The 57,671-nt window shown below is 65.8% G+C and carries 48 protein-coding genes; 35 read left to right on the forward strand and 13 right to left on the reverse strand.

Annotation, left to right across the window (positions count from 1 at the left end; all coding sequences use genetic code 11):
* Positions 1-1,253, reverse strand: a 1,253-nt coding sequence (gene norR, locus RT697_RS05085) for a nitric oxide reductase transcriptional regulator NorR (RefSeq protein WP_313697283.1), incomplete at its 3' end; no start/stop codon positions are given.
* Positions 1,254-1,405: 152 nt separating this feature from the next.
* Here norR and ytfE point away from each other — a divergent pair.
* Both ytfE and RT697_RS05095 read left to right on the forward strand, forming a co-directional pair.
* Positions 1,406-2,077 (forward strand): iron-sulfur cluster repair protein YtfE, encoded by a 672-nt coding sequence (gene ytfE / locus RT697_RS05090; RefSeq protein ID WP_313697284.1) that lies wholly within the window; start codon positions 1,406-1,408, stop codon positions 2,075-2,077.
* A gap of 60 nt (positions 2,078-2,137) precedes the next feature.
* Positions 2,138-2,548, forward strand: a complete 411-nt coding sequence (locus tag RT697_RS05095) for a hemerythrin domain-containing protein (protein ID WP_313697285.1) — start codon at positions 2,138-2,140, stop codon at positions 2,546-2,548.
* A 28-nt stretch (positions 2,549-2,576) separates the two neighbouring features.
* Here RT697_RS05095 and RT697_RS05100 read toward each other — a convergent pair whose 3' ends face one another.
* Positions 2,577-2,885 (reverse strand): DUF1272 domain-containing protein, encoded by a 309-nt coding sequence (locus RT697_RS05100; protein ID WP_313697350.1) that lies wholly within the window; start codon positions 2,883-2,885, stop codon positions 2,577-2,579.
* Positions 2,886-3,057: 172 nt separating this feature from the next.
* Here RT697_RS05100 and RT697_RS05105 point away from each other — a divergent pair, with 172 nt between their 5' ends.
* On the forward strand, positions 3,058-3,975 hold the full coding sequence (locus RT697_RS05105; RefSeq protein WP_313697286.1) for a DUF808 domain-containing protein: 918 nt from the start codon (positions 3,058-3,060) through the stop codon (positions 3,973-3,975).
* Between the two features lie 67 nt (positions 3,976-4,042).
* On the opposite strand, the gene RT697_RS05110 is transcribed toward RT697_RS05105, so the two are convergent.
* The 3 genes from RT697_RS05110 to RT697_RS05120 are packed head-to-tail and all read right to left on the reverse strand — an operon-like array spanning position 4,043 to position 9,791.
* Positions 4,043-5,503 (reverse strand): efflux transporter outer membrane subunit, encoded by a 1,461-nt coding sequence (locus tag RT697_RS05110; RefSeq protein WP_313697287.1) that lies wholly within the window; start codon positions 5,501-5,503, stop codon positions 4,043-4,045.
* Positions 5,504-5,505: 2 nt separating this feature from the next.
* The gene (locus tag RT697_RS05115; RefSeq protein WP_313697288.1) at positions 5,506-8,703 is read right to left on the reverse strand and encodes an efflux RND transporter permease subunit; all 3,198 of its coding nucleotides are present in this window, start codon (positions 8,701-8,703) and stop codon (positions 5,506-5,508) included.
* A complete protein-coding gene (locus RT697_RS05120) occupies positions 8,700-9,791 on the reverse strand; it encodes an efflux RND transporter periplasmic adaptor subunit (protein WP_313697289.1) in 1,092 nt (363 codons plus the stop codon). The genes RT697_RS05115 and RT697_RS05120 overlap by 4 nt, the downstream gene beginning before the upstream one ends.
* 232 nt (positions 9,792-10,023) lie before the next feature.
* On the opposite strand from RT697_RS05120, the gene RT697_RS05125 reads away from it, so the two are divergent.
* Positions 10,024-10,647, forward strand: coding sequence for a TetR/AcrR family transcriptional regulator (locus RT697_RS05125; RefSeq protein ID WP_105237709.1), 624 nt, complete (start codon positions 10,024-10,026; stop codon positions 10,645-10,647).
* 12 nt (positions 10,648-10,659) lie between these two features.
* Here RT697_RS05125 and RT697_RS05130 read toward each other — a convergent pair whose 3' ends face one another.
* Complete coding sequence (locus tag RT697_RS05130; RefSeq protein ID WP_313697290.1) at positions 10,660-11,040, reverse strand: VOC family protein; 381 nt, start codon at positions 11,038-11,040, stop codon at positions 10,660-10,662.
* A 151-nt stretch (positions 11,041-11,191) separates the two neighbouring features.
* Between RT697_RS05130 and RT697_RS05135 the strand changes: the two genes are divergently transcribed.
* The 11 genes from RT697_RS05135 to RT697_RS05185 all read left to right on the forward strand — a co-directional run bounded on the left by RT697_RS05135 (position 11,192) and on the right by RT697_RS05185 (position 27,325).
* Positions 11,192-13,165, forward strand: coding sequence for a choline BCCT transporter BetT (locus tag RT697_RS05135; protein WP_313697291.1), 1,974 nt, complete (start codon positions 11,192-11,194; stop codon positions 13,163-13,165).
* A gap of 199 nt (positions 13,166-13,364) precedes the next feature.
* Positions 13,365-14,498 (forward strand): efflux RND transporter periplasmic adaptor subunit, encoded by a 1,134-nt coding sequence (locus RT697_RS05140; protein ID WP_313697292.1) that lies wholly within the window; start codon positions 13,365-13,367, stop codon positions 14,496-14,498.
* 14 nt (positions 14,499-14,512) lie between these two features.
* Positions 14,513-17,614, forward strand: a complete 3,102-nt coding sequence (locus RT697_RS05145; RefSeq protein ID WP_313697293.1) for a MexW/MexI family multidrug efflux RND transporter permease subunit — start codon at positions 14,513-14,515, stop codon at positions 17,612-17,614.
* A 10-nt stretch (positions 17,615-17,624) separates the two neighbouring features.
* Entirely contained in the window at positions 17,625-19,082 is a 1,458-nt protein-coding gene (locus RT697_RS05150) for a TolC family protein (protein WP_313697294.1), read from the forward strand.
* Positions 19,083-19,140: 58 nt separating this feature from the next.
* A complete protein-coding gene (locus RT697_RS05155; RefSeq protein ID WP_313697295.1) occupies positions 19,141-19,800 on the forward strand; it encodes a metalloregulator ArsR/SmtB family transcription factor in 660 nt (219 codons plus the stop codon).
* Positions 19,797-20,696 carry a LysR family transcriptional regulator gene (locus RT697_RS05160; protein WP_313697296.1) on the forward strand — a complete coding sequence of 300 codons (900 nt, stop codon included), beginning with the start codon at positions 19,797-19,799 and terminating at the stop codon, positions 20,694-20,696. The genes RT697_RS05155 and RT697_RS05160 overlap by 4 nt, the downstream gene beginning before the upstream one ends.
* A 218-nt stretch (positions 20,697-20,914) precedes the next feature.
* Positions 20,915-22,411, forward strand: coding sequence for an ABC transporter substrate-binding protein (locus tag RT697_RS05165; protein ID WP_313697297.1), 1,497 nt, complete (start codon positions 20,915-20,917; stop codon positions 22,409-22,411).
* Between the two features lie 457 nt (positions 22,412-22,868).
* On the forward strand, positions 22,869-24,668 hold the full coding sequence (locus tag RT697_RS05170; protein ID WP_313697298.1) for a gamma-glutamyltransferase family protein: 1,800 nt from the start codon (positions 22,869-22,871) through the stop codon (positions 24,666-24,668).
* 81 nt (positions 24,669-24,749) lie between these two features.
* A complete protein-coding gene (locus RT697_RS05175) occupies positions 24,750-25,724 on the forward strand; it encodes a diacylglycerol/lipid kinase family protein (RefSeq protein ID WP_313697299.1) in 975 nt (324 codons plus the stop codon).
* The gene (locus tag RT697_RS05180; protein WP_313697300.1) at positions 25,721-26,512 is read left to right on the forward strand and encodes a metallophosphoesterase; all 792 of its coding nucleotides are present in this window, start codon (positions 25,721-25,723) and stop codon (positions 26,510-26,512) included. Before RT697_RS05175 ends, RT697_RS05180 begins: the two co-directional genes overlap by 4 nt.
* 45 nt (positions 26,513-26,557) lie before the next feature.
* A complete protein-coding gene (locus RT697_RS05185; RefSeq protein ID WP_313697301.1) occupies positions 26,558-27,325 on the forward strand; it encodes a phosphatase PAP2 family protein in 768 nt (255 codons plus the stop codon).
* Here the strand turns inward: RT697_RS05185 and RT697_RS05190 are convergent.
* The 3 genes from RT697_RS05190 to RT697_RS05200 are packed head-to-tail and all read right to left on the reverse strand — an operon-like array spanning position 27,296 to position 28,781.
* Positions 27,296-27,730 (reverse strand): NAD(P)-binding domain-containing protein, encoded by a 435-nt coding sequence (locus RT697_RS05190; RefSeq protein WP_313697302.1) that lies wholly within the window; start codon positions 27,728-27,730, stop codon positions 27,296-27,298. The two genes, RT697_RS05185 and RT697_RS05190, sit on opposite strands and share 30 nt — an antisense overlap.
* Complete coding sequence (locus tag RT697_RS05195; protein WP_313697303.1) at positions 27,727-28,170, reverse strand: PaaI family thioesterase; 444 nt, start codon at positions 28,168-28,170, stop codon at positions 27,727-27,729. Before RT697_RS05195 ends, RT697_RS05190 begins: the two co-directional genes overlap by 4 nt.
* Positions 28,167-28,781, reverse strand: coding sequence for a TetR/AcrR family transcriptional regulator (locus tag RT697_RS05200; RefSeq protein ID WP_313697304.1), 615 nt, complete (start codon positions 28,779-28,781; stop codon positions 28,167-28,169). Before RT697_RS05200 ends, RT697_RS05195 begins: the two co-directional genes overlap by 4 nt.
* Before the next feature lie 454 nt (positions 28,782-29,235).
* Here RT697_RS05200 and RT697_RS05205 point away from each other — a divergent pair, with 454 nt between their 5' ends.
* From RT697_RS05205 to RT697_RS05285, 17 genes are all read left to right on the forward strand, one after another.
* Positions 29,236-30,384 carry a porin gene (locus RT697_RS05205; protein ID WP_313697305.1) on the forward strand — a complete coding sequence of 383 codons (1,149 nt, stop codon included), beginning with the start codon at positions 29,236-29,238 and terminating at the stop codon, positions 30,382-30,384.
* A 294-nt stretch (positions 30,385-30,678) separates the two neighbouring features.
* Entirely contained in the window at positions 30,679-31,038 is a 360-nt protein-coding gene (locus RT697_RS05210) for an NADH-quinone oxidoreductase subunit A (protein ID WP_006217959.1), read from the forward strand.
* A gap of 39 nt (positions 31,039-31,077) precedes the next feature.
* Positions 31,078-31,554, forward strand: a complete 477-nt coding sequence (locus tag RT697_RS05215; RefSeq protein WP_006217960.1) for a NuoB/complex I 20 kDa subunit family protein — start codon at positions 31,078-31,080, stop codon at positions 31,552-31,554.
* 79 nt (positions 31,555-31,633) lie between these two features.
* A complete protein-coding gene (locus RT697_RS05220) occupies positions 31,634-32,260 on the forward strand; it encodes an NADH-quinone oxidoreductase subunit C (RefSeq protein ID WP_191576796.1) in 627 nt (208 codons plus the stop codon).
* Between the two features lie 3 nt (positions 32,261-32,263).
* Complete coding sequence (locus tag RT697_RS05225) at positions 32,264-33,520, forward strand: NADH-quinone oxidoreductase subunit D (RefSeq protein ID WP_312430506.1); 1,257 nt, start codon at positions 32,264-32,266, stop codon at positions 33,518-33,520.
* A gap of 47 nt (positions 33,521-33,567) precedes the next feature.
* The gene (gene nuoE, locus RT697_RS05230; RefSeq protein ID WP_105237725.1) at positions 33,568-34,062 is read left to right on the forward strand and encodes an NADH-quinone oxidoreductase subunit NuoE; all 495 of its coding nucleotides are present in this window, start codon (positions 33,568-33,570) and stop codon (positions 34,060-34,062) included.
* Complete coding sequence (nuoF, locus tag RT697_RS05235; protein ID WP_056568284.1) at positions 34,059-35,426, forward strand: NADH-quinone oxidoreductase subunit NuoF; 1,368 nt, start codon at positions 34,059-34,061, stop codon at positions 35,424-35,426. Before nuoE ends, nuoF begins: the two co-directional genes overlap by 4 nt.
* 15 nt (positions 35,427-35,441) lie before the next feature.
* Positions 35,442-37,769 carry an NADH-quinone oxidoreductase subunit NuoG gene (gene nuoG / locus RT697_RS05240; protein WP_313697306.1) on the forward strand — a complete coding sequence of 776 codons (2,328 nt, stop codon included), beginning with the start codon at positions 35,442-35,444 and terminating at the stop codon, positions 37,767-37,769.
* Complete coding sequence (gene nuoH, locus RT697_RS05245) at positions 37,769-38,842, forward strand: NADH-quinone oxidoreductase subunit NuoH (RefSeq protein WP_056568279.1); 1,074 nt, start codon at positions 37,769-37,771, stop codon at positions 38,840-38,842. The genes nuoG and nuoH overlap by 1 nt, the downstream gene beginning before the upstream one ends.
* A 20-nt stretch (positions 38,843-38,862) precedes the next feature.
* Positions 38,863-39,351, forward strand: coding sequence for an NADH-quinone oxidoreductase subunit NuoI (gene nuoI, locus RT697_RS05250; protein WP_008161196.1), 489 nt, complete (start codon positions 38,863-38,865; stop codon positions 39,349-39,351).
* A 17-nt stretch (positions 39,352-39,368) separates the two neighbouring features.
* The gene (locus RT697_RS05255) at positions 39,369-40,019 is read left to right on the forward strand and encodes an NADH-quinone oxidoreductase subunit J (protein ID WP_312430499.1); all 651 of its coding nucleotides are present in this window, start codon (positions 39,369-39,371) and stop codon (positions 40,017-40,019) included.
* Complete coding sequence (gene nuoK, locus RT697_RS05260) at positions 40,016-40,324, forward strand: NADH-quinone oxidoreductase subunit NuoK (RefSeq protein WP_006217969.1); 309 nt, start codon at positions 40,016-40,018, stop codon at positions 40,322-40,324. Before RT697_RS05255 ends, nuoK begins: the two co-directional genes overlap by 4 nt.
* 17 nt (positions 40,325-40,341) lie before the next feature.
* The gene (gene nuoL / locus RT697_RS05265) at positions 40,342-42,381 is read left to right on the forward strand and encodes an NADH-quinone oxidoreductase subunit L (RefSeq protein WP_313697307.1); all 2,040 of its coding nucleotides are present in this window, start codon (positions 40,342-40,344) and stop codon (positions 42,379-42,381) included.
* A complete protein-coding gene (locus RT697_RS05270; protein WP_175123009.1) occupies positions 42,378-43,880 on the forward strand; it encodes an NADH-quinone oxidoreductase subunit M in 1,503 nt (500 codons plus the stop codon). The genes nuoL and RT697_RS05270 overlap by 4 nt, the downstream gene beginning before the upstream one ends.
* A gap of 9 nt (positions 43,881-43,889) precedes the next feature.
* Positions 43,890-45,374: an NADH-quinone oxidoreductase subunit NuoN gene (nuoN, locus tag RT697_RS05275; RefSeq protein WP_313697308.1), complete on the forward strand. Its 1,485-nt coding sequence runs from the start codon at positions 43,890-43,892 to the stop codon at positions 45,372-45,374.
* 15 nt (positions 45,375-45,389) lie between these two features.
* Complete coding sequence (locus RT697_RS05280; RefSeq protein ID WP_313697309.1) at positions 45,390-45,719, forward strand: DUF2818 family protein; 330 nt, start codon at positions 45,390-45,392, stop codon at positions 45,717-45,719.
* Positions 45,720-46,010: 291 nt separating this feature from the next.
* Positions 46,011-48,272 (forward strand): TonB-dependent siderophore receptor, encoded by a 2,262-nt coding sequence (locus RT697_RS05285; protein WP_313697311.1) that lies wholly within the window; start codon positions 46,011-46,013, stop codon positions 48,270-48,272.
* A 246-nt stretch (positions 48,273-48,518) separates the two neighbouring features.
* Here RT697_RS05285 and serB read toward each other — a convergent pair whose 3' ends face one another.
* Together serB and mfd are read right to left on the reverse strand one after the other, a co-directional pair.
* Positions 48,519-49,376 (reverse strand): phosphoserine phosphatase SerB, encoded by an 858-nt coding sequence (gene serB / locus RT697_RS05290; RefSeq protein ID WP_313697312.1) that lies wholly within the window; start codon positions 49,374-49,376, stop codon positions 48,519-48,521.
* A gap of 25 nt (positions 49,377-49,401) precedes the next feature.
* Entirely contained in the window at positions 49,402-52,884 is a 3,483-nt protein-coding gene (mfd, locus tag RT697_RS05295; RefSeq protein ID WP_313697313.1) for a transcription-repair coupling factor, read from the reverse strand.
* 29 nt (positions 52,885-52,913) lie between these two features.
* Here mfd and ispD point away from each other — a divergent pair, with 29 nt between their 5' ends.
* The 3 genes from ispD (at position 52,914) to RT697_RS05310 (ending at position 56,352) form a co-directional block, all read left to right on the forward strand.
* Entirely contained in the window at positions 52,914-53,597 is a 684-nt protein-coding gene (gene ispD, locus RT697_RS05300; RefSeq protein ID WP_313697314.1) for a 2-C-methyl-D-erythritol 4-phosphate cytidylyltransferase, read from the forward strand.
* Complete coding sequence (gene ispF, locus RT697_RS05305) at positions 53,594-54,085, forward strand: 2-C-methyl-D-erythritol 2,4-cyclodiphosphate synthase (RefSeq protein WP_313697315.1); 492 nt, start codon at positions 53,594-53,596, stop codon at positions 54,083-54,085. Before ispD ends, ispF begins: the two co-directional genes overlap by 4 nt.
* 167 nt (positions 54,086-54,252) lie before the next feature.
* Positions 54,253-56,352 carry a DUF4344 domain-containing metallopeptidase gene (locus RT697_RS05310; protein WP_313697316.1) on the forward strand — a complete coding sequence of 700 codons (2,100 nt, stop codon included), beginning with the start codon at positions 54,253-54,255 and terminating at the stop codon, positions 56,350-56,352.
* 124 nt (positions 56,353-56,476) lie between these two features.
* Here RT697_RS05310 and RT697_RS05315 read toward each other — a convergent pair whose 3' ends face one another.
* A complete protein-coding gene (locus RT697_RS05315; RefSeq protein WP_013392160.1) occupies positions 56,477-56,995 on the reverse strand; it encodes a carboxymuconolactone decarboxylase family protein in 519 nt (172 codons plus the stop codon).
* Between the two features lie 75 nt (positions 56,996-57,070).
* Positions 57,071-57,619 carry a peroxiredoxin gene (locus RT697_RS05320; RefSeq protein ID WP_006217982.1) on the reverse strand — a complete coding sequence of 183 codons (549 nt, stop codon included), beginning with the start codon at positions 57,617-57,619 and terminating at the stop codon, positions 57,071-57,073.
* Positions 57,620-57,671 lie beyond the last annotated feature (52 nt).

The following is a 57,671-nucleotide window of genomic DNA, read 5'->3' on the forward strand; positions in this document are numbered from 1 at the left end:
TGGCTGACGGCCTTGATGGCGGCGCGGCTGATGACGTGTTCCAGTTCGCGCACGTTGCCCGGCCAGCGGTAGCGCCGCATCATTTCCTCGGCCTCGGGCGACAGCCGCAGGCTGCGCAGGCCGAGCCGCGCGCGGTTCAGTTCCAGGTAGCGTCCGGCCAGCAGCAGGATGTCGTTGCCGCGGTCGCGCAGGGGCGGGATGGGAATGGGGTAGACCGACAGCCGGTGATAGAGGTCGGCGCGGAAGTCGCCTGCGCGCACCAGATCGCGCAGGCTGCGGTTGGTGGCCGCCACGATGCGCACGTCCACGGTGCGCGGGCGGTCGTCGCCCAGCCGCTGGATCTCGCCGTTCTGCAGGGTGCGTAGCAGCTTGGCCTGCACCAGCAACGGCAGTTCGCCGACTTCGTCCAGGAACAGGGTGCCGCCGTTGGCCGCTTCGAAGCGCCCGGGGCGGTCAGCGACGGCGCCGGAGAACGCGCCTTTTGCGTGGCCGAACAACTCGCTTTCGGCCAGCGATTCGGGCAGCGCGGCGCAGTTCACGTGCACCAGCGGCCGGTCGCGGCGGCGCGACAACCCGTGCACGCGATGTGCGAACAGCTCCTTGCCCACACCGGTCTCGCCCAGCAGCAGGATGGGCAGTTCTGAATCGGCCACCACCTCGATCTCGTGCAGCAGCCGGCCGATGGATTCGCTTTGGCCCAGGATGTCGCTGCTGGCCGGGGCGGCGCTGTCCGCCGGCGCCTGCCCGCGCGCGACGCGCAGGGCGCGGATCTCGGCCTCCAGGCGGGTGGTGCGCAGCGCGGCTTCGAGCAGCACGATGTAGTCGCGCAGGTCGGCCTGCGCCTCCATGTCGAACGTGCCGACCTCCAGCGCGTCCAGCGTCAGCACGCCCCAGGTCTTGCCCTCGATATGCAGGCTGGTGCCCATGCAGTCGTGCACCGGCAGCGGTTCGCCCGCCATGCCATTGATCAGTCCATCGTAGGGATCGGGCAGGGTGCTGTCGTGATGAAAGCAGGTGACGCCGCGCCGTCCCAGAATGGCTGCCAGCCGCGGGTGCTGCTGCACGGCAAAGCGGCGGCCCAGCGCGTCCTGGGTCAGGCCGTCCACCGCGACGGGGCGCAGATGGTCCTCTTCAAGCTGCAAGAGCGCAACCGCGCCGCAGCGGAAATGGGTGCGAAGGCTGGAGACCAGGCGCTGAAGCCGGATGGCGGGCGGCAGGTCGGCGACCAGGTCCGCAAGCAGGAGATTTTGCATGGGGTGAATTCTACCGTTGCAAGGTGAATAGAACCCTCCCATTGAAGGGTGATATCTACCCTTTAAATCGCAGGTGATTGATAAATCGCAAGTTTTTCCTGGCACGGTTTTCGCAAGTAGAGAGGCACCGCAATGATCTTTGGAGAGACGCGATGAGCATGGTTGAGCAATCCCTGGGCCAGTTGGCCCGCAGCATTCCCGGCGCCACGCAGGTTTTTCACGAGTTCGATCTGGACTTCTGCTGTGGCGGCAAGAAGAGCCTGGCCGAGGCGGCCGCCCAGCGTTCGCTGGATCCCGCGCAGATCGAGGCCCGCCTGGTGGCCCTGGCGCAAAATCCTGCGCACGAAACCGACTGGGGGCTGGCATCGCCGGCCGAACTGGTCGACCACATCCTGGCGCGCTACCACGAGGTGCACCGCCAGCAGTTTCCGGAACTCATCCGGCTGGCGCTGAAGGTCGAACAGGTGCACGCCGACAGCCCGGACTGCCCGACCGGCCTGGCCGACCACCTGCGCACGATGCAGCAGGAACTGGAAAGCCACATGCAGAAAGAGGAACAGGTGCTGTTCCCCATGCTGGCCCGTGGTCACGGCGCCATGGCGACCATGCCGATCATGGTGATGCGCATGGAACACGACGACCACGGCGTCGCGCTCGAACGCCTGATGGCCCTGACCAACAACGTGACGCTGCCGCGCGCCGCCTGCAATACCTGGCGCGCGCTCTACCTGGGCATCCGCCAGTTCAAGGAAGACCTGATGGCGCACATCCACCTGGAGAACAACATCCTCTTCGAGAACGCAGGCGCGCGCGCCCCGGCCTGACGGGCGCGGCAAGGAAGGGCGGGGCCCGCCGGCCCCGCGGCATCAGCAGGGAAGGTCCGTATGAACATCGACAAATTCAAGCAGCAGCACGTGGATATCCTGGAAGGCATCGCGTCGCTGCGCAAGCTGGCCCTGGCGGGCGTGGCGCGCAACGCGGCCGAAATCGCGCAGGGCATCGTGGCCATGAGCGCCACCATCAAGCTGCATCTGGCGGTCGAGGACCGGGCGCTGTATCCGGCCGTGGCGCGCAGCGCCGACGCCGAACTGGCGCGCAAGGGGCGGGAGTTCCAGGAAGAGATGGACGCCATCGCCGCCGCCTATGAGGGTTTTGCCAAGCGCTGGAACAACGCGCGCAGCCTGGAACTAAACGAACGCGGCTTCCGGGACGACGCCAACACCGTGCTGCGCCGCGTCCACGAGCGCATGCAGCGCGAAAACCGCGATCTTTATCCGCGCATCGAGGCGATGTAGCAGCGGGTCCCGAGCGGCCTTAACGCCCTTAGCGATCTTCCGGCGCGACACCCTCGAGCGCGCGCCGCAAGGCGGCATGCTTTTCCCGGTCCACCGGCCGGTGCTTGCGCTCGGCGCTGGCAGGATACGTGCCCAGGAAGTTGCCGCCCTTGCGGTCCGTGGCCGGCCGCACCGGCCGGGGCGCGAAGCCGCCGCCGCAGTTGGGGCAGACATTGCCCAGCACCTCTTCCACGCAATCGGCGCAAAAGGTGCACTCAAAGCTGCATATCCTGGCCAGCGGGGACGCGGGCGGCAGAGCGGTGTCGCAGTGTTCGCAGGTGGGATGCAAGGCGAGCATGGAAGGCTCCAACATCAGTAAGAAACCGGTGCGCCAGCGTACCCGTTCCGCCGTCCGCCGCGCCATCCCCGATCCGGACACAAAAGGAATGAAATCCGCCATCCCGGTTGCATGAAACCGTCTTCTGCCGCCTGTACACTCGGAACACCTTACAGGGCGACAGGGGTTCTTGATGGCCGGAAGCAGTTTCTTCGCGTTGTTCGACGATATCGCCACCATCCTGGATGACGTTTCCGTCATGACGAAAGTGGCGGCCAAGAAAACGGCAGGCGTGCTGGGCGACGACCTGGCGCTCAATGCCCAGCAGGTCAGCGGCGTGCCGGTCAACCGCGAGCTGCCCGTGGTCTGGGCCGTGGCCAAGGGTTCCTTCATCAACAAGCTGATCCTGGTGCCCGCCGCGCTGCTCATCAGTGCGTTCGCGCCCTGGGCCATCACGCCGCTCCTGATGCTGGGCGGCGCGTTCCTCTGCTACGAAGGCGTCGAGAAACTGGCGCACAAGTACCTGTCGCACGGCGAATCTCCCGAAGGCCACCACGCCGCGCGCGCCGAGGCGCTGCAGAACCAGTCGGTCGACATGGTGGCGTTCGAAAAGACCAAGATCAAAGGCGCGGTGCGCACCGATTTCATCCTGTCGGCGGAAATCATCGTCATCAGCCTGGGCGCGGTCGCCGGCGCCGACTTCACGCGCCAGGTCGCGGTGCTGTCCATCATTGCCATCGGAATGACGGTGGGCGTCTACGGCCTGGTCGCCGGCATCGTCAAGCTGGATGATCTGGGCTTGTACCTGAGCCAGAAAGCGTCGCGCGGCGTGGCCTGGCTCGGCGAGCGCATCGTGGCCGCCGCGCCTTACCTGATGAAGACGTTGTCGGTGGTGGGCACGGCCGCGATGTTCATGGTCGGCGGCGCCATCCTGACCCACGGCATCCCGCCGGTGCATGCGGCCGTCGAACACGCCGCCGCCGCGGTCGGCGGGGGCGGCGTTGTTCACGCCCTGGTGTCCACGCTGCTCAATGCCTTGTTCGGCATCGTTGCCGGCGCGGTGGTGCTGGGCGCGGTCAGCCTCGTCAAGCGCCTGTTCAAGAAGGGCTAACCGACAGCGGGATCCGGCGCGCCGGGAAGGCCTGCCACGCCGGGAAGGGCGTGGCGTACCGCTGCGGCTATTGCTGCGGCGGCGCGCTCGCCGGCGATCCCATCGCCTGGAACAACGCCGCCGTTTCCGTCATGCGAGCGTTGGCGTATTCCAGTTCACGCAGCCGCGCCGCCACATAATGCTGTTCAGACGCGTACTGGGTGTAAGGCGCCAGCGCACCCAGCCGAACGCGCTTGGCCGTGTTCTGGTAGGACTGCTCCGCCGCGCGGCGTGAACCTTCCGCCGACGCCAGCGCCTGCCCTCCGGCATCCAGCCGTGACAGCGTGTCGGCCACGTCGCGGAACGCGGTCAGCACGGTCTGCTTGTACTGCAACACGGCCGCCTCGTAACGCTCCTTGGCGGCGCTGCGCTCGGCAAGCAACTGCCCGCCGTGGAAGATCGGCTGCGTCAACGACGCGCCGATGGCCCAGATGGAGCCGGCGCCCGACAAGGCATCCGCCCAAGCAAACCCGCCCTTGCCCATGGAAGCCGTCAGCGACAGGCTCGGAAAGAGCTGCGCGGTCGCCAGACCCACGTCGGCGGCGGCTGCCAGGAGGGCCGCCTCGGCGACAAGAACGTCCGGACGGGAGGCCAGGAGTTCCGACGGCACCACCACCGGCACCGCCTCGGGCACGGCGATCGTGCTGAAGGCCAGATCCGGCGGCGCCTGATCCGGACTGCGGCCCAGCAGCACGGCGAGCGCGTGGCGCGTCGCATGCCAGCGCGCACGCAGGCCGGGCAGGGATGCCTCCAGCGTGGCGGCGTCCTGGTCCGCGTCCAGCGCGTCGTTCTGCGATGCCGCGCCCAGTTCGTACCGGCGCTGCGTGTCGCGCGCGACCTGCCGCAGCAGCACCACCTGCTTTTCCGTCAGCGCCACCTGCTCGGCCAGCGAGGCCGAGGTGATCGCACCCGTGACGATGTTGGCCGCCAGCGAACGCCGCGCGGCTTCCAGCTGGTAGGCCTGCTGTTCGACCTGTGCCGCGAGCGAGGTGTTGGCAAAGCGCGCCGCGCCAAAAAGGTCCAGGTTGTAGCTGGCCTGCACCTGACCCGTGAAGACATTGAATAGCGCGGTGGGCTGCGGCAGGTTGGGCATCGTCAGCGCGCGGTTGCGCGTGGCGCTGACGCCTGCATCCACCGTGGGCAGCAGCGACGAATTGACCTGTCCGCGCAATTGCTCGCGCGCGCCGGCCAGGTTGCGTTCGGCGGCGGCCAGGTCCGGGCTGTTGGCCAGGCCTTCTTCCACCAGCGCATTCAGCGCCTCGGACTGGTAGCGCGTCCACCATTGCGGCACCGGGTGCGCGCCGCGTTCGAAACGTTGCGCCACGCCCTGCGCGGCGGCGCCGGTGGCAGGCGCCGCCTCGACCCCGTACTGCGCGGGTTCGGCCATCGCGGGCGGCCTGCTGTCCGGCGCGAAGGCGCAGGCGCCCAGCGCCAGCACCAGTGGCAGGGCGGCGAATCGCAGGCGGGCGGAAGGAATGGAATGTCGCATCGTCAGGCTCCTCGTTCCACGGTGTCGCCCGCGTTGGCGCCGGGCGGCACGCCTTCGGGCTCGTCGCGCTCGTCGTGCTTTACGCGGAACCACGCGGCATACAGCGCCGGCAAGAAGAACAGCGTCAGCACCGTGGCGCTGGTGATGCCGCCCATCAGGGCCGTCGCCATGGGACCGAAGAAATTGCTGCGCAACAGCGGGATCAGCGCCAGCACGGCGGCGGCCGCGGTCAGCGTGATCGGCCGGAAACGCCGGACCGTGGCGCCGACGATGGCGTCCACGCGCTTGTGGCCCGCGCTGATGTCTTGTTCGATCTGGTCCACCAGGATGACCGAGTTGCGCATGATGATGCCGAACATCGCGATCACCCCCAGCATCGCGACAAAGCCGAAGGGCTTGCCGAACAGCAGCAGGGCGGCCACCACGCCGATCAACCCCAGCGGCGCGGTCAGCACCACCATCAGCACGCGGGCGAAGCTCTGCAGCTGCACCATCAGCAGCGTCAGCACGGCCACCGCCATCAGCGGCATCTGCGCATTGATGGACGTCTGGCCCTTGGCGCTTTCCTCCACCGGACCGCCGACTTCAATACGGAAACCGACCGGCAGCTCGGCGCGCAGCGTGTCCAGCTTCTTGTCGATGGCGCGCGTGACGTCGATGCCTTGCGCGCCGCCCGTCACGTCGGCCTGGACGGTGATCGTGGGCTGGCGGTCGCGTTCCCAGATGACGCCGTATTCCAGGTCGTATTTCACTTGGCCGATGCTGCCCAGCGGCACGGGGCCATTCGCGGTCGGCATCGCCAGCGTGGCAAGGCGGGCGGGGTCGACCCGCTCTTCGCGCGGGGCGCGCAGGCTGACGTTGATGAGTTTGTCGCGCTCGCGGTACTGCGTCACGGTGTAGCCGGACAGCGTCATCGCCAGGAAGTCGGAAATGTCGCTGGAGCTGATGCCCAGTTCGCGCGCCTTCTGTTGGTCCACCTCGAAGCGCACCGAGCGCTCGGAAGGCTCGTCCCAGTCGAACTGCACGTTGGCCGAGCGCTTGTCCGCGCGGACTTCGGCGGCCACCTTTTCGGCCACCGCGCGCACGTCGGGGATCTTGTCGCCGCTGACGCGGAACTGCACCTGATAGCCGACCGGCGGTCCGTTCTCCAGCCGCGACAGGCGGCTGCGGATGGCGGGAAAGTCGCTGCGCAGCATCGGCTCCATCCACTGCGCGAGCTTTTCGCGATCTTCCACCGAATGAGTGGTGATGACGAGCTGGGCGAAGTTGGGGGTGGCCAACTGCTGGTCCAGCGGCAGGTAGAAGCGCGGGGCGCCCGTGCCGACGAAGCTGACCGAATGCGCGATCTCGGGCCGGCCTTCGATCGCCTTTTCCAGGCGCTCGACCTGGCGCAGCGTGGCGGCGAACGACGCGCCTTCCTGCAACCGCACGTCGACCAGCAGCTCGCTGCGGTCGGAACTGGGGAAGAACTGCTGCGGCACGAACTTGAAGCCCGCCATGGCCACGGCAAACACCACCACCGTGCCCGCCAGCACCAGGAAGCGCCGGTCCACGCACCACGCCACCCAGCCGCGCAGGCGCTGATAGAAACGCGTGTTGTAGATGTCGTGTTCGTGGTCGTGGGGCAGATGCGCCTCGCGCTTGCGCTCGGGCAAGAGGCGATAGCCCAGCAGCGGAATCAGCACCACGGCCGCGAACCACGAGGTGATCAGCGCGATGGCGGACACCTGGAAGATCGAACGCGTGTATTCGCCCGTGCTGGACTTGGCCAGCGCAATCGGCAGAAAGCCCGCCACCGTGACCAGCGTGCCGGTCAGCATCGGAAACGCCGTGCTGGTGTAGGCGAACGCGGCGGCGCGGGTGCGGTTCCAGCCTTGCTCCAGCTTCACCGACATCATCTCGACCGCAATGATGGCGTCGTCCACCAGCAGGCCCAGCGCCAGCACCAGCGTACCGAGCGACACCTTGTGCAGGCCGATGCCGAACATCTCCATGAACAGCGCCGTGATGGCCAGCACCACGGGGATGGAAATCACCACCACCATGCCCGTGCGCAAGCCCAGCGACACCAGGCTGACGGCCAGCACGATCGCCACGGCTTCCGCGACGGAGCGCAGGAATTCGTCGACCGAATGCGACACGGCCGTGGGCATGCTGGAGACTTCCTTCAGCGTAAGGCCCGCGGGCAGTTGCGCCTGCAATTCCTTGAACTTCGCGTCCAGCGATTTGCCCAGGCGCACCACGTCCTGGTTCGGCTGCATGGTGATGCCGATGCCCAGCACCGTTTCCCCGCTGAACCGCATCTGCTGCGAGGGCGGATCGTCGTACCCGCGATGAATGGTGGCGATATCGCCCAGCCGGATCGACTTGTCGTTCACGCGGATCAGCGTGTCCGCCAGCGCCCGGCTGTTGGGGAACTGCCCCGAAGGCCGCACGAAGATGCGGTCGTCGGCGGTGGTCAGCGTGCCCGCGCCCTGCACGGCGTTCTGGCTGTTGATCGCCTGCGCGATCTGTTGCGGCGACACGCCCAGTCGGGTGAGCTGGGTGTTCGTGATCTCGATGTAGATGTGTTCGGGTTGATCGCCGAAATAATCCACCTTGGCCACGCCCGGCACCCGCAAAAGCACCGTGCGCAGCTTGTCCGCGTAGTCGTGCAGCTGCGCCGGCGAGAAACCGTCGCCCTGCAGGGTGTAGATGTTGGTGTAGACGTCGCCGAACTCGTCATTGAAGAACGGACCTTGCACGCCTTGCGGCAGCGTGGCCCGCATGTCGCCGACCTTCTTGCGCACCTGGTACCACTGGTCGGCCACCGTGTTGGCGGGCGCCGAGTCCTTCATCGTGTAGAAGATCAGCGATTCGCCGGGCCGCGAGTAGCTGCGCAGGAAGTCCGTGTTGGCGGTTTCCTGCAGCTTCTTGGCGATGCGGTCCGTGACCTGTTCCTGCACCTGCTGCGCGGTGGCGCCCGGCCACAGGGTCTGGATGACCATGACGCGGAAGGTGAAGGGCGGGTCTTCGGACTGCGCCAGCCGCGAATACGACAGCACGCCGAACAGCGTGACAAGGGTGATGATGAAGATGACCAGCGGCTGATGCCGCAGCGCCCAGGCCGACAGGTTGAACCGGCCTTCCTCGTGGCGATGGGCGTCCTGGCCGGGGTCCTTTCCGGCTTCCTTGCCGGCATCCTGGCCGGGGGCGCTCATGACGCGAAGTCCTCGGGATGCAACGGCGGCACCGGGCGCACCTTCTCGCCGGCAGACACCGTGTGCACGCCTTGCCACACCACGCGTTCTCCGGCTTTCAGGCCTTGCGACAGCGTGACGGTGCGCGCGTCGTAGCGCAGCACCTGCACGCGGCGCAGCTCCAGCGTGTCGGCGTCGGGCTTGACGATCCACACCGCCGGCTCGCGGCCTTCATGGAACAGGGCAGTGGCGGGCACGGTAAAGGTGGTCTGCCCGTTGGCCGAGCGGTTGTCGAAGCTGATGTTGGCCGTCATGCCCAGCCGGACTTCGGGCGAGGGTGATTCCAGCGTGAGCTTGGCGCGATACGTGCGGCTCTGCGGGTCGGCGGCCGGCGCGATTTCGCGCAGCACCGCCGTGAAGGTCTGGCCGGGCAGCGGGCCCAGCGTGACGCTGGCGCGCTGGCCGATCGCCAATCCCGCCAGCACGCTTTCAGGCACGTCGCACAGCGCATCGATGTCGCCCGACCAAGCCAATTGGTAGACGGGGGTGCCCGCCGCCACGTTCTGTCCGGTGTCGGCCTGTTCGGCCGTGATGACGCCCGCGTGGTCGGCCGTGAGGGTGGTGTACTTGAGCTGGTCGGCCGCCAGCGCCGCCTGCTGCGCGGCCTGGTCCCGCTGTGCAAGCGCCGAGGCATAGGCGTTGCGGGTCTGTTCAAGCTGCGTCGCGGCAATCAGGTTTTCGCGTGCCTGGGCGCGGTCGCGGTCCAATTGCTGCCGCGCGTAGTCCAACTGGTGCTGCGCGGCGGACAGCGACGCGCGCGCCGCCGCGGCGTTCTTGGCCGCGTCGGCCGGATCCAGTTTGGCGAGGACCTGTTCCGGCGCGACGGTATCGCCCAGCCGCACCTTGCGCTCGATGATCTTGCCGCCCACGCGGAACGAGAGCGGGGTGCTGTAGCGGGCCTGCACTTCGCCGGGCAGCGTCCAGGCGGGCAGGGCTTCGTCGGCCTGCGCGGGCATGGCGACCACGGGACGCGGCGCGGGGGCGGGCGCCTCCTCGCGGCCGCAACCGGCCACGGCGGCCGCCAGCGCAAGCACGGCGGATAGCGCCATCAGGCGCGTCCGGCGGGGGGGCAGGGAAATGGAAAGAAGCGGCGCTGCATGGGCAGCGGCGTGGCGCGCGGTGGAACGCGCGGCCGGGCCAGGACAATTCACGAAACACCTCGCGGCGCGGAAAAGGGCGGAAAAAGGGCGAGTCGGGCTCGATACGGACTGGATTCTAATACAGTCATGTATCTGGATTCAATGTTGAATCTGAAACTGCCGCCGATGCTAAACTCCGGCCATGTCAAAAGTCCGCCTAACCCGAGAGCAGAGCCGTGACCAGACGCGTCAGCGCCTGCTCGACGCTGCCCAGTCGATATTTCTGTCCAAGGGTTTCGTGGCGGCCAGCGTCGAAGACATCGCCGAGCAGGCGGGCTACACGCGCGGGGCGTTCTACAGCAACTTCGGCAGCAAGTCCGAACTGTTCCTGCAACTGCTCAAGCGCGACCACGAAAACGTCATGGCCGACATGCGCGCCATCTTCGAAGCCGGCGAGACCCGGCAGCAGATGGAAGCGCGCGTGCTCGATTACTACAGCACGCACTATCGCGAAAACGATTGTTTCCTGCTGTGGATGGAAGGCAAGCTGCAGGCCGCGCGCGATCCGGATTTCCGCGTGGGATTCATCGCCTGTCTGCGCGAACTGCGCGCCGCCACCACCGAATACATCCGCCAGTTCTCGGCCCACGTCGGCACGCCGCTGCCGCTGCCGGCCGAGCAGCTAGCGCTGGGCCTCTTGGCCCTGTCCGACGGCATGCAGTTCAGCTATGCCTTCGATCCCCAGGCCGTCACGCCAGAGATGACCGAGGCCGTGCTGGCCGGGTTCTTCCGCCGGGTGGTCTTTGGTGACGCAAAGCCGGAATAAAACCGCGGCGGCTTAGGCGATCAATTCCGATATCTCGATCAGGTTCAGGTCCGGGTCGCGCAAGTACACCGAGCGGATCTTGCCGGTGGCGCCGGTGCGTGGCACCGGTCCTTCGATGATGGCTGCGCCCTCCGCCTTGAGCCGGTCGATCACCTCGTCCAGCGGGCGGTCGGCGATGAAGCACAGGTCCAGCGCGCCCGGCACCGGCAGATGCGCCTTCGGTTCAAACTCGTGGCCGCGCACATGCAGGTTGATTTTCTGGTTGCCAAAGCGCAACGCCTGCCGTCCTTCGCCGAAGGTCTCGAGCCGCATGCCGAGGATGCGGGTGTAGAAATCCACCGTGGCGGCGGGGTCGGTGCAGGTCAGCACCAGGTGGTCCAGGTGATCGATCATCGAGGGTCTCCGGCCAGGGCCTGCGCGCAAGGGTCGCGCCTTTTCGATTGTCAGCCCGGGCACCGCCGTGATAGTAATACCGGCGGTGCACCGGTCGTGCTGAGGGGGCCAGCGCCATGTTCCGCGACCCTCGGGCGCAAGGAGTGCATCCATGACTTCGGAATCCCGACCCGGCACAACCATCCATCGGCCCGTCTTCTTTTCAGCGGCTCTCTTCACGGTGCTGCTCGTGGCCTTCGCCATCATTGCGCCCAAGACCGCGCAGGACGTCTTCGGCGCGATGCAGGCCTGGATCATCAGCAACGCCAGCTGGTTCTACATCCTGGTTGTCGCCGTCATCCTGATCTCGGTCGCGTTTCTGGCGATCAGCCGGTATGGCGACATCAAGCTGGGTCCTGACCACAGCGAGCCCGATTACCGCAATTTCACCTGGTTCGCCATGCTGTTTTCCGCCGGCATGGGCATCGGACTGATGTTCTTCGGCGTGGCCGAACCCGTCATGCACTTCGTGTCGCCGCCCGTGGGCGAGGGCGGCACGGTCGAGGCAGCGCGCGAATCCATGAAGATCACCTTCTTCCATTGGGGCCTGCACGCCTGGGCGATCTACGCGGCGGTGGCGTTGACGCTCGCGTTCTTCAGCTTCCGCCACGGGCTGCCGCTGACCCTGCGGTCCGCGCTGTATCCGCTGATCGGCAACCGCATCCACGGCCCGATCGGCCACGCCGTCGACATCTTCGCCATCATCGGCACCGTGCTGGGCGTGGCGACGTCGCTGGGGCTGGGTGTGGCGCAGATGAACAGCGGCCTGAATCACCTGTTCGGCATTCCGGTCGGCGTGGTGCCGCAGATCATCCTGATCGTCGTCACCTGCGGCCTGGCGACGATGTCGGTGGCCAGCGGGCTGGACAAGGGCATCCGCTTTCTGTCGGAAGCCAACATGGTGCTGGCGGTGATCCTGCTGCTGTTCGTGCTGATCGCCGGCCCCACGGTGTTCCTGTTCCAGACGTTCGTGCAGAACACCGGCGCGTACCTGTCCGACATCGTCAACAAGACCTTCAACCTGTACGCCTACGAGCCGACAGACTGGCTGGGCGGCTGGACCTTGTTCTATTGGGGCTGGTGGATCGCGTGGTCGCCGTTCGTGGGTCTTTTCATCGCCCGCATTTCGCGCGGCCGCACCATCCGCGAATTCGTCTGCGGCGTGCTGCTGGTGCCGGCCGGCTTCACGCTGTTCTGGATGACGGTGTTCGGCGACACGGCCATTTACTACATTCTGGTGGGCGGCGACCAGGGCTTGGCGCAGGCGGTGGATAAGGACAGTTCCCTGGCGCTGTTCGCGTTTCTTGAGTTATTGCCCTGGAGCAGCGTGATATCGGTCTTTGCCATCGCGATGGTGGCCGTATTCTTTGTCACGTCCGCCGACTCCGGGGCGCTGGTCGTGGACCTGCTGGCCTCGGGCGGCGCGGACCGCACGCCGGTGTGGCAGCGGATCTTCTGGTCGCTGTCCATGGGTGCGGTGGCCATCGCGCTGCTGCTGGCCGACGGTCTGACCGCGCTGCAGACCGCCACCATCGCCAGCGCGCTGCCGTTCTCGATCATCCTGCTGCTGTCGCTGTGGGGGCTGTTCAAGGCGCTCAAGCTCGACGCGACCAAGCGCGGCATCCGCTACCAGTCGTTGACGCTTTCCCGGCCGGCGCGCGGCGGCCAGTCCTGGGAACGGCGCCTGCGCAACATGGTGATGATGCCGCGCCGCGCTCACGTGCTGCGCTTCATCTCCGACGTGGTGCGGCCGGCCCTGGAAGACGTGGCCGATGAATTGCGCAAGCAGGGCTATGCCGTGGAGGTGCGCGAAGACGAAAACGAGGGCGGGGTGATCCTGGAGGTTTCGCATGGCGAACATCTGGATTTTTCCTACGCCGTGCAGCCGCAGGCCTTCGTGCGTCCCAGCCTGACGCCGGACGAGGCGGCCGACGAAGACGAGCGCAAGTATTTCCGCGCCGAAGTCCATTTGCGCGAAGGCGGCCAGGACTACGACATCATGGGCTGGAGCCGCGACGCGGTGATCGGCGACATCCTGGATCAATACGAGCGGCATCGCCATTACCTGCACATGGTGCGCGGGTGAGCCGCTTCGGCTGATCCGCCTCACCGGCGGGCTTTGCTCCTCGGGCCTTTTGCTTTCCCCTTTCGCCACGCCAACAGCGTGGCTTTTTTTCGCTCATAGGCAGCCGCTATCCCCTTGATTGCTTTCGCTGCTTTGACGGATCGGCGCGATTCGTGGATTATCCAAGACAATTCTTGTTTAAATAAAAAGTGAGCGAAAAATGAAGGCGAAGGCAGGAGCATGGGCGGTTGTCGCCCTGGCCGTGGCGGCGGCGTTGGCCGGCGGGGCCATGTACTGGAAATCCAGCGGGGCGGCGCAAGGGGGCGGATGGTCGATGCCGCCGGCCAAGGTTGCGGTGGCGGCCGCAGTGCAGGCGGACTTTCCGGTGGTCCTGGCCGGCATTGGCTCGCTGGAGGCCACGCGCCAGGTGATGGTGCCCGCCGAAGTCGACGGTCGTGTCGCGCAGATCCTGTTCACGCCGGGCGAGTCCGTGAAGGCAGGGCAGTTGCTCGTGCAGCTGAACGACGCGCCCGAGCAGGGTGAACTGGCTCGGCTGCAGGCGCAGGCGCGCAACGCGCGGGCCTTGCTGGACCGCACGCGCCGGCTGGTGCCGCTGCAGGCCGCGACCCGCGAGCAGCTCGATCAGGCGCAGGCCGATCATGAGCAGGCCGCCGCAGACGTGCGGCGCGTGCAGGCGCTGATCGACCAGAAGCGCATCAAGGCGCCGTTCGACGGGGTGCTGGGCGTGCGCCGCGTGAACCTGGGCCAGTTTGCCCGCGCCGGCGATCCGCTGGTGTCGCTGACGGATGGGTCGTCCATGTACGCCAATCTCACGCTGCCCGAGCAGGCGCTGGGCGCGCTGCGCGTCGGTCAGCCCGTGGCAGTGACGGTGGATGCGCACGCCGGCCGTGCGTTCCCGGGCAAGGTCACGACCGTGGAGCCGCAGGTCGACCCGGGCACGCGCACGGTCCGCGTGCAGGCGCTGCTGGCCAATCCGGACGGCGCGCTGTCCGCCGGCATGTATGCGCAGGGCAGGATCAGCCTGCCCGACCGCCCGAACGTCATCACCGTGCCGGAGACGGCCGTGAGCTACAGCGCCTATGGCGATTCAGTCTATGTCGTGGCCGCGCCCGACTCCGGCACGGCCGGCGCGGCGCCCACCGTCCGCCAGGCCTATGTCAAGACGGGCGAACGCCTGCGGGGCCGCGTGGTGGTGACCGAGGGGGTCAAGGCCGGCGACCAGGTCGTCACGTCGGGCCAACTGCGGCTGCATAACGGCGCCGCCGTCGAGATCCTGCCGAACGACACCGTGGCGCTGAGCGCGCCGGGGCAGACCGTGGCGCAAGCTCGGTAAGGCGCGGAGGCCCCATGAAATTCACCGATCTCTTCGTGCGCCGTCCCGTGCTGGCGCTGGTGGTCAGCACGCTCATCCTGCTGCTGGGCATTAAAGCGCTGAGCGGGTTGCCCGTCCGGCAGTACCCGCTGACCGAAAGCACCACCATCACCATCACCACGCAGTATCCAGGCGCCTCGCCCGACCTGATGCAGGGCTTCGTGACGCAGCCCATCGCGCAGTCCGTGGCCACCGTCGAAGGCATCGACTACCTGTCGTCGTCGTCCACGCAGGGCCGCAGCGTGATCACCGTGCGGATGAAGCTGAACGCCGATTCCAACAAGGCCATGACCGAGGTGATGGCCAAGGTCAATGAGGTCAAGTACCGCCTGCCGCAGGACGTCTACGATCCGGTCCTGGTCAAATCCGCGGGCGAGGCCACGGCCGTCGCTTACGTGGGCTTTTCCAGCACGAAACTGTCGCTGGCCGCGTTGACCGACTACCTGTCGCGGGTGGTGCAGCCGCAGCTCTCGTCTATCGATGGGGTCGCAAGCGTCGAGCTGTACGGCGGGCAGAGGCTGGCGATGCGCGTGTGGCTGGATCCGGACCGCATGGCGGCGCGCGGCATTTCCGCCGGCGAACTCGCCGACGCGCTGCGTCAGAACAACGTGCAGGCGGCGCCCGGCCAGGCCAAGGGCCTGTACGTGGTGTCCAACATCCAGGTCAACACCGACCTCGTCAACGTGGCGGAATTCCGCGATCTCGTCATCAAGCAGGAAGGCGGCGCGATCGTCCGGCTGGGCGACGTGGCCACGGTGGAACTGGGCGCGGCGTCCACGGATTCAAGCGGTCTGATGGATGGCGACCCGGCCGTGTACTTCGGCCTGAACGCCACGCCCGTCGGCAACCCGCTGGTCATCGTCAAGCGCCTGAACGAATTGCTGCCCAACATCAAGCAGAACCTGCCGCCCGGCACCAGCGTGCAGGTGCCGTTCGAGCTGGCCCGCTTCATCAGCGCGTCCATCGACGGCGTGACGCAGACGCTGCTGGAAGCCATCGTCATCGTGGTGGCGGTGATCTTCCTGTGCCTGGGCTCGCTGCGCGCGGTGCTGATTCCGGTGGTGACCATACCGCTGTCGATGCTGGGCGGCGCGGCCATCATGGCGCTGTTCGGCTTCAGCGTGAACCTATTGACGTTGCTGGCGATGGTGCTGGCCATCGGGCTGGTGGTGGACGACGCCATTGTGGTGGTCGAGAACGTGCATCGCCACATCGAGGAGGGCAAGTCGCCGGTGCGCGCGGCGCTGATCGGCGCGCGCGAGGTCGCGGGGCCGGTGATCGCCATGACCATCACGCTGGCGGCGGTCTACGCGCCGATCGGGCTGATGGGCGGGCTGACCGGCTCGCTCTTCAAGGAGTTCGCGTTCACGCTGGCCGGCGCGGTGGTGGTGTCCGGCGTGATCGCGCTGACGCTGTCGCCGGTGATGAGCTCGTTCCTCTTGAACGGGCGCGTGGCCGACGGCTGGATGGCGCGCAAGGCCGAGCACTTTTTTGGCCGCCTGGGCGACGCCTACGGCCGCGTGCTGGACGTGTCGCTGCATCATCGCTGGGTCACCGGCGTGCTGGCGGTGGCCGTGCTGGCCAGCCTGCCGTTCCTGTACAACGCCGCGCAGCAGGAGCTGGCGCCCGTCGAGGACCAATCCACGGTGCTCACTGCCATCAAGTCGCCGCAGCAGGCCAACATCGATTACGTCGAGAAGTTCGGCAAGAAGTGGGACGACGTCATGAAGACGCTGCCCGAGCAAAACGGGCGCTGGCTGATCAACGGGTCCGACGGCGTGTCCAACAGCATCGGCGGGGTGAACTTCGTGGACTGGCAGGACCGCAAGCGCTCGGCCGATGAGATCCAGGCCGACATGCAGGCGATGGCGAATGGCGTGGAGGGCAGCAACATTTTTGCGTTCCAGCTGCCGTCCTTGCCCGGCTCCACGGGCGGGCTGCCCGTGCAGATGGTGCTGATGAGCGCGTCCGACTATGCCGTGGTCTACGACGCCATGGAAAGCCTGAAGAAAGCCGCGCGCGAAAGCGGCCTGTTCATGGTGGTGGACAGCGACCTGGACTACAACAACCCGGTCGTGCAGTTGAAGGTGGACCGCAGCAAGGCGAACAGCCTGGGCGTCACCATGAAGGCCATCGGCGACACGCTGGCGGTGCTGGTGGGCGAGAACTATGTCAACCGCTTCGGCATGGACGGGCGTTCGTATGACGTCATTCCGCAAAGCCTGCGCGAACAGCGCATCTCGCCGCAGGCATTGGCGCAGTATCACGTGAAAAGCGCCTCGGGCGCGCAGGTGCCGCTGTCCAACCTGGTGACGGTGTCGATGGGCGTGGAGCCCAACAAGCTCACGCAGTTCAATCAGTTGAACGCCGCCACGTTCCAGGCCATTCCCATGCCGGGCGTCACGATGGGCGATGCGGTGCGGTTCCTGACACGCGAGGCGCAATCGCTGCCGGCGGGTTTCAGCTACGACTGGCAATCCGACGCGCGCCAGTTCACGCAGGAAGGCTCGGCGCTGATGATCACCTTCATCTTCGCCATCATCGTCATCTACCTGGTGCTGGCCGCGCAGTACGAAAGCCTGCGCGATCCGTTCATCATCCTGGTGAGCGTGCCCATGTCGATCTGCGGCGCGCTGATTCCGCTGGCGTTGGGCATGGCCACCGTCAACATCTACACGCAGATCGGCTTGGTGACACTGATCGGGCTGATCAGCAAGCACGGCATCCTGATGGTGGAGTTTGCCAACGAGATGCAGGTCAGCCACGGGCTGGACCGGCGGGCCGCCATGGAGCAGGCCGCCCGCATCCGCCTGCGTCCCATCCTGATGACCACGGCCGCCATGGTCATGGGGCTGATCCCGCTGCTGTTCGCCACCGGCGCCGGCGCGCACAGCCGCTACAGCCTGGGGCTGGTCATCGTGGTGGGCCTGCTGGTGGGCACGCTGTTCACGCTGTTCGTGCTGCCCACCGTCTACACCGTGTTTGCCCGCGATCACCGGGCGGCCAACGACACGCCGCGCGCCCGGGAGCTGGCGCAGGCCGACGCCGAGGACGCGCGCGCCGCGGTCTCGCACTGAGGAATCGATCATGAACAAGCTGCACCTTTCCATCCGGCTGCGCCGCGGCGCCGTCGTGCTGCTGGCGGCTCTGGCCGTGGCCGGCTGCGCCGTCGGGCCGGATTACCAACAGCCGAACCCGGCGCCCGTCGTCCTGGCCAGCCCCGAGCAGGCGCTCTTTTCCACCGATCAGGTCCAGCGCGACTGGTGGAAGCAGTTGCAGGACCCGCAGCTCGATCGCCTGATCGGCATGGCGCTGGCGCGCAACCTGGACATCCGCATCGCTCAGGCGCGCCTTGCCGAATCGCGCGCGGTGCTGGACGAAAAGGAATTGGACAAGCTGCCGGCTGTGACGCTGGGTGGGGGTTACGCGCGCAGCCTGTCGCAGGCGAATCCCGGCGTTGCCGGCCAGCGCAATCTGGCAGAAACCTATCGCGCGGGCTTCGACGCGACCTGGGAGCTGGATCTGTTTGGCCGCTTGCGCCGGGCGGCCGAGGGCGCCGCCGCCCGTAGCGAGGCGCAGGCGGCCGACCTGGCGCAGGCGCGCATCGTGGTCGCGGCCGAGGTCGCGCGCAACTATTTCGAGCTGCGCGGCGCCGAACAGCGTCTGGCCGTGGCGCGCGCCAACCTCGCCAGCCAAGAGGACAGCCTGCGCGTGACCCAGGCCATGGTGTCGGCCGGCCGCGGCGACGAAGGCGACCTGGCCAGCGCGCGGGCGGAACTGCAGACCGTGCAGGCCAGCATCCCCGTGCAGGAGACGGCGCGCCGGCTGGCGTTGTACCGGATCGCGGTGCTGGCGGCTCTGCGTCCCGTGGAACTGGGCGCGCTGGATGCCGCGACGCCGCTCGCGCCGCTGACGGCGCGGCTGCCCATCGGCGATGTGGGCGCCTTGCTGTCGCGGCGTCCGGACGTGCTGGCCGCCGAACGCAACCTGGCCGCCGCCAATGCCGACGTAGGGGTGGCCACGGCCGAGCTCTACCCGCGCATCGACCTGGGCGGATTCCTGGGATTCGTCGCGCTGCGCGGCGCGGACTTCGGCTCGGCGGCCAGTCGCGGGTTCAGCGTGGCGGCAGACGCCGGCTGGCCGGCGTTTCATCTGCCCACGGCGCTTGCCCGCAAGCGCGGGGCCGAGGCGCGTCTGGAAGGCGAGGCGGCGCGCTACGAGCAGGCGATCCTGCGCGCGGTGCAGGAGGTGGAGGAGGCGCTGGCCGAGTACGGGCAGACGCAGCAGCGCCTAGGCAGCCTGGCGCAGGCCGCCGCGCACAGCGGACGCGCAGCGGAACTTGCCCGGTTGCGCTACCGCGAAGGCAGCACGGCTTATTTGACCGTGCTGGACGCGCAGCGTACGCTTTTGCGCGCCCAGGACGCCGTGGCCGTGGCCGAAGCCGAGTCCTACACGCGGCTCATCGTGCTGTACAAGGCGCTGGGCGGTGGCTGGCAGGCCGAACCCGCCCACACCGCGGCGGCGCGCCCGCCCGGCGCCGGCTGACCCCGGCGACCCGTCCGTGGCACCATAGGAACCTTCTCCCGGAGCATCGATACCCCTCATGTCTGACAGCCTGTCCCACCCGGCCGCCGCGATCCCGCACCAGCCTGCGGACCGCGTGCTCATGACCCTGAAGACGCGCGGACCGCAATCCATCGCGGTCATCGCGCGCGCCATGGACGTGACGGCCGAGGCGGTGCGCCAGCAGATGACGCGCCTGCATGCCGACGGGCTGGTCGACTTCGAAAGCCAAAGCGCGGGCCGTGGCCGGCCCACCCAGATCTGGTTCCTGACCGCGGCCGGCCATGGGCGCTTCCCGGACACGCACGCCGAGATGACGGTGCAGATGATCGCGGCCGTGCGCCAGGTGTTCGGCGACGACGGCATCGACAAGCTGGTGCAGGTGCGCGAAGGCGCCATGCTCAATGTCTACCAGCAGGCCATGCAGGACGCGCCCGACTTGAAGACCCGGCTCGAGCGCCTGGTCGACGTGCGCAGCGCCGAGGGCTACATGGCGGAAATGCGCGAGGACGGCGCGGATTTCATCTTCATCGAGAACCATTGCCCCATCTGTTTCGCGGCCAAGGCCTGTATGGGCTTTTGCCGCAGCGAGCTCGAACTGTTCCGCAAGGTGCTGGGCGAGGGCGTGCAGGTCGACCGCGAAGAACACATCCTGGCCGGCGCGCGGCGCTGCGCGTATCGGGTCAGCGAGCGGCCATGACGCTCAAGCAGCTTGAAGCCTTCTACTGGGCCGCCACCTGCGCCAGTTTCGCCGTGGCGGCCGAGCGGCTGCATCTGTCCGTGTCCTCGCTGTCCAAGCGCATCACGGAACTGGAAGAGGGGCTGGGCCAGCCGCTCTTTGACCGCAGCGGCCACAAGGCCGTGCTGACCGACGCGGGACAGCGCCTGCTGCCGCAAGCACGCGGTTTGCTCGCCGCGGCCGATCAGATCCGCGCCTCCATGACCGAAACCCCGGGTCTGCGGGGGCGCTGCCGCTTCGGCGTGGGCGAGCTGACGGCGCTGACCTGGCTGCCGCGCCTGATCGGCGCCGTGCGCGCCGCCTACCCCGAGCTGGTGCTGGAGCCGTACGTGGACATCGGCCAGGTGCTCGAGCAGCGTGTCGCGGACGGCGAACTGGACTTCGCGGTGATCGCCGGCCGGTCCTCCCGCGCCGGCATCGCGTCCTCGCCCATCGGCGAGGCGCACTTCTCCTGGGTCGCCGCGCCCTCGGTGCTGCAACCGGCCGAGACCGGCATGACGATGGCCCTGCTGGCCCGGCTGCCGCTCGTGACCCTGCCCGAAGGCGCCGGCACCACGCGCATCATCGACGACTGGCTGGGCGGACGCGAAGCCGCGGGCGAGCGCCTGTGCTGCAACAACTGGGGCGCCATCGTCGGACTGCTGATCGAGGGCACGGGCGTGGGACTGCTGCCCAGCCATTGGGCTGAAAAGCTCCAGGCCGAAGGCAGCCTGCGCGTCCTGCACGGGGAACCCGAACTGGCCGCCTTGCCCTACGCGTTCCAGTACCGGCGCGACGACGCCCGGCCGCTGGTCGCCATGCTGCGCGACACGGTCGCCGCGTCGGCCGATTTCTCGGCGCCTTGCCGTCTGCCCTGAGCCATTCGTCCGCAAGGCGGCCGCCACGGGCGTATAGTGGGCGGCGCGCCACTCGCCGGTCTATACAATCGCCGCGCGCCTGGCGCAGAATCCAACAACACGTGCGCACGAGGGGGATGGGCCCGGCGATGCGGCACGACCCGGGGTCTGTTGCTCCCTGCCAGGCGGTGCGACCGCGCACGAGACGACAGATCCTCCGGAACCGACGGAGATCTTTCATGCGTAAACTTTGCCTCGCCATGGCCATGGCGGGAATGCTGGCCAGCGGATTGGCGAATGCCCAGTCCACCCTGCGTATCGGGCTGCAGGACGACCCGGACGTGCTGGACCCGGCGCGCGCCCGCACTTTTGTCGGCCGCATCGTGTTCGCCTCGCTGTGCGACAGGCTGGTCGACATCACCCCCGACCTGAAGATCGTGCCGCAGCTCGCGCAATCCTGGACCGTCGGCCCGGACAACAAGACGCTGACCTTCAAGCTGCGCACGGATGCGGTGTTCCATGACGGCACCCCCATCAACGCGGCCGCCGTCAAGGCCAACCTCGACCGCGCCCGCACGCTGCCGGACAGCAACCGCAAGAGCGAGCTGGCCACCGTCGCCAGCGTGGACGCGCCCGACGACCAGACCGTGGTGCTGAACCTGTCGGAGCCGGATGCCTCGCTGCTGTCGCAGCTGTCCGACCGCGCCGGCATGATGATTTCGCCCGCCAGCTTCGACAAGGATCCCGGCGGCAAGCCCGTGTGCTCGGGCCCGTACCAATTCAAGGAGCGCGTGCAGAACGACCGCATCGTGCTCGAGAAATTCCCCAAGTACTGGGACGCGGCCAACTACCACTTCGACCGTCTCGTCTACACGCCGATTCCGGACAACACCGTGCGCCTGAACAACCTGCGCGCCGGCGACCTGGACATCATCGAACGCGTGGCGCCCAGCGACGCAAAGGCCGTCAAGGACGACGCCAGCCTGCGTCTGGCCCCGGTGACCGGCCTGGGCTTCCAGTCCATTTCCGTCAACCTGGCCAACGGCGCGCGCGCCGACCATCCGCTCGCCAAGGACAAGCGCGTCCGCCAGGCGCTGGATCTGGCCATCGACCGCGACGTCCTGAACCAGGTGATCGGCGAAGGCATGTTCCAGCCCGCCCACCAGCCGTTCCCGCCGGCCAGCTTTGCCTACAACAAGTCTTTCGACCGTCCCGGCCGCGATCCCAAGAAGGCGCAGGCGCTGCTGAAGGAAGCCGGCTACGACCGCGTGAAGGTCGAAATCACGTTCGGCAACAACACCACCATGCAACAGGTCTTCGAACTGGTGCAGGCCATGGGCGCCGAAGCGGGCTTCGATATCACGCTGCGCCCGGTCGAGTTCGCCTCGCTGCAATCCTCGCTGGCGCGCGGCGACTTCCAGATCGGCCAAAGCGGCTGGTCGGGCCGGGTCGATCCCAGCGGCAACATCCACCAGTACCTGAGCTGCAAGGGCAACCTGAACGACGGCAAATTCTGCGACCCCGCCGTCGACAAACTGCTCAACGACGCCCGCGCCGAAGCCGACACCACCAAGCGCCGCGCGATGTACGACCAGGTGCTGGCCGCGATGCAGGACCAGCGTCCGATCATCTATCTGTTCTACCTGCCGTGGACGTTCGGCGTGCAGGCCAAGGTGGAAGGCTTCGTTCCGTACCCCGACGGTCTGATCCGCCTTAAGGGTGTCTCGAAGAAGTAAGCCCACCCCGTACCCGCAGGGCAGAGCCCACCCCCTACCCGCTTACGCGGGCCCCCTCAAGGGGGCGACACCTGCGGACCGGCGGAGCCGGATCCGCGTGTCCCGGATGGCGTCACTTGCTGCTGCGGGGCGGTTATTTAATGTCTGATACCCATACGTGCGGTGTCTGACACCCTTTGAGAAGCTGTGCCGAGGTGCCGATTGTCTCCCCAGGGTGTCAGACACCGGGTCAAGTACCGCGGCGCCCCAGGCCCCAGGTGTCAGACACCCCAAGCCACAGGTGTCTGACACCCCTACGCACTGACCGCCGCAGTTCTGTGCGCCTCATGGGTGTCTGACACCGGCCAATAGCACCGCAGTCGGACAATCCATAGGTGTCAGACACCCGAATCGGTCTTACAAAACCCCGGCTGCCAGACTCCCCAATCGGTCTTACATCCCAATATCAGGACCCACCATGTTTACGACTCGTCCGGAAATCCTCGGCACCTTCGGTGTCGTGACGTCCACCCATTGGCTGGCCAGCTCGGCCGGCATGTCGCTGCTGGAGCGCGGCGGCAATGCGTTCGATGCCTGCGTCGCCTCGGCGTTCGTGCTGCAGGTGGTCGAACCTCACCTGGTCGGTCCGGCTGGCGAAGTGCCGGCCGTCTTCTATTCCGCCCGCACCGGCAAGGTCGAGGTCCTGTGCGGGCAGGGCACCACTCCCGCTGCCGCCACACTCGAACGCTACCGCGCCGAAGGCCTGAAGCTCATCCCCGGCAACGGCCTGCTCGCCACCGTGATCCCCGGCGCGTTCGACGCCTGGATGCTGCTGCTGCGCGACCACGGCACGATGCGCGTGCGCGACGTGCTCGAGCCCGCTATCTATTACGCGGAACACGGCCATGCCCTGATGCCGCGCATCTCCAACACCATCGCCGGCCTGAAGGACTTCTTCGAAACCCATTGGCCGACGACCGCGCAGGTCTACGTGCCGGGCGGGCAGGTGCCGCAGGCCCGCAAGCTGTTCCGCAATCCGGCGCTGGCCCGCACCTGGACCCGCGTGCTGCAAGCCGCCGAAGGCGCCGGCGCCGACCGCGAATGCCAGATCGAGGCCGCGCGCGACGCGTTCTACCGCGGCTTCATCGCCGAAGAGATCGACCGTTTCGCCCGCAACACCGACGTCATGGACGAAAGCGGCGCCACCCATCGCGGCGTCATCACGGCCGACGACCTGGCTGGCTGGTCCGCCAGCTACGACAAGCCGCTGACCTACGACTATCACGGCTACACCGTCGCCAAGGCCGGCGCCTGGAGCCAAGGCCCGGTCTTCCTGCAGACGCTCGCCATCCTGAAAGACATGGACCTGGCGGGCGTCAGCCCCACCAGCGCCGAGTTCATCCACCGGGTCACCGAAGCCATGAAGCTCGCCTTTGCCGACCGCGAAGCCTATTACGGCGACCCGGCCTTCATCGACGTGCCGCTGGCCCATCTGCTGTCCGACGCGTACAACGCCGAACGCCGCCAACTGATCGGGGAGGGCGCGTCGCACGAGCTGCTGCCCGGCCAGGTGCCTGGCTTCGAGGCGCAGGTCGCGCGGGTCATGGACACCCTCGAACGCCTGTCGCCCGTCACGGCGCCCGGCAGCGCCACGAACGAACCGACGCTTGCCGACATGCGCGCCTCGGCCAAGCGCGGCGACACCACGCACGTGGATGTGATCGACCGCTGGGGCAACATGATCTCGGCCACGCCGTCCGGCGGCTGGTTCCAGTCCTCGCCGGTCATTCCGGAACTGGGCTTCGGCCTGAACACCCGCGCCCAGATGTTCTGGCTGGAAGAAGGCCTACCCGGCACGCTGGCGCCGGGCAAGCGTCCGCGCACCACGCTGACCCCGTCGCTCGCGCTGCGCGACGGCAAGCCTTATCTGGCGTTCGGCACGCCGGGCGGAGACCAGCAGGAGCAATGGCAACTGCTGTTCTTCCTGCGTCACGTGCATCACGGCCTGAATCTGCAGGAAGCGATCGACCTGCCGATGTCGCACACCATGCACTTCCCCACGTCCTTCTACCCGCGTGACCGCAAACCCGGCCATCTTGCGCTCGAAGCCAGCTTCGGCGCCGAGGTCATCGCGGCCCTGCGCCAGCGCGGCCACCAGGTCGAGGAATTGCCCGAGTGGTCTGTCGGCCGGCTGACCGCAGCTTCGCGTGATGCGGACGGACTGCTGCATGCGGCTGCGACGCCGCGCCTGATGCAGGCGTACGCCGTCGGCCGTTGATCGGACGGCGCACGCTTTCTTACAAAGCGTGCGCCGTGCGGCGTCTTGCGGCGGTTTACCCGCTTAGGGTATGTTTGTCGCATGACGCCATCCGAGCAGAGCCCGGCAACAGCGGCTCGACCCCTCACGGGAACAGAACCCTTATTCATCGTCCTCAATAAAGGATCGGGGCGCGGCGACGCGCAGGTCCTGCAGGACACCATCCGGGCAATCCTCGACGAGGCCGGGCGGCGCTACGAACTCATGCCGGTCGACGATCCGTCGCGGCTGACGGAAGTGGCGCGCCAGGCGGTCAAGCGCGCCCAGGACGAGCAGGGCGTCGTCATCGCCGCGGGCGGCGACGGCACGCTCAATGCCGTTGCAGGCACGGTGCTGGGGCAGGGCGTGCCCTTCGGCATCCTGCCGCAAGGCACCTTCAATTATTTCGGCCGCACCTACGGCATCTCGCAAGAGACCGACGTGGCGCTGCGCGGTTTCCTGCAAGGCACCATCCGCCCGGTGCAGGTCGGCCTGCTGAACGGCCGCCTGTTCCTCGTCAACGCCAGCCTCGGCCTGTATCCGCAACTGCTCGAAGACCGCGAGGCCTACAAGCAGCGTTACGGGCGCAGGCGCTGGGTCGCGCTGTGGTCGGGCCTCGTCACGCTCTGGCGCCAACCGCGGCAGCTTGGCCTGGAACTCGAATTCGAGGGCAAGTCACGCAGCCTGCGGTCGCCGACGCTGGTCGTGGGCAACAACAAACTGCAGTTGGAACACATCGGCATCGAGAACGACGAGCTCGACCGCAACCGGCTGATCGCCATGGCGGCGCGGCCCGTGGGCACGCTGGCCCTCTACGGCCTGCTGGTGCGCGGCCTGCTGAGCCGGATGGGCGACGCCGAAAACGTGATCAGCTTCGCCTTCGACAAGCTGACGGTCGGTGTGCGCGGGCGCCGCCGGGTCAAGGTGGCGATGGACGGCGAGATCTCGTGGATGGACACGCCGCTTGAATTCAAGGTGGCGAGCGATCGCCTGCCCCTGGTGGTGCCGGCGGATCCCGAGCTTCTGGACCGCTCATGACGCGGATCCTGCATTTGTCGGACACCCATTTCGGCACTGAGCGCAAGGCGGTCGTCGAAGCCGTGCTGGACCTGGCGCGGCAGTTGTCTCCCGATCTGGTGGTGCTCAGCGGCGACATCACCCAGCGTGCCCGCCGCAGCCAGTTCGCCGCGGCCCGCCGGTTCATCGAACGCCTGGCGCTGCCGGTGCTGGCCGTGCCCGGCAATCACGACATCCCGCTCTACAACGTATTCGCACGCGCCCTCAATCCCTACGGCAACTACAAACGCGCGCTGGGGCCGATCCTCGAACCCGTGTTCGAAAACGACGGCGTGCTGGCCATCGGGGTGAACACCACGCGGCCAAAGCGCCACAAGGATGGCGAGGTCTCAGACGTCCAGATCGCCCGCGTCGCCCAGCGGCTGCGCCAGGCTCGGCCAGGCCAGTTGCGCATCGTCGTGGCGCACCACCCGGTGCGCGCCAAGGTCGAATCGGACCTGTCCAATCTGCTGATCGGCCGCGAGCGGGCGCTTGCGGCCTGGGCGCAGGCGGGCGTCGACCTGGTGCTGGGCGGTCACATACACTTGCCCTACGTCCTGCCGCTGACCGCGCCGACCGGGCCGGCCGGCTGGATCGTCCAGGCCGGAACGACCTGCTCGCATCGCGTGCGCGGCACCGTGCCCAATTCGTTGGGCGTGATCACCCGCTCTGAAGAGGACGGCCAGCAGGTCTGCCACGTCGAGCGGTGGGATTACGCGGCGGGTGCGCATGCCTTCGCCCCGGTCGACAAGACGCTGGTCTCGCTGTAGCAGTGGGCGCGGACCCCGCGCAACTTTATTTTTGATGGCGCATTCATGACCGATGTGTACGCGGCATGGGCCGCGGCCCATGCCCTCTCTTTGTTTGTCGCGTTGCCGCTGGTGGCTGGCGGCGTGGCGCTGCTCTTCATGCGATGCCACGGCCGGCTCTCCGGCAACGGCCGCGCCGCGCTCTTTGCCGCGACGGCGGGCGTGTCCTTTGCGTTATTCCTGGCGCTGGCCCTGGCCGTCGAAAGCCGAGGGACGATCGTCGCGTTCGACAGCGCGCTCGCCAATGCGCTCAGCATGTCCATGTCGACGTCGATGCTGTGGCTGCTGTCCTGGATCACCTACCTGGGCGATCGCAACCTGCTCACGGTCGTCGCCGTGCTGATGACGATTGCGCTGCTGTGGCGCGGGTCCTGGCAACTCGCGCTCTTTTGCGCGGTCGCGACCGGCCTGAACGGCGCGCTGAACTGGCTGTTCAAGCACACGTTCGAGCGCGTGCGCCCCGACCACGACCACGGCTACGCCATGGCGACCGGCTGGAGCTTTCCCAGCGGCCACTCGTCGGCGGCGATGGCCGTTTACGGCACGGCCTGCTACCTGATGTGGAGATTCGCGCCGCCTGCGTGGCGCCTGCCGTGCGTGGCGTTCATGGCCGCGCTCATCATGGCCATCGGCCTGAGCCGCATCCTGCTGCAGGTGCATTTCGCGAGCGACGTCGCGGCCGGGTTTGCGGTCAGCCTTGGATGGCTGGTCCTGTGCGTGGCGGCCGTCGAACGGCTGCACGTTTCAGGCAAGGCGGTTCAGGGCGTCCAATAGGCGTGCCTCGACGCCGCCAACGGCGCCCGCCGGCAGCGGCGCGCAGGTGTAGCGCCCGCCCGCGCACGCGATGGCCCGGTCAAGCTGCCGCATCCGGTCGGCGGGCGGCGGATCCAGGTCGATGATCAGCTTGCCGGCGATGGGCGCCGTGACCTGTCCGTCGCTGAAGCGTTCCAATGTGCGGTCGATCTCGCGTTCCCCGGGAAGGGCAAGCACGATGGTGTCGGATTCGGCCAAGGCTTCGCGCGCCGAGGTCGCCAGCGTGGCGTTGCCGCGGAAATCCTCGCAGCGGTCCGCCTCGATGTCATAGAGCGTCAGCGCAATGTCGGGATCGGCGGCCAGCAGCCGCCGCGCCGCCAGCGTGCCGATCCTGCCCATGCCGACGATGCTGACGCGCGGGCTCATGGCTTGGGCACCGACCACGTGCTCACGATATGCGCGACCGGCTCGTCCGACCCTTCGCCCGTCAGCACGACTTCCCCCGCGGAAAGCCGGCCCACCTTGAGCAGGCGGGCATGGGCATGAATGGCGCCCGCCGGACTCTTGCGCAGAAAATTGATGGTCAGGCTGGCCGTCACGGCGTGGGCCTGCCCGGTGGCGCCGACGACCGCCGCATACATGGCCAGGTCGGCCAGTCCCATCAGCATCGGCCCGGCCACGATGCCGCCCAAGCGCTGATGGGTGTCCCGGGCGGGCAGCACCGCGTGTGCCGTGCCGTGGCCGATGTGCAGCACATCGATCCCCAGCAGCATCGAGAACGGGTGCTGGTCGGCCAGCAATACGTGAAAGTCGGCAAGGCTGATCAGCGGCGCGCGCGCGTGGGCGGGGAGGGCGGTTGCAGTCATCGTTGTTCCAGGGCGTGGCAATAGTTGTCCAGCAGCGCGTCGGCCTGCTGGCCCAGGGACTTGAGGCGGCGGGTGTGCACCAGCAGCAACAGTCCCATCAGATAGGTGAACACGTTCATCTGCTCGGTCTGCACGGTCTCGTCCCGCCAGCCCTTCGTGCGCGCCAGCGCCTGGCCGATCAGATCGATGCATTGCCGCAGCCGCGCATTGAGTTTTTCGTCCATGTCCCGGCCCAGCCCGCGCGGGCCCAGTCCCTGGAACAAATACATCCCCAGCGAAAAATCCGTGCGCCGCTGCGCGTAGTACTCAAAGAACGCGAAGATGACGCCGCGCGCGGCCGACTGCGGCGCCGCGGCATCACCCGCCTGCTGCAGGTGCGCCTGCAGCCGCTGCAGCGACCCGTCCAGCAATTCGCCATACAGCGCTTCCTTGCCCGCGAACCACGGGTAGATTGCGCCCGTCGTGCAACCCGCTTCCTTCGCGATGGCCCGGATTGTGGTTTTTTCCAGACCATCCCGCTCGAACACGCGTTGCGCGGCGTCCAGAATGATCTGCCGGCGAAGCGCGCTCAGGCGTTCATTGCGGTCGGCACGAGGGGAGGGGATGGACATGGCGCTCGCCGGTTATTCGATGCCCGATCATATCGACGATTTTTATTAATAACAACGTTATTTGCCCAGCGCGTGATTACGATGATCTTCAGTGCCGGCATGATCCCGGACGCTGCGGTTCAGCGCCGGAAAACAGCTCGAACCGCGAAGAAAGTAGCGTGACGAATGGGATTTGGATTTGCCCAGAAAATTGGGGGCAGGGCCGAAAGTCGCATGGTTGCGCGCTCGGGCTTTTCGATAAGGGTAAGCCCTAGCGATGCGCAGCAAGCATCAGCGGGATGTTGCAACTTCCCAACAAGCCTGTCGCAAACGTGCACTTTTCTAATGCCGACCATAGCCAGTCCCCCCGATTTTTGATGCAATAGCGTCAACTTCCCTTCGCGGAGTTAGGGGGGCGGCAGGCTGGTTTGCTGGATTGCTGCTCTTGTCACTCAAATCAACGGAGATTTCTTAAATGAAAAAGACTCTGCTCGCTGCCGCCCTGCTCGCCGGTTTCGCCGGTGTCGCCCAGGCAGAAACGTCTGTCACCCTGTACGGCATCATCGACACGGGCCTCGGCTACAACAAGATCAGCGGCGCCAGCAACGACGCGCTGAACGGCAGCCGCTTCGGCATGATCAACGGCGTCCAGAACGGTTCGCGCTGGGGTCTGCGTGGTTCGGAAGATCTGGGTGACGGCCTGCGCGCTGTTTTCCAACTGGAATCGGGTTTCGACTCGGGTAACGGCAAGTCCGCGCAAAACAACCGCCTGTTCGGTCGTCAAGCCACCGTCGGTCTGGCCAGCGACAGCTGGGGCCAACTGGACTTCGGCCGTCAAACCAACATCGCTTCGAAGTACTTCGGTTCGATCGATCCGTTCGGCGCTGGCTTCGGTCAAGCCAACATCGGTATGGCCCTGAGCGCAGCTAACACCGTTCGCTACGACAACATGGTCCTGTACCAAACCCCGTCGTTCAGCGGCTTCCAGTTCGGCGTTGGCTACTCGTTCAGCGCTGACGAAGGCGGCACCGCCGGCACGTCCACGCCGAACCCGGCTCGCGTTGGCTTCCGCACCGCTGACAACGTCCGCGCCATCACCACCGGTCTGCGCTACGTGAACGGCCCGTTGAACGTCGCTCTGACGTACGACCAGCTGAACGCCAGCAACAACCAGCCCCAGGCTCAAATTGACGCCACCCCGCGTCAATACGCCATCGGCGCTTCGTACGACTTCGAAGTCGTGAAGCTGGCCTTGGCCTACGCTCGCACGACCGACGGCTGGTTCGGCGGTCAATCCGCTGCTGGCCCCGCCGGCAACATCAACCTGGGCGTGAACGTGTTCGCTGATGGCTTCAAGGCCAACTCGTACATGGTCGGCCTGTCGGCTCCGATCGGCGGCGCAAGCAGCCTGTTCGGTTCGTGGCAAATGGTTGACCCCAGCAACAACAATCTGAACTCGCTGCCGAACGGCGACGAAACGATGAACGTGTTCTCGCTGGGCTACACCTACGACCTGTCGAAGCGCACCAACCTGTACGCCTACGGTTCGTACGCCAAGAACTACGCCTTCATCGACGACATCAAGTCGACCGCCGTCGGCGTCGGTGTCCGTCACCGCTTCTAATCCAATGCGGGGCGCAAGCCCTGTGTGGATTTAAAGCAAAAGCGAACGGGCCTCGGTCCGTTCGCATAAGCCACCCTTTCGGGGGTGGTTTTTTTTCGTCTGCTGACTGAATTCAGGCATACTACGGCTTCGTGTCGTTCGAGCCGCACATCACTCGAAATGCACCGACGAAAGCTGCGATTGTTCCATTTGAGGAATGCAGTCTTTCACCTGCTATTCAAGCTACAGAGTTCAGCCGGAAGTAACCGCGCGAATGCTACAATCCTAAGGTTTGCGCATTTGACGGACGCCTGAATGAACCTGCAACAGTATTTTCCCGTCCTGCTGTTTATCGTAGTGGCCACCCTTATCGGGTTCGCGCTTCTAACGGCCGGCTCCCTCCTTGGCCCGCGGCGTCCTTACGCTGAGAAGCTCTCGCCTTACGAGTGCGGCTTCGAAGCGTTTGAAGATGCACGCATGAAGTTTGACGTGCGCTACTACCTCGTGGCGATCCTGTTCATTCTTTTCGACCTGGAAATCGCGTTCCTGTTCCCGTGGGCCATCGCCCAGGGCACCGTCGGACTCGTCGGTTTCTGGACGGTCATGGTTTTCCTCGCCGTGTTGACCGTCGGCTTCATCTACGAATGGAAAAAGGGCGCGCTGGACTGGGAGTGACCTTCGGGTTCATTTCACAGCACGCTATCAGAGACGAATATGGCTATAGACGGCATTCTCAAGCAAGGGTTCATCACCACCAGCGCCGACAAGTTCCTGAACTGGGCGAAGACCGGTTCGATGTGGCCCATGACCTTCGGTCTGGCCTGTTGCGCGGTTGAGATGATGCACGCGGGCGCAGCCCGCTATGACCTGGACCAATTCGGCATCATCTTCCGGCCCAGCCCGCGCCAGTCCGATCTTATGATCGTTGCCGGCACGCTGTGCAACAAGATGGCGCCCGCGCTGCGCAAGGTCTACGACCAGATGCCCGAGCCGCGCTGGGTGGTTTCCATGGGCTCCTGTGCCAATGGCGGCGGCTACTACCACTACTCGTATTCGGTGGTGCGTGGCTGCGATCGCATCGTACCGGTAGACGTCTACGTGCCGGGCTGCCCGCCCACGGCCGAGGCGCTGGTGTACGGCTTGCTGCAAATGCAGAACAAGATCCGTCTGACCAACACGATTGCGCGCTGATGCTTCGCCCGGTCCGACGGCAGGCCTCAGCCGCCGCGAACCTGCGAAACCAGCGTATCGGTTCACCTAAGCGTACAAGATGATGACCAGGCTCGAATCCCTGAAAAACAATTTGCAGACCACCCTCGGTGCGGACATCGCGCTGACCGAGGCGCTGGGCGAGCTGACGCTCGAAGTGCCCGCGGAGCAGTGGTTCTCCGTCTGCAACAAGCTGCGCACCGAAGCCGGCCTGCGCTTTGAAACCTGTATCGACCTTTGCGGCGTCGACTACCTGACCTGGGGCAACGGCACGCGCCAGCTGCCCGAGGAAACCAACGTCCGCATCCACCGCTCGCGTTATGCCGTGGTGGCGCACCTGCTTTCCATCGAGAATAACTGGCGGCTGCGCGTGCGCACGTGGGCGCCCGACGACGAATTCCCGATGGTCGCCTCGCTGATGGAATGCTGGCCCACGGTCGGCTGGTTCGAACGCGAAGCCTTCGACCTGTACGGCATCGTCTTCGAAGGCCATCCGGACCTGCGCCGCATCCTCACCGACTACGGCTTCATCGGCCATCCGTTCCGCAAGGACTTCCCGCTGTCGGGCACCGTCGAAATGCGCTACGACCCCGAGCAACGGCGCGTCATTTACCAGCCGGTCACGATCGATCCGCGCGAGATCACCCCGCGCGTGGTGCGCGAAGACACCTACGGCATGGGGCGTTGAATCATGGCAGATATCAAGAACTACACCCTGAACTTCGGTCCTCAACACCCGGCCGCGCACGGCGTGCTGCGCCTGGTGCTCGAGCTTGACGGCGAAGTCATCCAGCGCGCCGATCCGCACATCGGCCTGCTGCACCGTGCCACCGAAAAGCTGGCCGAACACAAGACCTACATCCAGGCGCTGCCCTACATGGACCGCCTGGACTACGTGTCCATGATGTGCAACGAGCACGCCTACGTCATGGCCATCGAAAAGCTGCTGGGCGTCGAAGCCCCGCTGCGCGCGCAGTACATCCGCGTGATGTTCGATGAAATCACGCGTCTGCTGAACCACCTGATGTCGCTGGGCTCGCACGCCCTGGACGTGGGCGCCATGGCGGTGTTCCTGTACGCCTTCCGTGAACGCGAAGACCTGATGGACTGCTACGAAGCGGTCTCGGGCGCGCGCATGCACGCGGCCTACTACCGTCCGGGCGGCGTCTATCGCGACCTGCCGGATTCCATGCCGCAGTACGGCGAATCCAGCAAGTTCCGTGGCGACAAGGAAATGCGCGTCATGAACGACGCACGTTCGGGCTCGCTGCTGGACTTCATCGAAGACTTCACCAACCGCTTCCCGGCCTGCGTCGACGAGTACGAAACGCTGCTCACCGACAACCGCATCTGGAAGCAGCGTCTGGTCGGCATCGGCGTGGTCGATCCCGAGCGCGCCAAGGCACTGGGCTTCACCGGCCCGATGCTGCGTGGTTCGGGCGTCGCCTGGGACCTGCGCAAGACGCAGCCCTACGAAGTCTACGACCTGCTCGATTTCGACATCCCCGTGGGTGTCAACGGCGACTGCTACGACCGCTACCTGGTCCGCATCGCCGAGATGCGCCAAAGCAATCGCATCATCCGCCAGTGCGTGGAATGGCTGCGCAACAATCCCGGCCCGGTCATGATCGAGAACCACAAGATCGCCCCGCCGTCGCGCACCGCCATGAAGACCAACATGGAAGAGCTGATCCATCACTTCAAGCTCTTCACTGAAGGTTTCCACGTGCCCCCGGGCGAGGCGTTTGCCTCGGTGGAGCACCCGAAGGGCGAATTCGGCATCTATCTGGTGTCCGACGGCGCCAACAAGCCTTACCGCCTGAAGATTCGGGCCCCCGGCTTTGTCCACCTGCAAGCGCTGGATGAAATGTCGCGCGGCCACATGATCGCCGACGCCGTCACCATCATTGGCACGCAGGACATCGTTTTCGGCGAGATCGATCGCTGATCCGCCCAGACAGTCACGAGCACGCCCGCATAACCCGGATTCAAACTATGCTGCTTTCCGAACAGGCCTACCAGAAAATCGACCGCGAACTGGCCAAGTTCCCGGCCGACCAGCGGCAGTCCGCCATCATGGCCTCGCTTGCCATCGCGCAAGAAGAGAAGGGCTGGTTGGCTACCGAAGTCATCGAAGACGTGGCCAAGTACATTGGCGTTCCGCCCATCGCGGTCCAGGAAGTCGCCACGTTCTACAACATGTTCGACGTCAAGCCCGTCGGCAAGAACAAGATCGCCGTCTGCACGAACCTGCCCTGTGCCTTGCGCGACGGCGACCGTGCCGGCGAATACCTCAAGCGCAAGCTGGGCGTCGACTACCGCCAGACCACCGAAGACGGCCAGTTCACGCTGGTCGAAGGCGAGTGCATGGGCGCCTGCGGCGACTCCCCCGTGCTGATCGTGAACAACAAGCATATGTGCGTGCGCATGACCGACGAGAAGCTGGACGCGCTGGTCGCGGCCCTCAAGCAGCAAGGAGAGTCGGCATGAACGCGCCTGACCTGTACAAGCAGTTCGCGCAGGGGCTGGATCCCGATCCCCTGAACGACCTGTCCAACTCGATGGCCCTGCACGGCCGCCACCTGCAGCCGCAGATCATGGCCGACGTCGACGGCGCCAACTGGCGCCTGGCCGACTACGTCAAGCGCGGCGGCTACGAAGCCCTGAAAAAGATCCTGACCACCGGCATGAAGCCGGAAGACGTGATCGCCGAAGTCAAGGCGTCGGGTCTGCGCGGCCGTGGCGGCGCGGGTTTCCCGACCGGTCTGAAGTGGAGCTTCATGCCGCGCGCCTTCCCGGGCCAGAAGTACCTTGTCTGCAACTCGGACGAAGGCGAGCCCGGCACGTTCAAGGACCGCGACATCCTGCGTTTCAATCCGCACATCGTGATTGAAGGCATGGCGATCGCGGCCTACGCCATGGGCATCAGCGTCGGCTACAACTACATCCACGGCGAAATCTTCGAAGTCTACGAGCGCTTCGAAGAGGCCCTCGAAGAGGCGCGTGCCGCCGGCTTCCTGGGCGACCGCCTGTTTGGTTCGGACTTCAGCTTCCAGCTTCACGCTTTCCACGGTTACGGCGCCTACATCTGCGGCGAAGAAACCGCGCTGCTGGAGTCGCTGGAAGGCAAGAAGGGCCAGCCGCGCTTCAAGCCGCCGTTCCCGGCCAGCTTCGGCCTGTACGGCAAGCCCACCACGATCAACAACACGGAAACGTTCGCGGCGGTGCCGTGGATCATCCGCAATGGCGGCCAGGCCTACCTGGAAGTCGGCAAGCCGAACAACGGCGGCACCAAGCTGTTCTCGATCACCGGCGACGTCGAGCGTCCCGGCAACTACGAGATCCCGCTGGGCACCCCGTTCTCGACCCTGCTGGAACTGGCAGGCGGCATGCGCGGCGGCAAGAAGCTGAAGGCGGTCATCCCCGGCGGCTCGAGCGCCCCGGTCCTGCCCGCCGACATCATGATGGAATGCACGATGGACTATGACTCCATCGCCAAGGCCGGCTCGATGCTCGGCTCGGGCGCTGTGATCGTCATGGACGAGACGCGCTGCATGGTGAAGTCGCTGCTGCGTCTGTCGTACTTCTATTTCGAGGAAAGCTGCGGCCAGTGCACGCCGTGCCGCGAAGGCACCGGCTGGCTCTACCGCATGGTGCACCGCATCGAAAACGGTCAAGGCCGTCCGGAAGATCTGGAGCTGCTGGACAACGTGGCCCTCAACATCATGGGCCGCACCATCTGCGCCCTCGGTGACGCCGCCGCCATGCCCGTCCGTGGCTTCCTCAAGCATTTTCGCGACGAATTCGCGCACCACATCGAGCACAAGTCTTGTGTGGTCCCGCAATATCTGTAGGTCTCAGGAACAGCAATGGTTGAACTAACCGTCGACGGCAACAAGGTCGAAGTGCCCGAAGGCAGCATGGTCATGCATGCCGCCCAAAAAGTCGGGCTTTACGTGCCGCATTTCTGCTACCACAAGAAACTGTCCATCGCGGCCAACTGCCGGATGTGCCTGGTTGAAGTGGAAAAAGCGCCCAAGGCGCTGCCCGCCTGCGCCACGCCCGTGACCAACGGCATGGTCGTCCACACCTGCTCGGAGAAGGCTCGCGCCGCTCAGAAGTCGGTGATGGAATTCTTGCTCATCAATCACCCCCTCGACTGCCCGATCTGCGATCAGGGCGGCGAATGCCAGCTGCAGGATCTGGCCGTGGGCTACGGCGGCTCTTCCTCGCGTTACCAGGAAGAAAAGCGCGTCGTGTTCCACAAGGACCTGGGCCCGCTGGTTTCCGCCGAGGAAATGTCGCGCTGCATCCACTGCACCCGCTGCGTGCGCTTCGGCCAGGAAATCGCCGGCGTCATGGAACTGGGCATGCTGGGCCGTGGCGAGCACTCCGAAATCACCACCTTCGTGGGCCGTTCGATCGAGTCCGAACTGTCGGGCAACATGATCGACATCTGTCCGGTGGGCGCGCTGACCTCCAAGCCCTTCCGCTACAGCGCCCGCACTTGGGAACTGGCTCGCCGCCGTTCGGTCAGCCCGCACGACAGCCTGGGCGCCAACCTGGTCGTTCAGGTCAAGGGCGACCGCGTGATGCGCGTGGTCCCGTTCGAAGACGAAGCCGTCAACGAATGCTGGATCAGCGACCGCGACCGCTTCTCGTACGAAGGCCTGAACAGCGACGACCGCCTGTCCGCCCCGATGATCAAGGGCACCGACGGCAAGTGGCAGGAAGCCTCGTGGGCCGACGCCCTGCAGGCCGTGGCTCAAGGCCTGTCGCGCGTGCGTGACAGCTTCGGCGCCGGCCAGATCGGCGCGCTGGCGTCCGAATACGCCACCACCGAGGAATACTCGCTGCTGGGCCGCCTGGTCCGCTCGCTGGGTTCCGAGAACATCGACTTCCGTCTGCGCCAGACCGACCCGGCCTTCGACGCCGCGCTGACCGGCGCGCCGTGGCTGGGCATGCCCATCGCCGAACTCGACAACCTGGACCGCGTCCTGGTCGTCGGCTCGTTCCTGCGCAAGGACCATCCGCTGATGGCTCAGCGCCTGCGCCAGGCCGCCAAGCGCGGCACTCAGATCCTGATGGTCGACAGCGCCGCCGACGATCCCCTGATGCCCGTCACCGCGCGCATCACCGTGGCTCCGTCGGAACTGGCGCGCGCGCTGGCCGAAGTGGCCGTCGCGCTGGCCCAGGCCAAGGAACAGGCCGTGCCGGCCGAATTCGCCTCGGTCACGCCGGGCGAAAACGCCAAGCTCATCGCCGCCAGCCTTGCTTCGGGCGCCAACACCGCCGTCCTGATGGGCAACCTGGCTGTCGCCAGCGCCCAGGCCACCACGCTGGCCGCCAACGGCCGCGCCGTGGCTGATCTGTCCGGCGGCAAGTTCGGCTTCCTGACCTCGGGCGGCAACACGGTCGGCGGTTATCTCGCCGGCGCCATTCCGGGCAAGGGCGGCAAGACCGCCGCGGCCATGCTCGCCGAACCGCTCAAGGCCTACATCGTCCTGCACGCCGAGCCGCTGCTCGACGCCGACAACGGCCAGCAAGCCATCGCCGCGCTGCGCGGCGCGCAGTTCGCCGTCGCGCTCACGCCTTACCGTTCGGCCGCTGCCGAATGGGCCGACGTGATGCTGCCGGTGTCGCCGTTCACCGAAACCTCGGGCACGTTCGTCAACGCCCAAGGTCTGGCCCAAAGCTTCAAGGGCACGGTCACGCCGTTCGGCCAGACCCGTCCGGGCTGGAAGGTTCTGCGCGTGCTGGGCAACGTCCTGCACCTGGCCGGCTTCGACGACGAGACCTCCGAGTCCGTGCGCGACGCCGTGCTGGCAAGCGGCATCGAAGGCCGCCTGTCCAACGACGTCAAGGCCCCGCTGGGCCTCGGCCAGGCCCTGACCGGTCTGGAACGCGTTGCCGATGTGCCGATCTACCGCACGGACGCCATGGTGCGCCGTTCGGAACCGCTGCAGGCCGCGCCGGCTTCGAAGAAGCCCGCCGCCGCCATGAACGGCCGCACCCTCACCAGCCTGGGCCTGACGGCCGGGGTCAAGGTGCGCGTGTCGGCCGGGCAGGGCGCCGTCGAACTGGAAACCGTGCAGGATGATGCCGTGGCCGATCGCGCCGTGCGCATTTCCGCCGCCTTCGAAACTACCGCTGCCCTGGGTGGCGCATTTGGTCAAATCAGCGTGGAGCGTGCCTGATGGAATGGCTCAATGTTCTTGAAAGCCACGGTCAGGCGTTGCTGGGTCCGACGGTCTGGATGGTCCTCTGGACCCTCGTCAAGATCGTCATCATTGCGGTGCCCATCATTCTGTGCGTGGCCTACCTGACGTACTGGGAACGCAAGATGATCGGCGCCATGCACGTGCGCATGGGTCCGAACCGCGTCGGTTTCAAGGGGCTGCTGCAGCCGTTTGCCGACGTCTTCAAGCTGCTGACCAAGGAAGTCGTGGTCCCCAGCCAGGCCAACAAGGTGCTGTTCATCGTGGCCCCCGTGGTCACGCTGATGCCGGCGCTGGCCGCCTGGGCGGTGGTGCCGTTCGGTCCCGACGTCGTGCTGGCCAACGTCAACGCCGGCCTGCTGTACATCATGGCCATCACGTCCATCGGCGTGTACGGCGTGATCGTCGCCGGCTGGGCTTCCAACTCCAAGTACGCGTTCCTGGGCGCGCTGCGCGCCTCGGCCCAGATGCTGTCGTATGAACTGGCCATCGGCTTCGTGCTGGTGACGGTGCTGCTGGTGTCGGGCAGCCTGAACATGTCCGAGATCGTCAACGTGCAGAACCGCGGCTGGTTTGCCGAGAAGGGCCTGACGTTCATGTCGTGGAACTGGCTGCCGCTGTTGCCGCTGTTCGTGATCTACGTGATCTCGGCCGTTGCCGAAACCAACCGTCACCCATTCGATGTGGTGGAAGGCGAATCCGAAATCGTGGCCGGCCACATGGTCGAATACTCGGGTATGGCATTCGCGCTGTTCTTCCTGGGCGAATACGCCAACATGATCCTGCTGTCCTGCATGGCATCGATCATGTTCCTGGGCGGCTGGGCTTCCCCGATCGATATCGCGCCGCTGACCTGGATTCCGGGTTGGATCTGGCTGGGTCTCAAGACGTTCTTCGTGGTCTCGTTGTTCGTGTGGTTCCGGGCGTCGTTCCCGCGCTACCGCTATGACCAGATCATGCGTTTGGGTTGGAAAATCTTCATCCCGCTGACCGGCGTCTGGCTGGTCGTGGTGGCGATCTGGATGCAGACGCCCTGGAACATTTGGCGCTGAGCGCCAAGCAGAGGCACGATATGGAAGCGATCAAGGATTTCTTCGGCAGCCTGATGCTGACCGAGTTGCTCAAGGGCATGCGCCTGACGGGCAAGTATTTTTTCAAGCGTAAGGTCACCTTGCGCTACCCCCAGGAAAAGACCCCTGCGTCGCCGCGTTTCCGCGGCCTGCACGCGCTGCGCCGCTACCCCAACGGGGAAGAGCGCTGCATCGCGTGCAAGCTGTGCGAAGCCGTGTGCCCGGCGTTGGCGATCACGATCGAATCGGACCAGCGCGACGACGGCACCCGCCGCACGACGCGCTACGACATCGATCTGACCAAATGCATTTTCTGCGGCTTCTGTGAGGAAAGCTGCCCCGTGGACTCCATCGTGGAAACGCACATCCACGAATACCACGGCGAAAAGCGCGGCGACCTGTATTTCACCAAAGACATGCTGCTCGCCGTGGGCGACCGCTACGAAGCCGACATCGCCCGCCGCCGGGCTGAAGACGCGCCTTACCGCTGAAGCCCAGGGTCTGATCCATGACTTTTACCACTGTCCTTTTCTACATACTGGCCGCCGTGCTGGTGATCGCGGCGTTCCGCGTGATCACCGCGCGCAGCGCGGTCACCGCCGTTCTGCACCTGATCCTGGCGTTTGCCAACGCGGCCATGCTCTGGATGCTGCTGGGCGCCGAATTCCTGGCGCTGCTGCTGGTGCTGGTGTACGTGGGCGCCGTGATGGTGCTCTTCCTCTTCGTCGTGATGATGCTCGACATCCGCATGGACACCCTGCGCCAGGGCATGAAGACCTACCTGCCGCTCGGCCTGGTCATCGGTGTGGTGCTCGTGCTGGAAGTGTCCTTCGTGCTGGGTACCATCTGGTACGGTGCGGGTCCGCAGGCGCAGCTCCCCGCCGACTACAACAACGCCCGCGCACTCGGCGAAGCGATGTACACGCAGTACATCTACGCCGTTGAAGTCGGCGCCGCGCTGCTGCTGGTCGGCATGGTTGCCGCGATTGCGCTGACTCTGCGCCGCCGCCGCGACGTGAAGTACAACGATCCGGTCGCCGCGGTCCGCGTGCGTTCGAAGGACCGCTTCCGCATGGTGAGCATGCCCGCCCAGAGCGAGCGCGCCCAGGCCAAGCGTGATGCCTCGAACGGCGCCGCGCCCCAAGGAGAAAAACAATGACGCTGACGCTGGCCCACTATCTGATCCTTGGCGCGATCCTGTTCGCGATCGGGATCTTCGGCATCTTCCTGAACCGCCGCAACCTGATCATTCTCCTGATGTCCATCGAGCTCGTGCTCCTGGCCGTCAACATGAACTTCGTGGCGTTCTCCAGCTGGTTCGGCGACACCGCCGGCCAGGTGTTCGTGTTCTTCATCCTGACCGTGGCCGCCGCTGAAGCGGCGATCGGCCTGGCCATTTTGGTGCTGCTGTTCCGCAACCTGAACACGATCAACGTTGACGAACTCGATCGCCTGAAGGGCTGACGGGGTATTGGAAGAAAATGTCTAGCTCACCCAATCTCTACCTGCTCATCGCGCTGGCGCCGCTGGCCGGAGCAATTCTCGCGGGCCTCTTCGGCACCGGGTTCCTCGGCCGGCCGATCGGCCGCCGCGCCTCGCACGTCATCACCATCCTGGGCGTGCTCATCTCCGCCATCGGTTCGGTGGTGGTGCTGGGCGACGTGCTGAACGGCCTGCGTTTCGACGGCGCCGTCTACACCTGGAGCCTCATCGGCCAGACCAAGCTGGAAATCGGCTTCCTGATCGATCCGCTGTCGGCCATGATGATGGTCGTGGTGACGTCCGTGTCGCTGATGGTGCACATCTACACCATCGGCTACATGGCTGACGATCCCGGCTATCAGCGCTTCTTCTCGTACATCTCGCTGTTCACGTTCTCCATGCTGATGCTGGTGATGTCGAACAACATGGTGCAGCTGTTCTTCGGCTGGGAAGCGGTGGGTCTGGTGTCTTACCTGCTGATCGGCTTCTGGTACACCCGTCCGACGGCGATCTTCGCCAACATGAAGGCGTTCCTGATCAACCGCGTCGGCGACTTCGGCTTCGTGCTGGGCATTGGCCTCCTGTTCGCCTACGCCGGCACCATGCACTACGGTGAAGTCTTCGCGCAGGCCGACAAGCTGGCCGCCATGACGCTGCCCGGTTCCGACTGGATGCTGCTGACCGTCGCGTGTATCTGCCTGTTCATCGGCGCCATGGGCAAGTCGGCCCAGGTTCCGCTGCACGCCTGGCTGCCCGACTCGATGGAAGGCCCGACCCCGATCTCCGCGCTGATCCACGCCGCCACCATGGTGACGGCCGGCATCTTCATGGTTGCGCGTTTCTCGCCGCTGTTCGAACTGTCGGACACCGCGCTGTCGTTTATCATCGTGATCGGCGCCATCGGCGCGCTGTTCCTGGGCATCCTGGGCATCATCCAGAACGACATCAAGCGCGTCGTCGCGTACTCCACGCTGTCGCAGCTGGGTTACATGACCGTGGCGCTGGGTGCGTCGGCCTACTCGGTCGCGATCTTCCACCTGATGACCCACGCATTCTTCAAGGCGCTGCTGTTCCTGGGCGCGGGTTCGGTCATCATCGGCATGCACCACGACCAGGACATCCGCAACATGGGCGGCCTGCGCAAGTACATGCCCATCACCTGGATCACCTTCCTGCTGGGCACGCTGGCGCTCGTCGGCACGCCGTTCTTCTCGGGTTTCTACTCGAAGGAAAACATCATCGAAGCCGCCGGCCAGGCTAACGTCTGGGGCGCGAGCTTTGCCTACTATGCCGTGCTGATCGGCGTGTTCGTCACGTCGCTGTACTCGTTCCGCGTGTACTTCCTGGTCTTCCACGGCAAGGAACGCTTCGACACCAGCGACCACGGCCACGGCCATGACGCGCACGGCCACGGTCATGACGACCATGGTCACGACGACCACGGCCACCACGGCGGCAAGCCGCACGAGTCGCCCTGGGTGGTTACGCTGCCGCTGATCCTGCTGGCGATTCCGTCGGTGTTCATCGGCGCCTGGGCGGTCGATCCGATGCTGTTCGGCAAGTTCTTCGACGGCGTCATCAAGGTCCTGCCGCAGCAGCATCCCGCGATGCACGTGCTGAGCGAGGAATGGCACGGCTGGGTCGCCTACGGCCTGCATGCCTTCCAGACCCTGCCGTTCTGGCTGGTCGTGGCTGGCTTCGTCATCTCGTGGTACTGCTACCTGATCAACCCGAAGGTGCCGGCCGCCATCAAGGCCAATCTGTCGGGCGTGAACAAGATCCTCGAGAACAAGTATTACGTGGATTGGGTCAACGAGCAGATCATCGCGCGCGGTTTGCGCTGCCTGGGCCGCGGCCTGTGGCAGACCGGTGATCGCGGCATCATCGATGGCATCCTGATCAACGGCAGCGCCCGTGTCGTGGGCTGGGTGGCAGCCATCAGCCGCCACCTGCAGTCCGGCTTCATCTATCACTACGCGTTCGCAATGATCATCGGCGTCATGGCGCTGGTGACTTTCTTTGTGCTGATTCCCCAATGATGGCAAGCGAGATGGCATCCAACACTTTTCCCTGGCTCACGCTTGCGATCTTTGTCCCGATCGTATTCGGCCTGCTGGTGCTGGCGGTGGGCCGTGACGATCGTCCCGGCCTGACGCGCGGCCTGTCGCTCGTCGGCTCGATCGCCGGCTTCCTGGTCACGATTCCGCTGTACACCGGTTTTGACTCCTCCACGGCCGCCATGCAGTTCGTGGAGAAAGCCTCCTGGATCGAGGCCTTCAACGTCAATTACCACCTGGGCATCGACGGCATCTCGATGTGGTTCGTGCTCCTGACCGCGTTCATCACCATCATCGTGGTGCTGGCCGGCTGGGAAGTCATCACCAGCCGCGTCGCGCAATACATGGCCGCCTTCCTGATCCTGTCGGGTCTGATGGTGGGCGTGTTCTGCGCGCTGGACGGCATGCTGTTCTACGTGTTCTTCGAAGCCACGCTGATCCCGATGTACATCATCATCGGCGTCTGGGGTGGCGGCAATCGCGTGTATGCGGCGTTCAAGTTCTTCCTGTACACCCTGATGGGTTCGTTGCTGACGCTGATCGCGTTCGTCTACCTCTGGAACGTCTCGGGCGGTTCGTTCGACATCCTGACCTGGCAGCAGACCAAGCTGGGCTACACCCCGCAGATCCTGATCTTCGTGGCGTTGCTCGCGGCCTTCGCCGTCAAGGTGCCGATGTGGCCGGTCCACACCTGGTTGCCGGACGCCCACGTGGAAGCGCCCACGGGCGGCTCCATCGTGCTGGCCGCGATCATGCTGAAGCTGGGCGCCTACGGTTTCCTGCGCTTCTCGCTGCCGATCGCGCCTGACGCCTCGCACAGCCTGGCCGGCATGATGATCACGCTGTCGCTGATTGCCGTGATCTACATCGGCCTGGTCGCGATCGTCCAGGAAGACATGAAGAAGCTGGTGGCCTATTCGTCGGTCGCCCACATGGGCTTCGTCACGCTGGGCTTCTTCATCTTCAACACGGCCGGCGTCGAAGGCGCCATCGTGCAGATGATCTCGCACGGCTTCGTGTCTGGCGCCATGTTCATGTGTATCGGCGTGCTCTATGACCGCATGCACTCGCGCCGCATCGCCGACTACGGCGGCGTGGTCAACGTGATGCCGCGCTTCGCCACGTTCTTCATCCTGTTCTCGATGGCCAACAGCGGTCTGCCGGCCACCAGCGGCTTCGTCGGCGAATTCATGGTCATCATGGGCGCGGTCGAGCACAACTTCTGGATCGGCCTGCTGGCAGCCACCGCCCTGATCCTGGGCGCGGCGTATTCGCTGTGGATGGTCAAGCGCGTCGTCCTGGGCGACGTCGCCAATGACCACGTGCGCGAGCTGACCGATATCAATCGCCGCGAATTCGTGATTCTTGGCGTGATGGCGATCGCCGTGTTGTACATGGGGATCTATCCCAAGCCCTTTACCGACGTGATGCACGTGTCGGTCGAGGCCCTGCTGCAACACGTTGCCGTCTCGAAACTGTAAGACAAGACAATGATGCAATCCCAAATCGATTTCGCCTTGGCGACACCGGAAATCCTTCTGCTGATTTTCGGCCTGGCTATCCTGCTCATCGACGCGGTCAGCAATCACCCCGAGCGCAAGCCGACGTTCCTGCTGACCATGCTTGCCCTGGGCGTGCTGACCGTCGTGTCGGCCGTGCAGTGGAAGAATGGCGTGGCTGGCTCGACGTTCAACGGCCTGTACGTCACGGACGAGCTGTCGCACCTGCTGAAGATCGCCTCGTACCTTGCCGTCGGCGTAACGCTGATCTATGGCCGCGTGTATGCGCAGGTGCGCGACATGATGCGCGGCGGCGAACTGTACGTGCTGACGCTGTTCGCGCTGCTGGGCCAGATGGTCATGATCTCCTCCGGGAACCTGATCTCCATCTACCTTGGCCTGGAACTGATGTCGCTGGCGCTGTACGCGCTGATCGCCCTGCGCCGTGACAACGTCGTCGCCACCGAAGCCGCCATGAAGTACTTCGTGCTGGGCGCGCTGGCCTCGGGCTTCCTGCTGTATGGCATGTCCATGATCTACGGCGCGACCGGTCACCTGGATCTGACCGAAGTGTCCAACGTCATCGCCGCCGGCAAGGCCGAGAAAATGGCGCTGGTGTTCGGCATCGTGTTCCTGGTGTCGGGTCTGGCGTTCAAGCTGGGCGCCGTGCCGTTCCACATGTGGGTGCCGGACGTCTACCAGGGCTCGCCGACCGCCGTGACGCTGATCCTGGGCGGCGCGCCCAAGCTGGCCGCCTTCGCGATCACGCTGCGTCTGCTGGTTGATGGCCTGCACGGCCTGGCCACCGACTGGCAGCCGATGCTGATGATCCTGGCCGTGCTGTCGCTGGCCATCGGCAACCTGACCGCCATCGCGCAGACCAACTTCAAGCGCATGCTGGCCTACTCGACCATCTCGCACATGGGCTTTGTCCTGCTGGGCCTGATGTCGGGTTCGGTGGCGGGCAAGCCGGAACTGTCGTCGGCCGCCTACGGCGCCTCGCTGTTCTACATGCTGACCTACGTGCTGACCACGCTTGCCAGCTTTGGCATCGTGCTGCTGCTGTCGCGTCAGGGCTTCGAGTGCGAGCACATCGACGACCTGAAGGGCCTGAACCGCCGTAGCCCGTGGCATGCCGCCATCGTGCTGCTGCTGATGTTCTCGCTGGCCGGCATTCCGCCGCTGGTGGGCTTCTACGCCAAGCTGGCCGTGCTGCAGGCGCTGATCTCGGCGGGCCACGTCACGCTGGCCGTGGTGGCGGTGCTGTTCTCGCTGATCGGCGCGTTCTACTACCTGCGTGTGGTCAAGGTCGTCTACTTCGACGAGCCGGCGGCCGACGCCGCCCCGATGGTGGCCACGGCCGGCCAACGCGGCGTGCTGTCGATCAACGGCGCCCTGATCCTGGTGCTGGGTCTGTTGCCCGGTGGCTTGATGGCGCTGTGCGTGCAGGCCATTCGCTCGTCGCTGACCCTTTAAGGACGGATAGCAGCCATGAACCAGACGCTGGCGGTATGGCTGTTGATCGCGCTGGCGCTCGTCAGCGCGAATCTTCCCTTCCTGACCGAGCGCGTGTTCGCCGTGCTGCCCTGGAAGCAGGGCGGGGCGGCGGCGGTCAAGCCGTTCTGGATGCGGTTGATCGAAGTGCTGGTGTTCTACGCCATCGTCGGCGCGCTGGGTTTTGCGTTCGAGTCCACACTGGGCAACCGCTTCGCCCAGACCTGGGAGTTCTACGCAATCACGCTCAGCCTGTTTCTGGTGCTGGCGTATCCCGGGTTTGTGTATCGGTATCTCTTCAAGCGGCATCCGCGTCTGCGGGCCTGAAGGCGCCGCGGCCTGCCCGCGCATCGAAGCACGAAGACGCCCCGACCGGGGCGTTTTTTTATGCCCGCAGCAATGCCGGCATCGGTCTCGTCCCGCGATAAAAGCGCATGCAACCCGGCCCTTTTTTGACTTCTGATCCGTCCTGGATTTTGCGCCAGATCAAAGCTGTTGTTTTTTTATCCTTTTGATTTGCAAGGGCCTTTCATTCAGGTTTCATTCAGCGCCTCCGTTCAGAATCGCAAACGACAAAAAAACAAGAATCGTTGTTATTTACGTTCTGGAGAAGTCCGCTTGAAGCCCCAAGATTCGTATTCGCTGAATACGCTCGCCACCTCGCTGGCCGCCGCCATTGCCGCGCCCGCGTTGTTCGTCAGTCCCTATGCGGCAGCCCAGTCCGCCAACGCCGGCGTGACGCAGTTGTCGCCCGTCCGCGTCGAGGGCGAAAGCTCGTCCTACCAGACCTCGACCGCGCAGTCGCCCAAGATGACCGCGCCCCTGCTGGACACGCCGCGCACGGTGCAGGTCGTGCCGCAGCAGGTGATCCAGGATCAGGCCGCGTCGACGTTGCAGGACGTGCTGCGCAACTCGCCGGGCATCACGTTCGGCGCAGGTGAAGGCGGCCGCCCGGGCGGCGACCTGCCGATCATCCGCGGCCAGAATTCCGCAGGCAGCATTTTCCTGGACGGCATCCGCGACAGCAGCACGCAAGTGCGCGATACGTTCAATCTGGAGCAGGTCGAGATCATCAAGGGTCCGGATTCGGTGTATGCCGGCCGCGGCGGCGCGGGCGGCAGCATCAACATGGTCAGCAAAGCGCCCAAGACCACGGACTTCACTGAAGCAACTGCGCAGATCGGCACGGACAACAACTACCGCGCCACCATCGACAGCAACTGGCGCCTGGGCGAGAAGGCGGCGTTCCGCCTGAACGTGATGGGCAACAAGGGCGACACGCCGGGTCGCGATGATGCCGTGGACTTCGAGCGCTGGGGCGTGGCGCCGTCGCTGATGCTGGGCGTTGGCACGCCGACGCGCATCACGCTGAGCTACTACCACTACCAGGACGACAGCATGCCCGACTACTCCATCCCGTATGACCCGAAGTCGGGTCAGCCGGTGACGGAGACGATGGGCGTCAGCCGCAAGTCGTTCTACGGCTTGACTGGCCGCGACTTCATGAAGACGCGCGATGACGTCGCCACGGTGGACTTCCAGCACGACTTCTCCGACAAGCTGCAACTGCGCAACGTGACGCGCTATGGCCGTGGCACGACCGATTTCGCGGCGACCAATCCCGACGACAGCAAGGGCAACATCCCGAACGGGCTGGTGTACCGCGCGCTCAAGTCCGGTTATTACGTCACCAAGACGTTCGCCAACCAGACGGACCTGACCGGCGAATTCGACACCGGCAGCTTGAAGCATTCTTTCGACCTGGGCTTCGAGTACAGCAACATCAAGCAGGACAAGGACAGCTACACCCAGACGATCGCGCGTGGTCCGATGGGCTGCAAGGTCAGCGCCACGGACCTGTCGAACCCGGCGCTGTGCACGTCGCTGTGGGATCCGAATCCCCACGACGACTACACCGGCAAGCTGACCCGCAACAACAATCCCGCTGTCTACAACACGGACACGCTGGCCCTCTACGGCTTTGACACCATCAAGTTCAACGAGCAGTGGCAGGCCAGCCTGGGCGCGCGCTGGGACAACTATCGCACCAGCGGCAGCAACATCGCGCGCGGCCGCAGCGATCCGGCCGGCACCCCCGCGTTCTACAGCACGAACCGCGAGGACAACCTCTTCAACTACCAGGTCGGCCTGGCGTACAAGCCGGTGCCCAACGGCACCATCTACGCCACGTACGGCACCTCGTCCACGCCGTCCGCCATTGCCGGCGGCGCGATCAGCGATGCGACGTCGCTGTCGACGTCCTCGCTGGAACCGGAAAAGAGCCGCACGGTGGAACTGGGCACGAAGTGGCAGGTGTTCGACGACAAGCTGACGCTGTCGGCCGCGGCGTTCCAGGACATCCGCAAGAACACCAGCGTGGCCGTGTCCGCGACCGAAGTGGCGCAGGTGGGCGAAGCCAAGGTCCGCGGCATCGAGCTGGGGTTCTCGGGCGCCATCACGCCGAAGTGGAACGTGTTTGGCGGCTATACCTTCATGGACAGCGAAATGACCAAGGGCGCGTACAACAGCGGCGCCGTCGGCCAGGACCTGCCCAACACGCCGCGTAACGCCTTCAGCCTGTGGACGACCTACAAGGTTTTGCCCAAGCTGACGGTTGGCGGCGGCGCGTATTACGTCGACAAGGTCTACGGCAACTCGGACGCTACGAAGAACGCCGACGGCACGCCCAAGGAGCGCTGGGTGCCTTCGTACTGGCGCTTCGACGCGATGGCCGGCTACGAATTCAACGACCACTTCTCGGCGCAGTTGAACGTGCTGAACATCTTCGATGAGACGTACTACACCAAGGCCTATGCGGCGCACTATGCGGCGCTGGGCTCGGGCCGGGCGGCGCTGCTGTCGCTGCGCGTGCGGTATTGATCAAGGGGCGCCGCGTTGGCGGCGCCGACCGGCATGAAAAAAGCCACCTCGTTTGTCGAGGTGGCTTTTGCTTTTGGGGAGGGGGATGGCGTTCGTTGCTGCAATGAGGCGTTGCTGCGCGGCTGCACGGTGTCTGACACCCGTTGAGACATTGCTGCAAGCTGACGGTCGTCTCCCCAGGGTGTCAGACACCTTGTCGCAAGCTGACGGTCATCTCCCTAGGGTGTCAGACACCTCGTCGCTGGATCAGCTTTCGAACCAGTTCAGCACGCCGTCCAGTCCCGAGACATTCAGCGCATAGCGCGTTTGCTGACGCACCAGCGGTTTGGCGTGGTAGGCCACCGGGAAGCCCGCGTTGGCCAGCATCTTCAGGTCGTTGGCGCCGTCGCCCATGGCGATGATCTGGTCCGTCGAGGCGCCATGCGTGCGCGCGAATTCGCGCAGGTGTGTGGCCTTGGCGTCGGCGTCCAGGATGTCGCCAAGCACGCGGCCGGTGAGGACGCCGTTTTCGATTTCAAGCGTGTTGGCATGAGCGCTGTCCAGGTTCAGCCGGGCGCGCAGGCGCTCGGTGAAGAAGGTGAAGCCGCCCGACACCAGCAGCACCTTGATGCCGGCGGCCTGGGCCGTGGTGATCAGGCGCTCGGCGCCCGGGTTCAGGCGCAGCTTTTCCTCGTAGACCTCGTCCAGCGCGCCGGCGGGCGCGCCCTTGAGCAGCGCGACCCGGCGGCGCAGGCTTTCCGCAAAGTCCTTGATCTCGCCGCGCATGGCGGCTTCGGTGATCTCCGACACCTTGTCCTTCACGCCGACCACGCCCGCGATCTCGTCGATGCACTCGATGTTGATCAGGGTCGAGTCCATGTCCATGGCCAGGACCTTGCAGTTGGCAAGCTTCAGGCCGGCAGGCACAAAGGCGGCGTCGACGCCGCGCGCCTCGGCCCAGGCGCTCACCACGGCGCGCGTCTCGTCGTCGTGCTGCACGTCGAGCAGGCGGGCTGCGGTGTTGCTGATGCGCGCCACGCCTTGGGCCTGGGCCAGCGCGGCGAGCTGCTCCGCATGTTCGATGGCGAGGCCGGGGGATTGGACGACGAGATTGTGGGTAGTCATGGCGGATGGATAAGGGTGTCGGGAATTACTTCAATGCGCGCAGGACGGCGCGCACGGCGTCGGCCCGGGCCGGAACTTGGGGCGCCTTGATCTCGACGCGCAGCTTGTCCTGCCCAGCCAGCTTGATGTGCCGCTGCCGCTGGACGAGCTCGATGATGCGGGCCGGATCGACCGAGGTCTTGGGGCCGAACTGGATCAGGGCCTGGGCTTCGCTGGCATCGATCTTGACGATGCCGAGCGGCTGGGCGGCCAGGCGCAGGCGGTGCGTGGCCAGCAGCGTCTGCGCCGCTTCGGGCAGTTTGCCGAAACGGTCGATCAGTTCTTCCTGGATGTGGATCAGGTCGTCTTCGTCGGCCGCGTGCGCCAGCCGCTTGTAGATGGCCAGGCGCGCGTGCACGTCGGCGCAATAGTCGGACGGCAGCAGCGCCGGCGCGTGCAGATTGACTTCGCACGCCAGGTTGAAGGGCGCGTCCAGGTCGGGTTCTTCGCCAGCGCGCAGCGCGCGCACGGCCTCGTTGAGCATCTCGTTGTACATCGAGAAGCCGACTTCCTGGATGTTGCCCGACTGCGAATCGCCCAGGACTTCGCCAGTGCCGCGGATTTCAAGGTCGTGCATGGCGAGGTAGAAGCCGGAGCCCAGCTCTTCCATGGCCTGGATCGCTTCGAGCCGCTTCTTGGCGTTGTTGGTGATCGCGTCCTCGCCCGGCGTCAGCAGGTAGGCGTAGGCCTGGTGGTGCGAACGCCCGACGCGGCCACGCAGCTGGTGCAGCTGCGCGAGCCCGAAGCGGTCGGCGCGGTGGATCACGATGGTGTTCGCGCTGGGCACGTCGATGCCGGTTTCGATGATGGTGGTGCACAGCAGCACGTTGTAGCGCTGCTGGTAGAAGCCCTTCATCACCTGTTCCAGCTCGCGCTCGGGCATCTGGCCGTGCGCGACGGCGATCCGGGCCTCGGGCACCAGCTCTTCCAGGCGCGCGCGGCGGTTGTGGATGGTTTCGACCTCGTTGTGCAGGAAGTAGCACTGGCCGCCGCGCTTGAGCTCGCGCAGCAGGGCTTCGCGCAGCGTGCTGCCGTCCTCGCGCCGCACGAAGGTCTTGATGGCCAGGCGCTTTTGCGGCGCCGTGGCAATGACGGAGAAGTCGCGGATGCCTTCGAGCGACATGCCGAGCGTGCGCGGGATGGGCGTTGCGGTGAGCGTCAGGACGTCGACTTCGGCGCGTAGCGACTTGAGGGCTTCCTTCTGGCGCACGCCGAAACGGTGTTCCTCGTCGATGATGACCAGGCCCAGGCGCTTGAATTTCACGTCCTTTGACAGGATCTTGTGCGTGCCGATGACGATGTCGACCCGGCCGTCGTTGATGCCTTCGATGGCGCTGGAGACTTCCTTGGCCGAGCGGAAGCGCGACAGTTCCACGACACGCACGGGCCAGTCGGCGAAGCGGTCGGTAAAGGTCTGCGCGTGCTGTTCGGCGAGCAGGGTGGTGGGGCACAGCAGCGCCACCTGTTTGCCGTTGGCGACGGCCAGGAAGGCGGCGCGCAGCGCGACTTCGGTCTTGCCGAAACCGACGTCGCCGCAGACCAGGCGGTCCATCGGACGGCCGGAGGTCATGTCGCTGAGCACGGCCTGGATGGCGGCGGCCTGATCCGCCGTCTCTTCGAAGCCGAAGCCCTCGGCAAACGCCTCGTAATCGTTCAGCGGCAGGTTGAACGCAAAGCCTTCGCGCGCGGCGCGCTGCGCATACAGCGCCAGCAATTCGGCGGCGGTGTCGCGGACCTGCTTGGCGGCCTTGCGGCGGGCCTTGTCCCACTGGCCCGAGCCCAGTTGATGCAACGGCGCGGCCTCGGGGTCGGCGCCGCTGTAGCGCGCGATCACGTGCAGTTGCGACACGGGCACGTACAGCGTGCTGCCGTTGGCGTATTCAAGATGGAGGAATTCCATCTCGCCTTCGCCCATGTCCATGTTGACCAGGCCGTGATAGCGGCCGATGCCGTGCTGGGCATGAACGACGGGGTCGCCCTCGCGCAGTTCGGACAGGTCGCGCACCATGGCTTCGACGTTGCTGGCGCGTTCCTGGTCGCGCTTGCCGCGGCGGCCGGTGGTTGCCAATCCCGGGTAGAGATCGTTTTCGGTCAGGAAGGCGAGGTTGGCGTCGGGAAGTTCGAACCCGATGCCCAGCGGCGAGGCGACGATGCCGAAATGCGCGTCCGACGCCAGAAAGCCTTCGATGGTGTCGGGCTGCGCATCGGGCGTGACGCCGAATTCGTTCAGCATCTGCACCAGGGTCTCGCGCCGGCCCGCCGAATCGGCGCACAGCAGCACGCGGGTGTGCCGCTTCTGCACCAGCGTGCGCAGCTTGGCGATGGGATCTTCGGCGCGGCGCGCCACGCTGACGTCGGGCGCGGCCCGGAAGTCCGGGTGCGGCTGACCGGCGGCCAGCGACAGGCGGCGGAATGCCTTCAGCCGGCCATAGAGCGATTCGCTGTCAAGGAACAGGGCGGACGGCGGCAGCACGGGGCGTTCGCGGTCGCTCTTTAGAAAGCCGTAGCGGCTGGCCGTGTCCTGGTTGAAGCGCTGGATCGCGTCGTCGATGTCGCCGACCGTGACCATGACCGTGCCGTCGGTCACGTAGTCGAAAAGCGTGGCGGTTTCTTCGAAGAACAGCGGCAGGTAGTACTCGACGCCGGCAAACGGGATGCCGTTGCCGATGTCTTTATAGGGCAGGGCGCGGGAAGGATCGCCTTCGAAGACTTCGCGAAAGCGCGCCCGGAAGCGGTTGCGCGAGTCTTCGTCCATCGGGAACTCACGGCCGGGCAGAAGCTGCACCTCGCGCACGGGGTACAGGCTGCGCTGGGTGTCGACGTCGAAACTGCGGATGGTCTCGATCTCGTCGTCGAACAGGTCCAGCCGGTACGGCACCACCGAGCCCATCGGGAACAGATCGATCAGCCCGCCGCGCAGGCAGAATTCGCCGGGCGAGGTGACTTGCGTGACGTGGTTGTAATTGGCCAAAGTCAGCTGCGCGCGCAGCGCCGTTTCGTTCAGCCTGTCCTTCTGCTTGAACGAGAACGTGTAGGCGGCCAGGAACGAGGGCGGGGCCAGACGGTACAGCGCCGTGGTGATGGGCACCGTCAGCACGTCCACCGTCTTCATCATCAGCGAGTGCAGCGTGTTCAGGCGCTCGGAGATCAGATCCTGGTGCGGCGAAAACGCGTCGTAGGGCAGCGTTTCCCAGTCGGGTAGCTGCCGCACGCGCAGGCCGGGCGCGAACAGCTGGATTTCCTCGGCTAGCCGCTGCGCTTCTAGGGGTTCGGCCGTCAGGATGACCAGCGGCGCGCTGGCCTGGCGCGCCAGATCCGCCAGCAGCCAGGCGTCGCCGGAGCCCGGCGGCCGGGGCTGCGCGTAGCGCGTGCCGGGCTTCAGCGCGGACAGGGTGGGGACCGTGGCGGGGACGGGCGGTGCGGCCGTGGCGGAGGAGGAAGGGGCGGGCATCAGGCTGGAAGCGGACATCAAGCGAACGATTATAAAATCTCCGCACCATGTCTGACTCAATCATCGCAATCGTGCCCGCCGCCGGCGTCGGCGCCCGCGCCAGCCGGCCCGGGCACGAGGCCGTGCCCAAACAGTACCGTCCATTGGCCGGACAGCCCATGCTGCGGCACGCGGTATGCGCGTTGCTGGCCGATGAACGCGTGTCGCAGGTGCGCGTGGCGGTCACGCCGGGCGACGGCTGGGTCGACGCCGCGCTCGCCGGCTTGCCACGCACGGTCTGGCGCGCCTGCGGCGGCGCCACGCGCGCCGATACGGTCGCGGGCGCGCTGGCCGACAGCGGGGTCGCGGATGATGCCTGGGTGCTGGTGCACGACGCGGCCCGCCCGGGTTTGCCCGCCGCGGCGCTGGGGCGGCTGATCGACGCGTGCCTGGCCGACCCGGTTGGCGGGCTGCTGGCTCTGCCCGTGGCCGACACGGTCAAGGGTGGCCACGAGCGCGTCGAGCGCACGCTGGACCGCAATGGTTTGTGGCTGGCGCAAACGCCGCAGATGTTCCGCGCGGGCGTGCTGCGCGATGCGCTGACCGCCGCGGCTGTGAACGGTGTCACCGTTACCGACGAGGCCTCGGCCATCGAGGCCGCCGGGTATGCGCCGCTGCTGGTCCCGGGCGCGATGCGCAACTTCAAGGTGACGTGGCCGGACGATTTTGAACTGATGGAAAAATGGCTATGAGCATTCCTTTTCGCGTCGGGCAGGGCTTTGACGTGCACGCGCTGGTCGAAGGCCGCCCGCTGATCATCGGCGGCGTCACGATCCCCCATACTCATGGCCTGCTGGGCCATTCCGATGCGGACGTGCTGCTGCACGCGATCACCGACGCGCTGCTGGGCGCGGCGGGCCTGGGCGACATCGGCCGGCACTTTCCGGATACCGATCCGGCGTTCAAGGGCGCCGACAGCCGTGTGCTGCTGCGCGAAGCCATGGCGCGCGTGCGCAAGGCGGGCTGGACGCCGGTCAATATCGACGCCACGCTGCACGCGCAGGCGCCGAAGATCGGCCCGCACGCTCCTGCCATGGTGAAGAACATCGCCGCGGACACCGGTCTGGCCGAGTCCGAAGTCAACATCAAGGCCAAGACCAACGAGGGCCTGGGCTATCTGGGCCGCAAGGAAGGCATCGCGGCCACGGTGGTCGCCCTGCTGGCGCGCGCCGATAGCTGATGCGCCGTGGCGTTGGCGCCACGTTTATCCCTGAAATCCAAAGCCGCCCGAGCCTCAAAGCCGGGCGGCTTTTACGTTGGAATACATCTTTAACAAATGCATAAGCAGATCGTTTTGTTCTGACTTACGCTCCGCGACTTGAAATCTGACTAATCAGGGACACTCAGATGCAATTACGGGGCGCGGGGCTACTTTTTGTGCTGGCCGCTTTTGCTACCTCCGCCCACGCGGCTTACGAGAAGCAGCTTGGTCCGTTGGCGGGCACCGTCAAGCAGCAGCTTCTGCAGGGCTGGCACGTCGGCGAGCAGGACGGCTGGTTCACCCTGCGCAACAGCGATGTGCCGGGCGGCGAGCAGACGTTCTACATCAACCCGGGTCCCGCCCCGGAAAACGGACGCATCACCGACGTCAACGTGATGGTCAACTCGAAGAGTCCCAAGGCGTCCATCGGCATCGCGCTGAACAACAATGCGCGCAAGGGCCTGTGCCTGCTGGAGATCCGGGCGGACCGCAACATCCTGCTGTTCTGTCTGGAAGGCCAGAAGCGCCGCGACATCGCGTCGGTTCCCAACGTCGCCAAGCTGGACGGCACCGACCGCATCCGCGTGGTGGAAGTGCCGGGCGCCGCGCGTTTCCTGGTCAATGGACAGAAGATCGGCGATATCGAGGACGAGGCCGCGCTGGGCAGCGAAATCGGCATCATGGCCTACGACGAGGGCACGTTCGGCATTGCCGATTTCATGATCGTCTCGGACGTGGCCGGCAAGCCGGTCGGGGTGGGCGCGCAAGGGTCCGCCGGACAGGGTGGTGCAAGACAGGGTAGTGCCGGCGCGCCGCGCGTGCCGTCGGCCGCGTCGCCGCCCGCCCAGGCCCCCGCCGACAATACCCCCGCGCTGGCCGGCGCTGGCCCGTATCCCCGCTTCGGCGGAGACACCTTGCGCATCGTCGCGGTCTACATCGGCATCATGCGCAGCATTTTCCTGCACGAGTTCGGGCACGCCCTGATCGGCGAGCTGGAACTGCCGTCCACAGGCGCGGAAGAAGACGCGGTCGACATGTATTCGGCCTTGCGGATCGTCGAGCCCACCATCTACCCGTCCGACAACGAGGACGTGAACGTCATGGCCCGCGAGGCCGCCACGTATGCGGCCCTGCAGTGGTACTACAGCGGCATGCTGGCGGAAAAGCGGGGCGCGTCGACGAACTCGGCCTGGCAGGACGAGCACACCGGCGACTTGAAGCGCTTTCGCAACATGCTCTGCATCATGTATGGCGGCAATCCGGCCGTCTTCGAAACCGTGGTCAAGCACGTCGGTTTCGAGGACCGGACCAAGTCGCGTTGCACCGACGAATTCAACAAGCAGAACCGTGCCTGGCGCCACCTGTTGGCGCCTCATACCCGCGTGGGCACTTGGACGCCGGACGGCCAGCAACCGGCCAACGCGCCCGGCGCGCCGGTCAACGTGGTGCTCGAACCCTCCAAGCGCAAGATCGGCAACCTGTTCGCGACGGCCATGTCCAACGCCGTCACCAACAGCGTCAAGGACCTGGGCAAGACCTACGTCCTGCCGCGGCCGATCAATGTGACGTTCAAGGATTGCGGACAGTTGAACGCCTGGTACAACCCGCGCGAGGGCTCGATCACGATGTGCTACGAGCTGATCGAGAACATCGCGGTGATGATTTCCGACATTGAAATGGGCACGGTCGGTGGTGAGGTTGTTGCCAACAAGGGAGGCGGTGCGCAGACGGCGCCACGGCAAGCCCCCTCGGCGGGACAGGGCATGCCCGCGTTGCCCGCCGGCGCCTTCGACGAACTGAAGGACTTCGGCGTGCCGCCGACCAGCCTGCTGTTCTCGTCGCCTTACAGGGGCCCGACGCCCGTCAAGCACACGCGTGCCGACGTCATCACGACGGGCGACCTGGTCAAGCTGATCAATAACGAGAAGAACATCCTGATCATCGACACCAGCGCGGGGCGGGATACGCTGCCTATCGCCTACCCGCTGCCTGATGCCGGGTCGGACGGCAGCGTCGCGGACCACCTGCAGGGCGCGCTGGACGACTGGCTGAAGAAGAAGACCGGCGGGCAGCGCAACGCGCCCATCGTGTTCATGGGCGCGGGCATGAATGACCGCTCGGCCTACAACGGCGCGTTGCGCGCGGGGTCGCTCGGCTGGCGCGCCTACTGGTATCGCGGCGGCATGGAGGCCTGGACCGCCAACGGCCTGCCCACGGCGCCGGTGAAAGCCGCGTCCGGCAAGTAGCCCGGCGGCGGCAACGGGCTCGGCGCCAGCGAACACCGCTCCGCCGGCAACCGCGAGCCGCCACCGTCAAAAGAAAAGCCCGCCTGCATCATGCAGGCGGGCTTTTTTGCGGCCGGCGAATCGCTTACTTGCCTTGGGCAGCCAGCGCGAGCGCGGCGGCGTTGACGACGGCGGCAATGCGGCCGGCATCGCGCAGCTGTTCGGTCGACAGGCCGTCGTTCTTCAGGTTTTCATAGTGCGAGGCCACGCAGAAGTGGCACTTGCCGATGATGGAGGCCACCAGGGCGAACAGCTCGAAGCGCTTCTTGTCCACGCCGCCATGGGTGGCGTAGGCATTCATGCGCAGCTGGGCCGGCAGGCTTTTGAGCTGGGCGTCGCCGGTCATCTCCACGTAGGGATACCAGGTGTTGTTCATGCCCATGAGGGCGGAGGCGGTCAGGGCGGCGTTCGCGTCGCCTTCGGACAGGCCGCTCTTGAAGGCTTCAACCAGCACCGGGCTGCGCGCGGCATAGGCGGCGGACAGGGCAGCGCCAACGGCATCTTCGGGAGCCAGCGTCGAGCGGGCGATCACGGCGTCCAGATTCAGGCGGATGTCCTTGGCCCAATCCGGCAGCTGTTCCTTAATGGTCGTAAGAAATTCCATAGTTTTTACCTATAATCTAGCGCAGTTAAAGCCCGGCGCGGGCCCTGCAGGGCAGGGACCGGACCGGGCTGGAAATTACAGCGTGGCGCCGCCAACCGTACGGTTGCACGGGCACAGTTCGTCGGTTTGCAGACCGTCGAGCAGACGCAGAACTTCTTCCGGGTTACGGCCGACGTTCAGGTTGTTCACCGAAACGTGCTGAATGGTGTTGTCCGGGTCGACGATGAAGGTGGCGCGCAGGGCAACGCCAGCACCCTTTTCACGCACGCCCAGCTGGTCGATCAGGGCGCCGGTGGTGTCGCCGAATTGGTAGTGACCCAGCTTGTTCAGGTCCGGGTGCTCACGGCGCCAGGCCAGCTTGACGAATTCGTTGTCGGTCGAACCGCCCAGCAGGACGGCGTCGCGGTCTTCGAAATCCTTGGCCAGCTTGTTGAAGCCGACGATTTCGGTCGGGCAAACAAACGTGAAGTCTTTCGGGTAGAAGTAGATCACCTTCCACTTGCCGGGGAACGAGCTTTCGGTGATGTCTTCGAACGCGGACACGCCGTTTTCTTCGTGCTGGTTGAAGCCGGGCTTGACGCCGGTGACCTTGAAGGGTTCGAGTTTGTCGCCAACAGTTTTCATGTTTACTCCCGTAGTTGTTGGGTGGAGATGAGGCGTTGCCTCAAAACCATAA

It is taken from the genome of Achromobacter sp. (assembly GCF_032113835.1).
Taxonomy (GTDB): domain Bacteria; phylum Pseudomonadota; class Gammaproteobacteria; order Burkholderiales; family Burkholderiaceae_B; genus Achromobacter.

Excerpts from the sequence above, each read along its gene's own strand:
- ytfE (WP_313697284.1), top strand. The coding sequence starts at position 1,406 with ATGAGCATGGTTGAGCAATCCCTGGGCCAGTTGGCCCGCAGCATTCCC.
- RT697_RS05095 (WP_313697285.1), top strand. The coding sequence starts at position 2,138 with ATGAACATCGACAAATTCAAGCAGCAGCACGTGGATATCCTGGAAGGC.
- RT697_RS05100 (WP_313697350.1), bottom strand. The coding sequence starts at position 2,885 with ATGCTCGCCTTGCATCCCACCTGCGAACACTGCGACACCGCTCTGCCG.
- RT697_RS05105 (WP_313697286.1), top strand. The coding sequence starts at position 3,058 with ATGGCCGGAAGCAGTTTCTTCGCGTTGTTCGACGATATCGCCACCATC.
- RT697_RS05110 (WP_313697287.1), bottom strand. The coding sequence starts at position 5,503 with ATGCGACATTCCATTCCTTCCGCCCGCCTGCGATTCGCCGCCCTGCCA.
- RT697_RS05115 (WP_313697288.1), bottom strand. The coding sequence starts at position 8,703 with ATGAGCGCCCCCGGCCAGGATGCCGGCAAGGAAGCCGGAAAGGACCCC.
- RT697_RS05120 (WP_313697289.1), bottom strand. The coding sequence starts at position 9,791 with ATGGCGCTATCCGCCGTGCTTGCGCTGGCGGCCGCCGTGGCCGGTTGC.
- RT697_RS05125 (WP_105237709.1), top strand. The coding sequence starts at position 10,024 with ATGTCAAAAGTCCGCCTAACCCGAGAGCAGAGCCGTGACCAGACGCGT.
- RT697_RS05130 (WP_313697290.1), bottom strand. The coding sequence starts at position 11,040 with ATGATCGATCACCTGGACCACCTGGTGCTGACCTGCACCGACCCCGCC.
- RT697_RS05135 (WP_313697291.1), top strand. The coding sequence starts at position 11,192 with ATGACTTCGGAATCCCGACCCGGCACAACCATCCATCGGCCCGTCTTC.
- RT697_RS05140 (WP_313697292.1), top strand. The coding sequence starts at position 13,365 with ATGAAGGCGAAGGCAGGAGCATGGGCGGTTGTCGCCCTGGCCGTGGCG.
- RT697_RS05145 (WP_313697293.1), top strand. The coding sequence starts at position 14,513 with ATGAAATTCACCGATCTCTTCGTGCGCCGTCCCGTGCTGGCGCTGGTG.
- RT697_RS05150 (WP_313697294.1), top strand. The coding sequence starts at position 17,625 with ATGAACAAGCTGCACCTTTCCATCCGGCTGCGCCGCGGCGCCGTCGTG.
- RT697_RS05155 (WP_313697295.1), top strand. The coding sequence starts at position 19,141 with ATGTCTGACAGCCTGTCCCACCCGGCCGCCGCGATCCCGCACCAGCCT.
- RT697_RS05160 (WP_313697296.1), top strand. The coding sequence starts at position 19,797 with ATGACGCTCAAGCAGCTTGAAGCCTTCTACTGGGCCGCCACCTGCGCC.
- RT697_RS05165 (WP_313697297.1), top strand. The coding sequence starts at position 20,915 with ATGCGTAAACTTTGCCTCGCCATGGCCATGGCGGGAATGCTGGCCAGC.
- RT697_RS05170 (WP_313697298.1), top strand. The coding sequence starts at position 22,869 with ATGTTTACGACTCGTCCGGAAATCCTCGGCACCTTCGGTGTCGTGACG.
- RT697_RS05175 (WP_313697299.1), top strand. The coding sequence starts at position 24,750 with ATGACGCCATCCGAGCAGAGCCCGGCAACAGCGGCTCGACCCCTCACG.
- RT697_RS05180 (WP_313697300.1), top strand. The coding sequence starts at position 25,721 with ATGACGCGGATCCTGCATTTGTCGGACACCCATTTCGGCACTGAGCGC.
- RT697_RS05185 (WP_313697301.1), top strand. The coding sequence starts at position 26,558 with ATGACCGATGTGTACGCGGCATGGGCCGCGGCCCATGCCCTCTCTTTG.
- RT697_RS05190 (WP_313697302.1), bottom strand. The coding sequence starts at position 27,730 with ATGAGCCCGCGCGTCAGCATCGTCGGCATGGGCAGGATCGGCACGCTG.
- RT697_RS05195 (WP_313697303.1), bottom strand. The coding sequence starts at position 28,170 with ATGACTGCAACCGCCCTCCCCGCCCACGCGCGCGCGCCGCTGATCAGC.
- RT697_RS05200 (WP_313697304.1), bottom strand. The coding sequence starts at position 28,781 with ATGTCCATCCCCTCCCCTCGTGCCGACCGCAATGAACGCCTGAGCGCG.
- RT697_RS05205 (WP_313697305.1), top strand. The coding sequence starts at position 29,236 with ATGAAAAAGACTCTGCTCGCTGCCGCCCTGCTCGCCGGTTTCGCCGGT.
- RT697_RS05210 (WP_006217959.1), top strand. The coding sequence starts at position 30,679 with ATGAACCTGCAACAGTATTTTCCCGTCCTGCTGTTTATCGTAGTGGCC.
- RT697_RS05215 (WP_006217960.1), top strand. The coding sequence starts at position 31,078 with ATGGCTATAGACGGCATTCTCAAGCAAGGGTTCATCACCACCAGCGCC.
- RT697_RS05220 (WP_191576796.1), top strand. The coding sequence starts at position 31,634 with ATGATGACCAGGCTCGAATCCCTGAAAAACAATTTGCAGACCACCCTC.
- RT697_RS05225 (WP_312430506.1), top strand. The coding sequence starts at position 32,264 with ATGGCAGATATCAAGAACTACACCCTGAACTTCGGTCCTCAACACCCG.
- nuoE (WP_105237725.1), top strand. The coding sequence starts at position 33,568 with ATGCTGCTTTCCGAACAGGCCTACCAGAAAATCGACCGCGAACTGGCC.
- nuoF (WP_056568284.1), top strand. The coding sequence starts at position 34,059 with ATGAACGCGCCTGACCTGTACAAGCAGTTCGCGCAGGGGCTGGATCCC.
- nuoG (WP_313697306.1), top strand. The coding sequence starts at position 35,442 with ATGGTTGAACTAACCGTCGACGGCAACAAGGTCGAAGTGCCCGAAGGC.
- nuoH (WP_056568279.1), top strand. The coding sequence starts at position 37,769 with ATGGAATGGCTCAATGTTCTTGAAAGCCACGGTCAGGCGTTGCTGGGT.
- nuoI (WP_008161196.1), top strand. The coding sequence starts at position 38,863 with ATGGAAGCGATCAAGGATTTCTTCGGCAGCCTGATGCTGACCGAGTTG.
- RT697_RS05255 (WP_312430499.1), top strand. The coding sequence starts at position 39,369 with ATGACTTTTACCACTGTCCTTTTCTACATACTGGCCGCCGTGCTGGTG.
- nuoK (WP_006217969.1), top strand. The coding sequence starts at position 40,016 with ATGACGCTGACGCTGGCCCACTATCTGATCCTTGGCGCGATCCTGTTC.
- nuoL (WP_313697307.1), top strand. The coding sequence starts at position 40,342 with ATGTCTAGCTCACCCAATCTCTACCTGCTCATCGCGCTGGCGCCGCTG.
- RT697_RS05270 (WP_175123009.1), top strand. The coding sequence starts at position 42,378 with ATGATGGCAAGCGAGATGGCATCCAACACTTTTCCCTGGCTCACGCTT.
- nuoN (WP_313697308.1), top strand. The coding sequence starts at position 43,890 with ATGATGCAATCCCAAATCGATTTCGCCTTGGCGACACCGGAAATCCTT.
- RT697_RS05280 (WP_313697309.1), top strand. The coding sequence starts at position 45,390 with ATGAACCAGACGCTGGCGGTATGGCTGTTGATCGCGCTGGCGCTCGTC.
- serB (WP_313697312.1), bottom strand. The coding sequence starts at position 49,376 with ATGACTACCCACAATCTCGTCGTCCAATCCCCCGGCCTCGCCATCGAA.
- mfd (WP_313697313.1), bottom strand. The coding sequence starts at position 52,884 with ATGTCCGCTTCCAGCCTGATGCCCGCCCCTTCCTCCTCCGCCACGGCC.
- ispD (WP_313697314.1), top strand. The coding sequence starts at position 52,914 with ATGTCTGACTCAATCATCGCAATCGTGCCCGCCGCCGGCGTCGGCGCC.
- ispF (WP_313697315.1), top strand. The coding sequence starts at position 53,594 with ATGAGCATTCCTTTTCGCGTCGGGCAGGGCTTTGACGTGCACGCGCTG.
- RT697_RS05310 (WP_313697316.1), top strand. The coding sequence starts at position 54,253 with ATGCAATTACGGGGCGCGGGGCTACTTTTTGTGCTGGCCGCTTTTGCT.
- RT697_RS05315 (WP_013392160.1), bottom strand. The coding sequence starts at position 56,995 with ATGGAATTTCTTACGACCATTAAGGAACAGCTGCCGGATTGGGCCAAG.
- RT697_RS05320 (WP_006217982.1), bottom strand. The coding sequence starts at position 57,619 with ATGAAAACTGTTGGCGACAAACTCGAACCCTTCAAGGTCACCGGCGTC.